Origin of the sequence: Paramagnetospirillum magnetotacticum MS-1 (assembly GCF_000829825.1) — a bacterium.
In the GTDB taxonomy this organism is placed as follows: domain Bacteria; phylum Pseudomonadota; class Alphaproteobacteria; order Rhodospirillales; family Magnetospirillaceae; genus Phaeospirillum; species Phaeospirillum magnetotacticum.
In genome coordinates this window covers 56174-110818 of record NZ_JXSL01000033.1, presented here as the reverse complement: position 1 = coordinate 110818, position 54645 = coordinate 56174, and the positions used below count along the sequence as shown (strand labels likewise).

The following is a 54645-nucleotide window of genomic DNA, read 5'->3' as shown; positions in this document are numbered from 1 at the left end:
TATTTCTTCATCTATGATTTCGACGGTATCAATGTCTTGCATCCGACCCGCCCCGAGCGCGAAGGCAAGAATTTCATCGACAGCAAGGATGCCGACGGCAAGAACTATATCCGCGGCCTGATCGCGGGCGCCAAGGCAGGCAAGGGCGTGGAATTCTACAAGTTCCCCCGCTCCGGCAGCGACGTGCCAGTGCCCAAGGTATCGGTCACCATGGCGCATGCGCCATGGAACTGGGTGGTGGGAACCGGAGTCTATATCGACGATATCGATGCCGAGTTCCGTGACGCCGCCATCAAGTTCTCCACCATCGCCCTGACCGTCTGTCTGGCGGCCCTGGTCCTGGTCACCCTTCTTGCCCGCAATATCGCCACACCGCTGAAGCATCTGGCCGACGTGGCCCAGCGTCTGGCCCGCCAGGACTATTCCGCCCAGGTGGACGTCACCGACCGCACCGACGAGATCGGCACCCTGACCCAGGCCATTGCCGTGCTGCGCGACGAGGCGGCCAGCGCGGCCGAAGCCCGCGCGGCCCAACAGGAAAGCTATAAGGCCGCCAGCGCCCAACGCAAGCAGGCCCGCCTGCAACTGGCCGACGACATCGAATCCTCCATCAAGCGGGTCACCGATGTGGTGGTCCAGGCGGTGGGCGAAATGGAAGGCGCCGCCACCATCGTCTCGGGCGCGGTCAGCGAGGCCGGGACAAAGGCCAGCGCCGCCGCCAACTCCGCCGAACAGGCCTCGGGCAATGTGGCCACCGTGGCGGCCGCTGCCGAACAACTCTCCGCCTCCATCCACGAAATCGCCCGTCAGGTGCACGAATCCTCCGACACGTCGGGCAGGGCCGTGGCCGAGGCCGAGCGGACCAACGCCCTGGTCCAGGGATTGGCCGAGGCGGCCGGTCACATCGGCGAAGTGGTGACCCTCATCAACTCCATCGCCGGCCAGACCAATCTTCTGGCACTCAACGCCACCATCGAGGCGGCAAGGGCCGGAGAGGCGGGCAAGGGTTTCGCCGTGGTGGCTGGCGAGGTCAAGAATCTCGCCACCCAGACCGCCAGGGCCACCGAGGAAATCTATAATCAGGTCAGCACGGTCCAGGCCCGCACCAAGGAGGCGGTGGACGCCATCGCCTCCATCTCCGCCACCATCGGCCATATCAACGAAATCGCCGAAGCCATCGCGGCCGCCGTCGAGGAACAAGGCGCCGCCACCGCCGAGATCGCCCGCAATGTGCAGGAAGCATCGACGGGAACCCGTGAGGTCACGGCAGTGCTGGGCGGCCTGACCGCGGCGACCGCCTCGGCGGGAACCAGCGCCAATTCCGTGCAAGGAATCGCCAAGCGGCTGACGGCGGAGGCTCAGTCCCTGGACCGCGAGGTGCACCACTTCATGGATTCCATGCGCGGCGACAACGGGTCGGGGTGAGCGTGTCAAAGCGACTTGTGATCCTTTTTCTCCTCGCCTGGGCCTGTCAGTCCTGGGCCGAGGAGATCCCACCGGCGAACGAATTGCGTTCGTCGGCCATTCAGGCATCCGACCTGACCTTCCCGAACGACATCTCTTCCCTGGACGAGACGACCTCTCCCCGTATGGCCCTTTTCAAACCCGACGGCCGCGGCCCCTTCCCCGCATTGGTGCTGTTTCACCAATGCGGCGGTCTGGGCCAGCGCAACCGTCCCAACCTCTCCATGCTGGACTGGGCGCGGCAAGGAGTGGATAGAGGCTATGTGGTCCTGCTGCTGGATGCCCTGGACCAGCGCAATGTGGACTCTGTCTGCCTTGGCCCCAAGAACGGGCTGGTCTTCGCCCGCGGCGTCCGCGACGCCTTCCAGGCCGCCCGCTATCTGCGCGGCCTGCCCTATGTGGATGGAAAGCGCGTCGGATTGGCGGGCTGGTCCTGGGGCGCCATGGTCGGCCTGCTGGCGTCCCGCTCCTCTTGGGCAGAACCCTTGGCCGAGGGCGACGGCTTCCAGGCGGTGGTCTCCATGTATCCCGGCTGCTTCACCATCCGTCCCCGGTTCAGTTCGGCTTTCGACATCGCCGGTTCGGACGTGACGGTTCCGCTCTTGGTGCTGATGGGCGGGCAGGATACGGAAACCCCGCCCGCCAACTGCCAGCCCGCTTTCGAAGCGGCCAAGGCGGCAGGCGCAAGCGTGGACTGGCACCTCTATCCCGAAGCGACCCATTGCTGGGACTGCCGTCAGTTGGACGGCTATTCCAAGACCGACATAAGGGGCAGCCGGGTCACCTATCGCTACGACAAAGCCGTCACCGAGGATTCGGCCGAACGGATGTTCGGATTCCTGAAGAGCACCATGCGGTGAAAGTGCAGGCGAGACGCCTGCGCTCCCAATAATCCTGGAGCGCGGGCATCCTGCCCGCACGGGGTCCTCAGATCAGGAACAGATTATCCAGCGCCTTGAACAGATCGTCGGCGAAGCTGGCGCCCTTGAACAGGACGGGGATCCGCTTGGGCAGCAGTTTGAGGATGTCGTCGTCCTTGTCCAGGCTGGTGATCACCGCCAGGGGAATATTGCGGGTGCTGGGCATGGCGGACAGGGCCATGGCCAGATCGATGCCCTCCAGATCGGGCATCATGGCGGAAATGATCACCAGATCGGGCTTGGTCTCCACCACCATGGCGAAGGCGCGAAGCGAGTCGGCCATCAGCGAGACACGATAGCCGCATTGCTGCAATTCGCGTTCGACGAAGCGGGTCTGGGCGCCGTGAGGCATGACCAGAAGCACTTCCACATTGCGAATCTCGATATCGCCGAGATCAAAGCCCAGCTTGGCGGGCAGAGATCGCACCAAGGCGGCCGGATCGGCATCGGCGGCCTTGCCCTGGGCCATGCGGGTCATCAGATCGAAATACCCGGCGAGATCGTCCCAGATGCGCGGCGGCGCCACTTCGGGCGTATTGGCCAGATATTCCTCCAGCCGGTGGGCCACGGTGGCCAGACGGTGCATGGCGTAATTTGCCGCCTGCCCCCGGAACTGCACGGCGGCACGGCGGCAATCGGTGACCATCTTTCGGAAGTCACCCCGTCCGTTGCGCACGGCGTCCATTTCCACGTCGAGGTTTTGCAGGCTTTCCGTCAGCTCATCGACGAATTCCAGCCGCAACTGCTCGACGACTTCCTGGGCATTCCTGCCGTGATGACCATTCGCAGAATCCGACATTGATGCGAATCCGCCTTTCCATAATCCCTGGGACAACGACCCGAACACCCGCAAAACACTTTAGCTGAGACGGCGCGCTATGACCATGGTTTTACCGCAGCCGCAGACCCCCAGGAGAGTTGCGCCGTCCGGCGAGTTAGGGGAAACTGGCGGTTGGGCGCATGTTTCAAGTCAGGACAAATTTTCCGTGTCATCCGACCAGACCATTGACCGTATCGTTCAGAAGACTCTGCTCGACTGTTCGCCCAAATCCACCATTCTTGAGGCCGCCCAGGCCATGGCGGCAGCCCATTGCTCGTCCATTGTGGTGATCGAGAACGGCAAGCCGGTGGGAATCTGGACCGAGCGCGATGCATTGGCCATTGACCTTACCGATCCGGCGGCGTTTCAGCGCCCCATCAGCGAGGTGATGAGCACCCCGGTCAAGACCGTCCATTCCAGCAGCACCATCGGCGATACCGGCATGCGCTTCAAGCTGGAGGGCGTGCGCCATTTCGTGGTAGTGGACGATGCCGGTGCCGCCATCGGAATCGTCAGCCAGAGCGATATCATCCTCGGCCATGGCGTCGAACACTTCCTGGTGCTGCGCCCGGTGCGCTCGGCCATTTCGCGGCCCATGGTCACCATTTCCAGCGACGCCAGCCTGACCCAGGCGGTAAAGCAGTTGCGCAACGCCCGCGCCGATGCCGCTATCGTGCTGGGCGACGAGACCCTGCCGCCCGGCATCATCACCGAGCGCGATGTTCTGCGCCTGATCGCCGGAACCCAAGCCATTCCCCGCACGGTGGGCGAGGTGGCCAGCCGCCCGCTGCTGACCATTCCCGAGGAAGACTCGCTGCTGGCCGCGCGCGCCATGCTCGAACAAAAAAATATCCGCCATATCGGCATCACCGACGCAAATGGCGAACTGATCGGTGTCTTGTCCTTCTCGGACATCCTGGCGACCTTGCAATACGAATATGTCCACCGCCTGGACGAGGCCCTGAAAGAGCGCGACGCCGCCCTGTTGCGCTCGCGCAAGGACCTTAATCTGGCCCGCAAGGTCATCGAGGCCTCGCTGGACGGCATCATGATCGTCGACGCCAATCAGAGGGTCGAATTCGTCAATCCCGCCTTCACCCATATGACGGGTTACGAGGCCGAGGAGATCATCGGCAAGAATCCCAACGTGCTGAAGTCGGGCCATCACGACGACGACTTTTACAAGCACATGTATACGGTGCTCGACGCCCAGGACTACTGGCAGGGCGAGATCTGGAACCGCCGCAAGAACGGCGAGATCTATCCCGAATGGCTGACCATCAACGTCATTCGCGACGAATCAGGCGAACTCACCCAATACGCCGCCATCTTCAGCGACATCACCGAGCGCAAGAAGACCGAGGAGCGGATCAAGAACCTCGCCTATTTCGATGTGCTGACCGCGCTTCCCAACCGGAGGTTGTTCACCGACCGATTGCAGATCGCCATCGCCAATGCCCATCGCCATGGCCAGCAGCTGGCGATCATGTTCCTGGATCTCGACCTGTTCAAACGCATCAATGATTCGCTCGGCCATGGGGTGGGCGATCAGGTCCTGGTGGAGACGGCGGCCCGTATCAGCCATTGCGTCCGTGAAGGCGACACGGTGGCGCGCCTGGGCGGCGACGAGTTCACCGTCCTGCTGCCCGAGATCGACCATATGGAAGATGCCGCCAAACTGGCCGAACGGGTCATCGCCCATGTCAAGCAGCCCTTCGTGGTCGATGACAACGAGCTTTACGTCACCACCTCCATCGGCATCGCCGTTTACCCCGAGGACGGCGACAGCGTCGAGGCGCTGATCAAGAACGCCGACACCGCCATGTACCGAGCCAAGGATCTGGGCCGCAACAGCTTCCAGCTTTACACCCCGGCCATGAATGCCCGCTCGTTCGAGCGGCTGACCATGGAATCCTCGTTGCGCCACGCCCTGGTCCGCGACGAGTTCCGCCTGGTCTATCAGGTCAAGGTGGACTCGGAAGATGGCCGCATGTCGGGCGTCGAGGCCCTGGTGCGCTGGCATCACCCGGAGATGGGACTGGTCTCGCCGGTGGACTTCATCCCCCTGGCCGAGAATATGGGCGTGATCTCCGATATCGGCGAATGGGTGCTGCGCACCGCGTGCCGCCAGTGCAAGCACTGGATGGATCTGGGCCTGCCGCCGGTGCGCATCGCCGTCAACGTCTCGGCCCAGCAATTCGTCGAGACCGACGTGCCCGAAGTGGTGGCCCGCGCGCTGCGCGAGACCGGCCTGCCGCCCCAGTATCTGGAACTGGAACTGACCGAGACCGTGCTGATGCAGCGGGTCGATGAGGTGGTGGGGGTCTTGAAGGCGCTGCGCGCCATGGGCGTGCGCATCTCCATCGACGATTTCGGCACCGGCTATTCCAGCCTCAGCTACCTGAAGCGCATGCCCATCGACGCGCTCAAGGTGGACCGCTCCTTCGTCAACGACATCTTCGACGGCCAGTCCAAGGTGACCGAGGATGGGGCCGAGATCGTGTCCACCATCATCAACCTCGCCCACAATCTCAAGCTCAAGGCCATCGCCGAGGGGGTCGAGACGCCGGAACAGGCCGAATTCCTGCGCTCCAAGGGCTGTGACGAGGTTCAGGGCTATCTGATCAGCCGCCCGGTCTCGGGCGAGGATCTGATCAGCCTGTTCGACCGCAACCTCCTGCCCCAGGGCAAGGAGGAGTGAACTACTCCGCCGCCGCCGGAACCGCGTCCTGATCCCTCTCGCCGGGCAATTGCCAGGCGGCCAGGGCCACCAGGGCGGCGGAGACGGCCAGCACGGAAAACACCGTCTCGAAGCCGCCGCCATGCCCACGGATCAGCGACACCATGGGTACGCCCAGACCCGAGACGCCAAAGGACAGCACGAATTTGAGGCCAAAGGCCGTGCCACGCCATTTGGACGGCGTATAGCGCGACAGCAGCAGGTTTTCGGCGGGAATGCCCGCCATGTTGAAGCTCACCGCCATCACGGCGATCAGCAGCAGCCCCAGCCCGCTGGCATGGGCCAGTCCCAGCAGCAGAGGCACCTGGATCAGGGCCGCCACCATATAGATGCGCTTCGGGCTCATGCGGTCGGCCAGATGACCGGCCAGGATCTGGGTCAGACCGGCCAGCAGATAGACCACGGTTACGCCGCCCGCCGCAGCCCAAAGTCCGAACTCGCCCAACCGCTCCTCGAACAATTTGGGCAGGGAAGGCTGGGTGGCCTGATAGACCAGACCGGCGCACAGCATGGTCACCGACAAGACGATCCCGGCCCGCACCGTCTCGCCCCGCCCGGCCGCCGGTTCGGGCTTGCGGTCGGACTTGGTTTCCACCACCACGCCCTTGGCCACCATGATCAGGAACAAAAGGCCCGTGCCCAGCACCACCAATCCCGGCACGATGAAGGCGGCGCGCCAGCCCGACAAGGCGATCAGCCCGCCCGCCACCACACCCGCCAGGGCCGGACCGACCCCGCCGAACACGCCGTTCAGCCCGATAGCCTTGCCCTTATCCACGGCGTTGCGGACCAGCCAGCTGATCCCCACCGGATGATAGATGGAGCCGAACAGCCCCATGAAGCCCAAGCCCACCGCCAGCATCACCGGCCCCTGGGACAGCCCGACACCGATGGCCGCCAGGCCTAGGCCGATGAAATAGACCGCCATCATTCCCACCGTGCTCCAACGGTCGCCCAGCCACCCGGCCAGGGGGGCGGGCAGACCATAGAGCAGCTTGCCCGCCACGATCAGGGCCAGCACCTCCTCGTAGGAAAGTCCCGTTTCGGCCGGTAGAAACAGGGCGACGATGAAGAAGATGGGCTCGAAGATATGGGCATAGGCATGCCCGGCGCAGGAAAAAGCCAGCGAGGCCCTGGCGGAGCGAAGCGGAACGGCGGAGGACATGGAAACAAACCCGGACTGGCGGCTGGTCGGACCACTTTGGCACCCCGATCGCGCGCAAGGCAACATGAACGTAACACTGCCTTGTGGGCGGCGGGCTTGCATCATGCAGGCGATTGAACGACATTGTGGAAGACGCCTTGTTACTCCGGCCCCGGCGGTTCCTTTTCATGAGCATGACGACCGTCCTCATCATCAGCCTCGCGGCGGGAGTGATCCTGGTCGTTGGCGGCGGCCTGCTCATGTACATGGCTCAGTTGGTGAAAAACGCCTATGAGCTGAAGGTCCAGATCAATTCCGAGGTGGATGAGCGCCTCACCAAGATGACCGAGGACCTGGACAAGAAAAGCCGCTGGATCAAGCGCGATCTCATCGAGGAAATCGAGAAGATCAAGATCGCCATGGAAACCTCCAACGCCAACAAGTTCCATGAGCTGACCGAACCCTTCACCAAGCGCCTGGAAGCCATGGAAGACATGTTGCGCAAGGACCGGGCGGACTGGACCAAGGCGCTGAACGAGGACCGCGAGGTCATCACCAAGGTGGACGCCAAGCTGGGTGCGTTGCGCCGCGAAATGAAGACTCCCGAGGCCAATCCCTCCCTCGACGCCGCCATGGCCAGCCTGGCCGCCGCCAAGGCCGCCGGAGCCGAAGCCCAGGCGGCGGCGGATGCCGCCGCGCCGCCCTCGCCTCCCGCTCCCGCCCAGCCCGACACCACCACCATGAGCGGCTTCCTGCCCGATCTGGGCAAAAAAGCCTGACCCCAATCTGGGATCAGCCCACCACATCCCGGCTTCAATGGCCCCACCCAGGTTCAAGCGGCGGCGAGTCGTTTCTAGAGCACCGAGCCTCAAATATGAGGCGCGGTGCTGATGCGAGCATTGAGCGAGCGGCCAAGGGCGCGGAGGCGCCCGCTAAGGCAGAGGGCAAAACAAATGAAGCTGAAGCGTGATGCATATTTAAGGCATCACGCTTTAGCAGAGACCGCCAGCAGGTTGGCGCCGCCGTTGCCGTACCGATCCGCCCCCACTGCAGGCAGGTGTTCCGGGTTAGGGTAAGAGGAGGCCCAGAGATGCGCGAAGGGATGAATCCCTTTGCCTCTCTTTCCAAGGATCATGTTTCGAAGTATCGCCGCCTCGATCCTCCGGCCGTGAACGGCGGGGATCGAGGGGCGGCCCATCCCTCCCCAGGGATTAGCTGTCGGCCGCCATGGTATTCATACCTATGTGCTTGTAAATCGGGTGCGCACCCTATTTGGGCAGGCGATAGAAGTCGGCGATGCAGTTCCAGGCTTCTTCGGCAGTTTCCACGAAGGTGAAGATGTCCTTGTCCTCGGCCGCGACCATGCCTTCGCTGATCATGGCGTCGATATTGATCACCCGTTCCCAGTATTCGCGCCCGAACAGCAGGATGGGGATGGGTTCGATCTTACCGGTCTGGATCAGGGTGGCGGCCTCGAACAATTCGTCCAGGGTGCCGAAGCCGCCGGGAAACACCACCAACGCCTTGGACCGCGTCAGGAAGTGCATCTTGCGGATGGCGAAATAGTGGAAGCGGAAGCAGAGTTCGGGGGTGATATAGGAATTGGGCTCCTGCTCCATGGGCAGGACGATGTTCAGCCCGATGGATTTGCCGCCAAGATCGTCGGCACCGCGATTGGCGGCTTCCATGATGCCCGGCCCGCCGCCCGTCTTGACCACGAAGTCGCAGACATTTTCACCCGCGCAGGTTCCGGTGACGATGCGGGCGAAGCGCCGGGCTTCCTCGTAATAGCGGCTGTTGGCCACCATGCGCCGGGCCACGGCCAGCCGCCGGGCGGCCTCGCGGTCCTTGGGGTGATTGCGGGCGGCCTCCTCGGCCTGGCCCAGCACCGCCTGGGCGCGTTCGGGCGAGGGGATACGGGCCGAACCGAACACCGCCACGGTGGATTTGATTCCGTGCTGCTGTTGCAGCAGTTCGGGCTTCAGCAGTTCGAGCTGCAGACGGACGGGGCGCAGATCCTGGCGCAGCAGGAAATCCACATCCTCGAAGGCAAGACGATAGGAGGGCGAGGCCGTCTGGGCCGAGGATGCGCCCGGCTCGCCGGTTTCGGAAACCTCGCGCCGGGCCGATGCGAAGGGGCCGCGCCTGGTGAAGGTCTTGCGCATAAAAGAGATCTCCAAAATCCTGGCCTCAGTATCGGCCATGCACCCTTACCATGGCGTAAAGGCGAAAGCATTGCTTGGAAACCGCGCCAGCCTTCGCTATAGGGGAGGGAATTCTTCATGGACGAGACCATTGGCATGACCCTTCAGCAGTTCGGCGATTTCGGCGATTTCTCCCTGACGGTGCTGGTGACCAGCCCGCCCTGGTACGAGAACTGCTATCTGGTGGTGCACAAGCCCACCAATAGCCTGGCCATCGTCGATCCCGGCGGGGATGCCGAACGCATTCTGGAGGCGGTCGCCGCCACCGGCGCCAAACCCCAGGTGATCTGGCTGACCCATGGCCATCCCGACCATCTGGGCGCCGCCCATCAGCTGGAGACGGCGCTGGGCATTTCCACCCGCGCCCATGCCGACGAGGCCCAGGTGATCTCCAGTTCCAGCGACCTCAACCGCACCTTCACCGGGCAGCCGCAAAAGGGCCCGGCCAGTCTGGAGACTTTCGCGGGCGAGCCCACCGAGACCCTGGGCGGCGCGCCGGTGCGGGTGATTCACACCCCCGGCCATACGCCCGGCGGCATCTGCCTGGATTTCGGCGGCTTCGTGCTGACCGGCGACACCTTGTTCCGCAATGGCGTCGGCCGCACCGATCTGCCGGGCGGCAGCGAGCAGCAATTGTGGGCCTCCATCAACCGCCTGCTGGGCCTGCTGGATGACGAGGCCATGCTGTTCTCGGGCCACGGCCCGGAATGGGCGACGCGGGAAGCGCGGCGCTGGTGGCGGATGGTGGGGTAAGGGGAAAAGGAAAAGCGCCCTATCCCCAAAGCTGAATGGGCACCAGCCGCATCCCGGCGGGGACGACGGCCCGGCGCAGATCCATTTCGGTAGGCGTAACCGGAATACGCACCGTGCCCGAGCCCAGGGGCAGTTCCACGATCCGCCCACCCAAGGCCTCGTCGGTATAGGTCACCAGCTTGGTGGCCGACAAGGTGGCGCGCAGCATGCCCGCCCGCATGGGATCATCGACCACCAGAACCGCGCGGCGCAGGACGCGCCCCGGCGCGGCATAGGTGAACACCGCCACGCCGCCCTTGGCGGAATATTCCTCGTCCGCCTTCGACAAAGCCGCCATGCGCCGGGTTTCGGCCTCGAAGGCGAAGGTCACCAGGGGCATGTCGGCGTCGAACAGCCAGTCGCCATTGGCCAGGGAATAGGCGGTGCGCCGCCCGGCCGTCTCTGTCCAGAACAGGAAATCATCGCCCAGATTGGCCGAATGGGCCGCGACGCTGATGTGGAACAGCGGCGCCTTGCGCAGTTCCGAGGGCGCCCCCACCAGCCAGGCAGACAGGCTGGCCTTGCCGATCCCGTCATCGCCCACGGTGACCCGTTGACGCAGCAAGGTGCGGCGCGGGCGGGGCTCGCCGGTGATGGGAACCGAGACGATGCTGTAGGTGGTGTTGATCAGCTTCGATGTGATGCGTCCACGCTCGTCGCGCATGGAAAAGCCCGACCCGCCCGACAAGGCGGCCTCGTCTTTGCCGAACGATCCCGCGGCCATCATGATGAGGCCGGTCGCCACCAGAATCGGCATGGTGAAAAGCGTCACCAGACCGGCGATGATCGCTCCCGCGATAAACGGCCAAGTACTACGCATTCCTCCTCCCCATCGGAGCGGCCTGCTCCCCGAACCCTCGCCACCTTACGACGGCCCAGCCTTTGCCGCAACCCAGGGCCGACCCTACTGAAGGAGGGCATTCGCATTTCCTTTGCCGATCATAGGAAAGGAAGCGTTGACGCCCGCTTTGGCTTTGGTTAGAAACGTCGCTCCGGCCAATGCGGTAAGCGACCGCCTCTGCGGAGGGGTGGGTGAGTGGCTGAAACCAACGGTTTGCTAAATCGTCCAGGGACCTAAATCCCTGCGCGGGTTCGAATCCCGCCCCCTCCGCCATTACTTCCAAAGAATAGATTCTCTGACGCATAGAGCCTTGGGCGAAAGCCCAAGGCTCTGCGCCGTTTACGGCCTGTATCTGTTGACCGACTTGTCTTGCGGCCGCAAATCTCCGGGCTGTTTTCTCTTCTCTCCAGCCGCTTTTCTCCAGCAGCTGTTGACTGGCGCCAAACGGTACGGGTTTTGAGATACCTGGAGAATCAATAGGTTGAACGCCAACAAGCTGTTGACCGTTCCGAACTTTTTACTGACGGGCGCGGGAGTCTGGCGTCAAATCATTCAGCTGCTAGCGAAGCACTTTGTCCTGACACCAAAGACCGAACTATCGCCTCCATCACCGGCGGGCACACGCCATTGCCGAGCAGCCTGATTTGGTCCCTCCGGGATCCAAACGGCAGCCGGTATCCTCTTCCGAATCCCATGGCGCGACGGAGTTCGGGCACTTGGAGCATGCGGAGCATCGGCTCGTCGCCATCCCATGTGACGAGACCGAAGCGGTCGAGCGTTGTCAGGGTTCTGATCGGGCGGTCGAGCGGCTGCCAGCCGCCGCTGCCGTCGGAGCCGTAGTACACGATCAGGAACGGCACGCCCCGCCCCAGGGCGGCGATGGCCCGCTCGGCGCGGGCGATGGTCCCTTCGGCCCGGCCGGGGCGGTAGAGGGACCGCGACCGCCATCCGCCATCGACCAGGATGTCTTGTCCCACCGTCCCCGACGGAAGGCCGCAGGGGGTGAGGGGGAGCGGCTTCGCCTCCCGGTCGCAGAGAAGGAACAGCCGCCGCCGGGACTGGGGGACTCCGAAGTCTGTGGCCTCAAGCACCTGCGGGAAGACGTTGTAGCCCAGCCCTTCGAGATCGGAAATCAGCGGATCGTAGCCATCCCAGCTACGCATGTGGATCACGTTCTCGACCACGACCCAGCGGGGTTTCAGCTCCCTCGCAAAGTTCGTGACATAATGGGCGGTCTTCTTGCTTCCCTCGTCACGCGGGCGGGAACCCTTGGCGCAGGTATGGTTGGTGCATTCCGGCGAGGCGAGGAGCAGATCGATCTCGCCGACCTCGCCGAGAATGGACGGGCCGGTGTCCTCCGCCATCCTGACGTTGAGAGCCCTCGCACCTGCGAAGTTCGCCTCGTAGGTGCTGGTCGCAACATCCCATGCATCGACGCCGCAGACGATTTCCGCCCCCGCGTTCTTCGCGCCCCAGCTGCTTCCGCCGCCGCCGCAGAAAAGATCAATCGTCCTCAGTCGCATCGCCAACAATTACCTGCTCGGGGAGCTGTTTTCCACCTTATTGACCGCTTCCGTCCACAAACTCCCTTGGGGCCGGTACTTCGGCATTTCTTTCGGAACCTTCCAGCCACCCTACGAGAAGCCTTTGCAGGTCGAAACCCACGCCGCGCCTGGTGGCGCACTCCCAGACGGTGAGCACTCGCCAGCCCGCCGCCAGGAGCTCGGCGACCGCCTTCCTGTCCCGTTCGACGTTGCGATCCAGCTTCGCCCTCCAGAACTCGGCGTTGGAAGACGGAAGCTTCGCGTGGCGGCATCCCTCGTGCCGATGCCAGAAGCAGCCGTGAACGAAGATGACGGCGCGTCGGCCGGACATCACCAAGTCGGGCGCTCCCGAAAGGTTCTTCCGGTGAAGGCGGTAGCGGACCCCCGCGGCGGTCAGCGCCCGCCGGACGATCATCTCCGGCTTTGTGTCCTTTCCCCGGATGCCCGCCATCATCCTGCTGCGGACCTCCTTGGACACGACGTCGGCCATTGGATCCTCCCGCCGTCAGCGCAACTCTGGGATGCCGTCCATAGGAGTCGAATACGGGTGTTCGCGAACTGCCTCCCAACATTCCAGCTTCTTCGCCCATTCGGAGATCATCCTGCCGCCGGCCGTACGGTGCAATACGTCGTTGACCTCCTTGGCCCAAACCATGATCTGGTCCTGCAGCCGCATGGACAGGTCCTGACGGGTCCAGATTCCGTCGAGATCCATCCGCGGACCAAGGCGGTCGGCGAGGACCGAGACTGCATACGCGGCCACGTTCGCCTGGAAGGCCGGGAACATGGGGCGGACCAGCTTCTGGACCTTCTTGAAGATGATGGCCTTGGCGATCATCCGCCTGTATTCGGTCACGCCGGGCAACGGGACCGCAGGCTGTCCGTCGACCTCCTTGAACCCTTCCATGAACCGCTCGAAGTTCTTCTGGGAACCGAAACTGACGTGGTGGGGTTTGCTGTCCCAAGCGTGGAGATACTTCGCCAAATCCGTCTTCGTGATCTTCCGGGCGGGCGGGATCGCCTCCCTGAGCGCCTTGAGCTTGGCAGGCGTGGCGCCTTCCCGCGCCAGCATCGTGTTGTAGCTTCCCGCCGCGCGCTCGTAGAACCAGCGGCCGACGCCGTCCGGACAGTAGGTCGACAGGGCGAGCCGTTCCATCTCGACATGGAACGGCTTGTTTGCGGACAGGTCGGACATTTTCACGGCGTTCTGGCTGTTGGCGTACTTGGAGATGTCCGAGATGAGGGCCTCCTCGTCCGGGCCGTCCTTCGACTTCAGGATGATGATCTTGGCGGGGACGCGGACACGCCGCAGATCGACCTCGGGAACCCGCTTCTTGGTGAAGTAGATGGATGCCGTCGTCTGGCCGCCGTTCACCACCTGCATGCCCTTCAGCCAGAGGATGCCGGGGGCGCCGTCGTCGGTCTTGCCGAGATGGATCTCGTCGGCCACGAGGACGATGCCGTTGTTATAGGCCATGAATTTTTCGGGGTCATCCCGCAGCGTGTCCCGGATGCCGCGGTTCACCTTGCCGGTGACCGACAGGAACGAGCGGACGTTCGCCTCAAGCAGGCGGGCGCCGTACTTCTCGTAGACGAACCTCAGCGCCTCGCCGGGGATGGCTGTCAGAGCGTAGTCGTAGTCCGCCATCTGGCCGGGCACATACACGCAAGGCAACGCGCCCCCCGAAACCTCCTCGAAGTTCACCACCAGTTCGTCGCGGGGCTTGCCCGACGACCAATGGCGGTGAAGGCGCTCGATGTCCATGACCTCAAGCTTGATTGTCTTCCCTTTCACCTCGCGCGCCTTGAAGTTTTTCGCCTTGGCCAGCCGGTCGGTGAGGACGTAGATGCGTATCTGGTCCAGGCTCTCGTAGGATTCCTTGATGTTGAGCACCAGACCGTAGGCCTCGTGGGTCTCCTCCATGTCCTTGAGCAGGCTCCCGTCCGCCGCCCGGGAGAGGAAACGGATGCACTGTTCCGCCGCAGTCTTGGTGTCGACGTCCGAGATGGTGGTGACCGTGTCCACCCCGGCGTAGAGACTGACGAACAGGTCGATCTGGTCCGCATCCTCCGAGATGGCGTATCCGCTCAGCCGCAGCGTTCCCACGTTCCCCCTGCCGGTGTGGAGATAGTGGCAGACGACCGGCTCGAAGGTCATGCCGACGTCCGCCATATGCTGCATCACGACCTCGGCGAAGACGAGCTCGGGGTACGGCACGTCGGTCTCGCCCCTGACCTCGGCCTGGGTCTGCCGAAGAAAATCCTCAAGCTCCATCTACATTCCCCCCAACTTCTCAAGCGCGTGGACAAGGCCGACGTCGTCCACGCCGGAAAGGTCGAGATCGACCTCGTAGCGCGCCTTCCTGACGCCGGGGCCGACATTCATCCGCGTCAGCCTCGGAAAATCGCCCTCGACGGGCAGGACCGCGGTTCCCGAATGCACGAACCTGCGGACATACTTGTCGGCAAGCGCCCGGAGATAGCCGGCCCGCACGAGGCGGCTCTCAAACATCCCGAGGGCCATCGGCTGGTCCTTCAGTACCTCCCGGATCACGTCGGTGAACTCCGGCAGGGTCATGCCGGCCCCGCCGAGCGCGAGGCGCACCCCGGCCACGTAGAGAGGCTGGCGAAGGGTCTCGTCAAGCTGCTCAAGCGAATTGACGGTCGCAGGGAAGCCGCTGGCGGACAGGGTCGTCTTCACCTCGATGGCTCCCGAGCCGACAAGGAAGTCCTGGAGGCCGTCGAGCGGCCCCTGCCATGCGTCGAGGGCGAATGTGGCAGGCACGCCTGCATCGAGCACCGATTTCAGGACGACCATCTCGCCGAAGAGGCCGACTTCGGCCTCCTGGCCCAGCACGCCGTCCTGGCCGCGTTCCATGAAATCCTGCCATGCCCGGATTCTCGACAGGAAGAGCTGGAAGAGCCGCTCCTCACCCACGTCGGCGCACCCTTCAAGCAGCCGCACCACATCCCCCGCCATCATGGCGAACAGGTCGATGCCGCCGGCCGCCTTGCGGGACAGGGCAAGCCATGCGTGCGACGCTCCCAACGCCTCGCCGGAGGGCTTCGCCACGCCGAAGCCGTGCCCTTGCGGGAGATGGGCGTCCGGGGGCAGCCTTATGCCCCGGAAGCCGACGATGATAGCCTCTTCGTCGCCTGGGCAGTGCCGACCTGCCAGCAGGCGGCAAGGGGCGTCCAACTGGATGGGGATCGTCCGCCACCCCTCTCCGCCGCCTTTGCAGGAGAGCGCCCGCCACGCTTGGCGCAGGCTCTCGGCGTCAGTCTGCGGCGCCATATTCCTGCTCCCATGCGACGTTGTTGACCTTGTACTCCACCTTGGTTCCCGACCTGCTGTCGGGGAAGCTGACGGCGAAGGCGACCACCGGCGGCGCGTCGGGCGGCAGCCCCGCCTCCGGCCCGGCGAGGTCGGGATCGATGGCGTAGATGAACAGCACGCCGCGGTCGGGCCGGGCGGGAACGCCCTCGCCGCCGAATCCCCTGATGCGCCGGATGGCCGGGCCGTTGGGGGCGTCGGGCGGCTCGCCTGACCCGTGCCTCGCGGGGTCGGCGTGGAACGCGGCCCGCGTGACGGCGAGCGCGACGCTCCACGCGGCCTCGTCCAGGTCGATCGCCTCGTCGCGAGGCGACATCAGGCGCCGGATGGAGTAGCGGTCGGTGTGGGCCCCGTGTGCGGCGCGCCGAAGCATGTCGACGGAGACTCCGTCGCGGAACGCCGCCTGCTTCCCGTCGCCGCCGCCGATAAGGGCGACTGTCCAGTTCGTCAGTTCCCCCTCGGCCATGAGCGACTGGATGAACTGGGAAAGCAGGACGCTGTTGACCTTGTGGGCCTCCGGGTGAGTCCTGTAGGCGATGAGGAAATCGACGACGTCGGCCGCCGGGACGCCCTCCCACAGGTATCCCCGCCATACCTGCTTGGTTCCATTCCTGATCCTGAGGGGGTTCTCCTCGGGCGCGCCGAGCGACGACACCAGCCGCCGGGCCGCGGCGAGGTTGCGTTCGAGAACGTCGCGCTCCCGGTGAAATGCGACGGTTTCGAGGAGCTGGCCGCTGAACGACAGCATCAGGTTCCGGGCCGAGCGCATCTTTAGCCGTGACGTCACGAGAAGCACGGGATGGGACTGCACCTTCAGTCCGTACTCCCGCGGTGTGGCTCCGCTGGCGGCCATGAGGTCGAACTCCTCGCGGAGCTCCTCGGAGGCGTCCGCGATGTGGCCAAACCACTCGCAGAGCTCTCCTGTGGTGTAGAGGCGGCAGAGGTCGAGATAGCCCGGCCTGTAGCCGAACCAGCGGCCCATCTGCATGAGGGTGTCGTACATTTTCGACGCGCGGAGGAAGTAGCTGACGGTCAGTCCTTCGAGCGTCAGTCCTCGGGCAAGCTTGTCGCCGCCGATGGCGATCACCTTGAGGCCCGCGCCGTCGTGGTCGGCGTAGTCGAGGGCGTCCTTTGCCGTGCCGTTGATCATGCGGACCTGGATGTCGGAGATCGTGTCCGCCAGCGTGGCTTCGATCTCCCTCCAGCCGAACGTGTCGCCGTTCACCAAATCGGGATGGGCTTCGGCCATGTCCGAGGTCGTCGGCTGGAAATCCCTTTCCCAAAGCCCCCTGAGCGCAGCGACGACCGGCTCGTGGCCGATGCGACGGGTCAGCCGCTGCTTGATGTGTCGTACGCGCTCATCCACCTGCGAATGGACGGCCTTCTGCACGGAGGTGAAGCGGGTGACGTGGACGAGCATGGAACTGTGCCCGTCGGCCTGTCCCCGCAGCCTACGGATCGCGCAGGCCAGCACGAAGGCGTCGATGGCCTCGTTAAGCGACCCGGGTAGCGTGTCCTCTCCGTCGACGAGGGGCTGGTGGCCGTTACGGTGCTTGGGCGGCATCCACCCGCCCAGACCGTCGGACGTGCAGTAGTCATCGACCTGCCTCACCAGGGGAAGCCCGCCGTCGCGGCCTTCCTTGCCGCTCGTCCCGAAGACCTTCCCCGGGCCGATGTAGTTCGACGGAGCCGCGAGGTTGACGATGAAGCTGGCCGGAAAGAGGTCCGGGCCTTCCTCGCGGGTCTCTCCCCGCTCGTGGATGAAGATATTGGCGAACGGTGTGGCGGTGTAGCCGACATAGGCGGACCGGGAGAAGGAATGGAGGATCCGCCTGGTCAGTCTGTTGATCGCCGTGGGCTGGTGGTCGGGGTCGGGCTTGCCGTCTGAATCCAGCACGGTCTCGCCGGTGTCCACGCTGGCGTGGTCGGCCTCGTCGTCGATGAGGAACAGCGGCAGGTTCGTCACGATCCGGCGGCCCGTCTCTGGGTCGTGGACGTTGGCGACATGGTTGCGAATCCAGCGCAGGAGACGCTCCAGCACGGTCTTGTTCTTCTTGACCACGAACAGCCAGGGACGCTGCTCCGGCGTGATGCCAAGCTTCTGGGCGATGCCGGCGTTGAAGTCGCCGCCGTTCGTGCGGTTCGTGGCATAGTTCGGACGGATCGCCGGGTCGCCGTCGATCTCGCTGACGCCGATCGGCAGGGTGTCCTCGTGGTTGGGCTTGGTCTCGTATCCGAGGAAAGCCTCGTCGAGCCTCATCTGGGTCTGGGAACGCAGGTTGTTGTGCAGGCCGGCGAGGACGATGATGATCTTGTAGCCGGCGTCGGCAGCCTTGCAGATCAGGCCGCTGTAATGGCCTGTCTTGCCGGACTGCACGTGGCCAACGACGAGGCCGCGCCGGTCCCACGCCCCTTCGCGGAGCGGATCCTCAAGCATGGCGAGGACCGGGTCCGTGGATTTGTCGAGGGCTTCCACCGCCTTGTAGGACAGCCTGCGCTCAAGCCATTCCCGGTAGCGTTGCCAGTATCTCCAGTCCCGCTTGCGGGTGGCCACCAGCCACGCCTCGTGGCCGGCGTCGCTCTTCAGGGTCGTGTCCTCGCCGATCCACAGGCTGAACCGGCGGATCAGCTCGTCGGTCACCGCCTCGCGGTCAAGGCCCTCGCCCCACTTCGGCTTCATGGTGAGGACGAGGTCGATCTTCTCGGAGATCAGGGCGGGGGTGACCGCTGACCTGTCATCCTCGTCGACCAGCAGTTCCTGCACCAGCTTGACGACCCTCTGGCGGGTCTCTTCGGCTGCGGACGTCATGTCATCCCCCTGCGGCCGGGTCGTCGGGCAGGCTCCCGACAAGCTCCGGGTAGTTATGGAAAGGTTCAGTGTGGAGAAGGCGCTCCCGGGCGAGTTCGGGCGACATGCCCTTCCTGACTACGAGGTTCCGGTAGACCGCCGACAGGACAGAGCGGACCTCTGCCGGCGGATCGCCCGAGAAGCCCGTCCTCGGCGTCTCCTTGCCCTCTGCGGTGTCCAGCCAGATGCGCTGCACAGGGACGGTCTCCTCGATCACCCTGATCATCGCCTTGATCTGCGGGGCAAGGTCGCCTGCCTGGTCGAGCACCTCTCGGACGGCCGGGTGTGAGTCGTCGATGCGGTAGCGCATCCCCCCCTTGAAGTGCTCGGCCCGCCATGCCTGGACGACGGGTTGCGCCCCACCGACGCGGACAGGCTGGCCGCGGTGGGCGAAAACCTTCCGGGCGCGCGAACGGGCATCCTCTGCAAGCCTAGTGAGGGCCGCCCTTATTCCGACCGGCGGCCTCGCCGTCGACTTCCTGATGTCGATCTTCCAAGCTGCGTCGGCCGAGTTCGGGATGTCCAGCCTGATCCGGGCCAGACGGTGGGCCTCCTCCTTCGTCCACGAGCGTCTCTGGCCGAGGCCGAGCCAGCTTCCGGCCACCAGCAGGCGCTCGTTCCGGTAGACATAGAATCCCTGCTGGGCCGTCCAGCCGTGCGGGCCGCCGCCGGACTCGGCCTCATCGGGTGTCAGGCGGTCCTTGTGCGGCAGGACGTGGCACTGCACCTCGACGTCCCCCAGCCGGGCGACGGGAGAGCTGTATGTGGCGGGATGGGAGGCCATGAAGGGGTCCCACGGGGCAATGGGCCGCCCGTTGATGGTCAGCCGGAGCCTGGGGCGCGGGCTGTCCATATACCGATGGAAGACCATGGCCAAGTGCCGCTCCACGCCGTCGATGAGGTCGAGGAAATCCTGTTCCTTGAAGCCGGGCGTGACAATGCGGTCCAGTGCCTGCCACAAAACCAGAGTTCCCCTGCCGACGTCGGCCAGCGGGGACAGCATGTCCTCGGAACCCTCGGCAGGTCCCTCCAGCAGATGCCATCCGTCGTCGGCGGAAGCCGCGAGGACGTCGAGGTCCCATCGCAGGCAGTGGATTTCGACGGCCTTCGCCGAAGCCACGGTCAGACTGCGGCATTGGGAGAAGGAAGCTGTCTTCAGGCCCAAGCCGAACCGGCCGAGGTCCCCCGCCTCCCGCTCGTCGATGGGACTGCGCTCGCCGAGGCGCATGGCGAGGTCGAGTGCTGCGGCGTCCATCCCGTCGCCGTCGTCGAGGATGACGACATGGCTCCTTTCGCCAGCCCATCCGAAGGTCAGCGAGACATTGCGGGCATTGGCGGACACGCTGTTGTCGATAATGTCGGCAAGCGCCGTGGCCGTCGAATATCCGAGTCCCCGCAACGCTTCGATCATGGCGGAGGCGCGCGGAGGCGCCGGGCGGGACTTTACAGGGGGTGTCGCATTGCGTTCCATCATCTGCATCCCTGTAGGGCCTTGATCCGGCCCGGGTGGCTCAGCTTCCTGAGGGCCTTGGCCTCGATCTGGCGGATGCGTTCGCGGGTGACGCCGAACTGCTGTCCGATCTCCTCAAGCGTGTACTCCCTCTCGCATCCGATGCCGAACCGCAGGCGTATCACCGTGGCCTCGCGCGGGGGCAGGAGTTCAAGCTGCCCCCTGACCATCGCCTTGATCTCCGCGACCGCGAGCCTCTCCTCCGGGTCCGGCTCCCGGGACGCCATCTCCGCCGCATGGAGGCCCACCTCCTCGACGTCGAGGGAGGCCGGCTCCTCGGCGACGGCGAGGAACCTTCGGACCCTCGCCAGTGGGATTTCGGTCAGTTCGCCGACCTCCTCCGGAAGAGCCTCGCGGCCCGTGAGCGCGAAAACCTCGTTCTGCGCCCGCCGCAGCTTGCGCATAGCCTCCTGCGCATGCACGGGAATCCGGATGGTGCGGCCCTTGTCGGCGACGGCCCGGGTGACCGCCTGCTTGATCCACCAGGTCGCGTAGGTGGAGAACTTGGCTCCGCGGCGGTGGTCGAACCGCTCCACGGCCTTGAGAAGGCCGAGATTGCCCTCCTGTATCCTGTCAGGCCAAGTCAGGCCTCCGAACTTCTTGGCGCCCCAGACGACCAGCTTGAGGTTGGCGAGGGCGAACCTCTCCCTGGCCCTCCGCGCCGTTTCGAGTCCGGCCTCCATCCGGCGGCGCGCCTCGCCTCCCGAGGGGTCCGTCTCGACGGCGCGGCGAAGCCGGGCCACGAAGGCATGCGAAAGGCCGAGGGCGGCCAGCCGGTCCCCCAGCCGCTCGGCGAAACCGCCGTCCTGCCCTTGAGAGAGCCTGCGGCAGAGGTCGCGGATCGCCTCCAGACGGAACATCAGTTCCGGCTGAAGCGGATGTCCCGTCAACATGTCGTCGCCGTCCACTCCCGGACCGCCGTCCTCGTCGAGGACCGCGTCGTCGTCGTCCTCGCGCTCCTCATCATCAGACTCCAGAACGTCCTGGGGAGGCGTCTCCCCTCTGATAACCGCCTCGACCGCGGTGAGAAGCTCGGAAACCGCGGCTGGGCTCATCGCCACCGCCGCGAGCGCGGCCTTGGTGCCGCGTTCGATCTCCATGGCGAGCGAGGCCTCGTCGTCGCGGGTCAGGCGGTCGCGGGGCAGGCCGCCGATGTAGTGGGTCAAAGGGTCGGCCCTGTTGGAATTGAGGTTCCGAAGGAACGCCAGCCCCTCCGCCACCTCGTCTTGGAAGCGATCATCTTCGTCGTCAGAGGCGCCGGTTTCGCTCGGCCGGTCGGGCGAGAATGGATCGTCGTCGACGACGACCCCCATGTCGCCGAGCATCACCCGGAGGTTGGCGAGGCAGTCCGGGTCGGGCACGTCGGGATCGTCCTGGTCACGCGGCGCGACCAAGGCAAGGAATTCGCCCCTGATCCGCCCGTCCGCGACGGCTACCAGGACAAGTTCCCTGAGAGCGGCTTCCTCGTCGCCGTCGAGCTTCGCCCTGCGGCGCACGGAGACGAGGATGTCGGGAAGATCGATATCGACGTCGTCCCAACCCGCGTCCAGGTCGATGGGAACGTGGAGCGAGAGGCGTCGCTGAAGCTCGTCCGCTCGGTCGGCGCAGGTCGGATCGGCCGGTGGAGGCGGGGAATCCTTCTCCTCCTCCCAACCCGACAGATCGAACTCTTCGGCATCATGCCGGGAATGCGAAAAGGACGATACGTCCGCAGGGACGAGCTCGCCCGCCACACCCTCCGGAGCCGCCGTGGATGGCTCCGCGACGGCCCCGACGGGGGCGGCTTCCGGCACAGGATCGGGTTCGACGGCTTCAATCACGTCGACGACCGGTTCGGTTTCCGCTTCCTCAGGCACAGGTTCGGATGTCGGCGGGCCCGCGCGAACGCCTCCTCCGGCATCGCGGGCATCGGGATCGTCGACCACGGCCACCGGAACCGGCGTAGGGGCCGAAAGGGACGCCGCGGAGGCCCGGATTAGCTCGGCTACGGCATGGTGCCCCTTGGCGGTCGCCGCCTGCAGCGCGTCTTTGCCCTCCATGTCGATGCGGGCGAGATCGGCGCCCGCATCGAGCAGGAGCCGGCATATCTCGGCGTGCCCCCGTGATGCGGCGAGGATGAGCGGCGTGCGTCCCTTGTCGTCCACCGCGTCGACCGCTCCCCCGAGGCGGAGATGCAACTGCACCGACGCCTTGACGCCGGACAGCACCGCCATCCGGAGGACCGGCGTCATTCGCTTCGGCTCAACGGGGGTCTGTTGGTTCATCGGTCAGACATCCTGCCGTTCCGCAAAGGTCGCCAGGACGTCATCCCTGTTCAGCAGAACGACGTGCTGGTCCTGCGGGCGTCGCGACGCCGCGTCCCCATCGAGGCCAAAGCGCCGGAGGAAATACCAGAGGAAGCACGTGCGGACATCGATCACGGAAACCCCACCCGTCATCGAATAGTCTGCCTCCACCGCCTTCCGCTGCCCCTCCGACAGCCCGGGGTGTGGGCCGATGATCACACGCACCCGGTTGTGCCATCCCTTGTCGGTCCCCGGGTCGCCGCTTCCCCGACGGGTGCCGCTTGGGGCGGACATCCGGGCAAGGACGAAATCCCGGAAACCAACGGTCTTCGGGCACCAGGAGCGGACATGCCACCTGAACCCGTCCCAGGCGAGTGCGTGGGGGCCTATCCATCGGCGCTCCGGCTCGGGACGCGACATTGACTGGTATGAGACCTCGATCTCCCGGCCATCGCGAATGGCCTCCACAACGGCTTGGAGCACCCGGGCGTCGATCCTGCGCGCCGGACCGGGGACGACGTCGAACTCGGGCATGAAGGACAGTCCAGGCATCGGGGATTCAACGACGCCATCGCCGACGAGCCGGAGATGCGCGAGATAGCGGGAGGCGTCGGGTTCGGCCAACGTCGGCGAGAAGGCGGGGCCGCGCACGTATCCTTTGGCCGAACGGTCGTAGGTGGCGTTCGCAGGGGCGATCTCAAGATACCGGGCGAAGTCCGCCGACGCCTGCTGGGAGGAGATGCCGAACGCCTCGGAGAGGTCGTGGCGGTTGACCCTGCCTTCCCAGAAGAGACGCTGCTCGATGAATTCGAGCCGCCGCCTCACCCCCCACCTGAGGTCCTGCTTGGGCACGCCATCCCCCGAAGCTATCATAGAAACCTGACGGGACAGGACGTCAAAACCGTCTAGTTTTTATCTCAGCAACCGTGAGGCGTGTCAAGATCGGGATAACCCCCCCGAAAGCGGCATATGAATAACGACCAAGGTCACCCAGCAGAATGTAGCGTCACATTCTGCGGACGAAATCTAAGCAAAGATTATCTCCCGCTGCTGCTCCCACTCCACCGGAATGTTATCCATCAAGTCGGCCAATTGTAGGGTTCGAGGCTGGCGGCCATCGAGGATGGCCTCAACGATGTCGGGGGCCAGCAAGGTCAGGCGGTAGATTCGGGTCATGTAGGATGGGCTGATCTTCTCGGCTTCGGACAATTCGTTCAGGGATGCTACCTGCCCGGATTCCAGCATGCGCTTCCAGCGATGGGCGCGGGCCAGCGCTTTCAGCAGGGTATCGTCGGGGGTGGGTTTGGCGCGCACCGGCACACCCTCGCCCTCGGGCACGATCACCAGCTTTCGCCCGCCATACCGCCGCAGTGTCAGTGGCACGCGGACGGTCAGGGTGTCGATCCGGATGTTGGTGGTCATGCCGCGCTCCTGTCGGTGGATTGGGCGGTGATGTCGGCGATGACGCTGGCCAGCCCCTCGGCGCGCAGGCGGACTTCGGCGCCGTCTGGGGCGATGGCCACTTTCTCGACCAGAAGCTGGAGGATGCGGGCCTGCTCGGCCGGGAACAGCTCGTCCCAGAGTGCCTCGAAGCGATCGAGGGCGGCGTGCAGATCGGCCGGGGACATGGATGGTGCCATCCGTTCGGCCCTGGCGCGGATCTCGGGAGCACGCAGTAGGGCGCGAACTTGCCCGATCACCGCCGCCTCGATCTCACCGGCGGCGATGCTGCGCACCGGACAGGACTCGTGGCCGGAATGGATCGCCTTCATGCAGGTATAGTACCGGTACAGCCGCCCCTTCTTGCGGGTATGGCTCGGCGTCATAGCCCGGCCACAATGGGCGCAGTGGATCAGCCCCTTCAGCGGCGCCGGGGTCGAGGACCGAACCGCATTGGCCCGTTTCCTGGGCGCATTGTCGGTCTTCACCGCCATCACCTTGTCCCAGGTGGCGCGGTCGATGATGGCGGGGTGCTCGCCAGCATGGGCTTCGCCCTTGTGGACGGCCTCACCGAGATAGACCCGGTTGTCGAGCAGCTTGTAGAGGAAGTTCTTGGTGATGGGCGCGCCGTCGCGGTGCTTGCCGTCCTGGGTGGTCCAGGACTTGGTATGGTGACCGGCGGCGTTGAGTTCCTTGACCAGCAGGGTGGCGGAGCCGACCTTGAGGAAACGGTCGAAGATATGGCGGACCAGATCGGCCTCGGGCTGGTTAACTACCAGCTTGCGAGCGACCACGTCGTAGCCGAGCGGCGGCACGCCGCCCATCCACATGCCCTTGCGCCGGGACGCGGCGAATTTGTCGCGGATGCGCTCGCCGATCACTTCCCGCTCGAACTGGGCGAAAGACAGCAGGATGTTGAGCGTGAGGCGCCCCATGCTGGTCGTCGTGTTGAACGATTGGGTCACCGACACGAAGGTGACGGCGTTGCGGTCGAACACCTCGACCAGCTTGGAGAAATCCATCAGCGAGCGCGACAGGCGGTCGATCTTGTAGACCACCACCACGTCGATCAGCCCGGACTCAATGTCGGCCAGCAGGCGCTTCAAGGCGGGACGCTCCAGATTACCGCCGGAGAAGCCCCCATCGTCGTAGTGGTCGGGCACCGGCACCCAGCCTTCGGCCTTCTGGCTGGTGATATAGGCCTCGCAGGATTCCCGCTGAGCGTCGAGGCTGTTGAATTCCATCTCCAGCCCCTCTTCCGAGGACTTGCGGGTATAGATGGCGCAGCGGACCTTGCGGATAGGCTTGGGCGGGATCATCGGTGAGTCTCCAGCTTGCCGTGTTTGCGCAGGCCGAAGAACAGCGGCCCATTCCACCGCGTGCCGGTGATGGCGCGGGCCACCGCCGACAGGCTCTGGTAGCGGCGGCCCTGCCATTCGAAGCCGTCGGCCAGGGTGGTCACGTCCTGCATCACTCCCTGCCATTCCCGGATCAGCTTGGTGCCGACGATCGGCGCGGTCATGTCCTTGGGCTTTGGCTTCTTCTTGCCGTCCAGCTCATCGACCAGATCGTCGAGGCGGCGTTCGGCCTGGACCGATAATCCGCCGAAGGCCAGTTCCTGAATCCGGTAGGCCAGTCGCTTGACCAGGAAGATGCGGTTGTAGGGCGGCGGCTCTGTGCCATTCAGCTCCCGCCACATCGCCTTCAACTTGGGCGTCGGCAGGGTGGGCAATTCGGCCACCTGGGTAAGAATTGCGGTTGTCATTTACGGGGTCTCCAGCACTTGCGGTCAGACCCATGGACGCTCTGGTGGCCAGTGAAGTCGACGGAACAGTCTCCGGCGTCATCAGATAAACGAGTGGACTTCCGCGCCATCATGCGCATGGCCCCGGTCGCCAGAATCTCGGCGATTTCGTCGAGGCGTTCGGCGGCGGTCATGTAGTCGGGATGGAGGGCGAGGGACATGGAATCAAACTCGTCTTCGAGGCCTAAGCTATTGTCAGAACGCGCCTTAGGCTCGCCGATTGGGACAGACACTTGACGCCCCAACCGTTTAGGGTTTAGGGTACAGTGGCAACATGGGGTAACGGAATGAACACGGTGAGCTTCGGCACTCGTATCCGCCGCAAGCGGACAGAACTGGGGCTTGGGCTTCGGGAGACAGCCAAACGCGCTGGCCTGTCAGCAACCTTCCTGTCGAGGGTTGAGACCGGCGCCGAGAAGGCAGTTCCTGGGGAGGATGCTATCCGCCGGTTGGCTGAGGTCCTTCAGGAAAACTTTGACGAGTTGATGGCGGCGGCGGGACGGGTATCGAGCGAAGTGACCGATTACGTGAAGGCCAGCCCGGGCATGCCGGAGTTCCTGCGCCAAGCCCGTGAGCAGAACGTCTCGGTAGAGAAGCTGATGGAATTACTGGAAAAGGCCAAGGACGACAACTGATGCGCCAGATCAAGGTTCCCTTTCTGCGATCCTCCGAGATCGACCATGCCGTCTCTGAACTACTGCGCAGTTACGGGAAATGGCGCAATGAGCCGGCGAAGCCGCCCATCGATGTGGATGAAATCGTCGAGGGCTATCTCGGGCTGGTGTTGGAGATCGCCGATCTGAAGTCGCTGCTCGGCATGCCCGACGTCCTCGGGGCAACATGGTTCGAGACGCGCAAAGTTTGCATCGACCAGTCGCTGGAGGGCAAGGAGGGCCGTTTCGCCTTCACCGTGGCCCACGAGATCGGCCACTGGCAGCTTCACCGTCCGCTGCTGGAAATGGAAAAGATGACGCTGTCGCTATTCCCAGCGGCGGCCGACGCGGCACCGACCATGGTGTGCCGGGCCAGAGAGAGCAAGGCTCCGGCCGAGTGGCAGGCGGATCAGTTCGCTGCCCGGCTGCTGATGCCGGCCTTGGCCGTTCGGGGCACCGCGCTCGAAATCTGCGACGGCAAGCCAGCCGTCTGGGATGGTCTGGATGCCTCCAGGAAGGCGGGGATCCTTGATCCCCGCCTACGCTCGCTGGCCGACGAGGTCATCGGCGAGGGCGGCTTCTCCAACGTTTCCAACGAGGCCATGTGCTACCGCCTGCTCGACCTGCATCTGGCCGAGGATGCCGCGGCGGTGCAGATGAACGCATTCTAGGGTTTGGGTCCATCGGGTTCACGGTCGGTCAGGGGGCAATTCATGCCGCAGCTTCGTTTCAGGAATTTCAGCAGCCTCGCCTTCCTCCAGTCGGTAGACAAGCAGCGCTTTCTGGCGCCGCTGCTGGCTGGCCATGCCGAGTATTTCGCGCGGAATGGCATCGACGTGACGAAGCTTGGCGAGGATGACGACAGCGATCTCCGGCTGATGCAGGTCTTCACCCAACCGGATGAGGAGATGCCGGCCGAACTGCTGGAAGTTCTCTACATGCTCGACGACATGGCCGACGAAACCGGCCACGACGACATTCTCGACGAGGCCGAGCGCACCGGCACAGATCTGAGCGGCCTTGACGACGATCTGCCGCCCGGCGATTTCGCCATCGCCGTCTTTTTCCGGCACCCCAGGATCCTCCGGGTCTGCCACGAGCGGACGGCCTGCCAGAAGGTCAAGAAGTTCCACGAACACCAATCGCGGGATGACCGTCGGTTCTCTCTCGCTGCTGCCAGAGCCAAAGTGGCCGAACTTGAGCAGACGCTCTCCCCCTGGTTCGACGCCCGCAAACGCAGTCCAGTCTGCGAAATCTATGTCTATCCGGATGAAGACGAAATCCGCTTCCAGGTCACCCACGGCCGGCCGTTCCGCACCGAGGGGTCGCTGACCAAGCGCCACCAGCGGTCGCGGGTGGCCTACAGGCCGCAGAAGCACGATATGGTCATCTACGACACCCGGACGGGCATCCTGAAGATCAACGCCCAGACGGCGGCGGAGCGTGGCGCCTATTGCCGCGCGTTCGGCCAAGTGATGTTCAGCGATCCCGACTACTTCCCGGAAGGCCAGCCCTATTCGCTGGAGGCGCTGCGCACCAGCGGCGGCACGCTGGCGATAGTCGAGGGGATGGATAACATCTGCCTTAGCGAGCTGTGGATCGCCCGCGACGACGACCAGCGGATGATGCAGATCCTAAAGGCGCGCGATCTTCTCGGGATCATCGCCGATGGCGGAGCGGTTGACATCCACAGCGGCTCGCTGGTCCGCGCCTGCTTCAATATCAAGTATTCCCAGGGCGGCAGGGCGCGCAAGCTGGAGGTGAGGCCCCCCAACGTGGCCGAATACGACCGCGACCGTGACGGCTCGGTTGCCGAGGCATTCCTTCAAGCCAACGGTTTCATGGTGACGCAGGTGAGACATGCTGGATCTGGGCCGGTTCTGGGATCGGCTTGAAACCAACTTCCCGCTCGGCGGGCCACGCCGTCACCTGCGGGAGACGGTTCTCGGTGCCGAACTGGCGGATGGTCTCGAACGGGCCGGCATTCTCGCTCTTCGTCGGGTCGCGGACACCTATCCGTGCCCTCGGCCAGGTGGTGCGGACTGCCCGCGCACCGTCCATCCCGCCGAGAGTGGCGGGTATCTTGCCCTGTGCGGCAATGTGCCGGCCGACTGCCGGCCCATCGCCCTGACCGCCGAGGATGTCGCGCTGCTGGCGGTCGATCCGGCGCGGCTGTGCCGTTCACTAGCCACCGCCTTGAGTGTTCACCCCAAGGTGGAAGCGGTATCGGGAATGGGCGACACATTCCGGATAGGCACCTTCATTCCCGAGCCCGGCCTCCGCTATCCCATCTTCTTCATGACCCGCACCAGGGCGCCGGGTTATGCCGAGGCGCTTGATGCCCTCCAGTCCCGGCAGGCGGATGGTGATTATGCCGTGCTAGTGCCGACCGAGCGCTTTCTGCCCGATGATACCGTCCAGCGATTGGCGGATCGCGGCGTTACGGTGCTGGTGTTGTCCGATGTCGTTGGTCTGGCCGATAAAGGACTGACCACCGCAGTTGATCCAATCCGCTACTTCGGCGGCATCGGCGGGCGCAGTCCGGCGGGGCCGCATCTGGCAGCCGGACAGATCGTCGCGCGGGCGTTGGTCAGGGAAGCGGGCCAACCGCCAGGCTGGCTGGATCTTCATCAGCGCCAACTCGACGATCTTCGAGGCGCTGCCAGCCACTACGACGTCTTTGCCGACCAGACCAACCGGACGGTGGTGAGGAAGGGCGGAACCATCGTACGCGACGTGGCGCTCTCCAGCTTCCAGTCCATTCGTGCAGCCCTGACCAAGCGCGGGCATTTCGACGCAACCACAGAAGGGCCGGATTTGGTGTCCAGCAAGCAGATCTTCCAGCGCGCTCGAGCCATCTTCGACATCAAGACCGGCCGGTCATCCTGGCGGATATTTCCGAGCATCCGGACCGACGAGGGGCATGCCGTCTACAGCTTCGCCCCGGACGGCGACGTCTCCTTCGCCTTCGTCTTTCTGCCGGAAGACTGAACTCGGCGGCGATACAGCCTCCATACAGACCTCATCCGCTCCCCGTACAGACCACCAATTCATCCTGCCTTCCGTGACCAACACCACGGGAGATCAAGATGGACAAGGAAACGGAATGGCGGTGCAGCCGCTGCGGCAAATTGCTCGGCATCCTGCGTGACGGGCGCCTGCACCTGCGCTTCGCACGTGGCCATGAATTCCTGGTCGGATTCCCCGCCACCGGCGTCTGCCGGGGCTGCCGCACCCTGAACGAACTGCCCAATCCGGCCGCGCTGTCGTCCCCGCCCACGGCGGCCGTGCCGACGCGGCGATAGGCAGCCCCCACCCCAAAGCCCCCCACAGAGAGGCGCACGACGCCCTGACCTGGCCACCAGGAGGCACGAGATGCCCGGCCGTAAGGCAGGCATTTCGTGCGCGCTCTCTGGCAGCAAATCCACGCGGATTTCGAGCGGACCCTTACCCTTCATTCGTCCCACACCCAGTTCGAAGTTCTACGGCAGGAACATCACATTCTTGGCCGCTTCGTCGATGTCACTGCGGTGCTGGATTATCTCCATAGCCGCGATGGGGCCCCGGACGACAAGGATCAGATCCTGGCCACCCTGGTCGCGGCAGCGCAGACACGCCGAGGTGACCGTGATGTCGCCGCCGCCATGGTGTGGCTGGGGCTCTGGCCTGGGCTTGACAATCTTTATCGGCGGCTCTGGCGATTCTTCCGCAACGACGCCAATGAACTTGCCTCCGAGATCGCCGGTCGCTTTGCCATGGGCATGCAGCGGGCGGATCTGAGCCGGATCAAACGGGTCGCGGCCACCCTGATCGCCAATGTCGAACGCGATATCCGTGTCGGCCTCCGTCGCCGCTGGGCGGAAGCCGCGACACATGAAGAACTTCCCGATCCCGATGAATTCGGCTCTCCCGCATCCAAGTCTTCGTGCTTTGGCCTGCCTGCCGGGACTGACCCTGACGTAGTGGCCAGCTTTGTCCACCGTGTCCTGACAGATCTGATCGGCTCCGACGCCGACATCGTTGTCGCCGTGGTGATGATGGGCGAAGGCCAGCGTGATGTCGCTGACCGCCTCGGCCTTGGCTATGACGCCGTCCGCAAGCGCTACCAGCGCGCCCTTGCTCGTCTTCGCGACGTGCTGGGAGAAATCTGATGCGGGCCTGTCCCAAATCCCGCAGGTGCACCGCGTTTTCCTTTCGATTGGTCCGGATGGTCCGGCCAGCAGCCAAGGGAAACCTGGGAATGCACGACTCTTCGGACAACCAGTTCCTCCGTTTGCCCGGCCTGTACCGACGTTGGGAACTGAACCAGGTGATCGAGCCTGGCGAGGACTACCGCATTGAAGGCGCCGGTACGGCTGCTGACGGCACTCCGCTCTATTCCATCTACGCCACCGAATCCGGCCAGACGCCGAACAGCCCCCGCGAAGCGACGGGCGACGACTGAGCCCAGCACTTCATGCCGGGTCTTCGGGGGAATGGAACAGCCATCAAGGCGAATACCTCGACCGCAGGCTCCAGAGCGGCGTCAGGGCCCGGCAGCAGCATCACCGACGAAATCTGGCTCTGACGAAAAGGAGCACCCTAATGTCTATTCAATTGCTCGAACGCTTGCGCAAGAAGATGTCCTTCGACGCCATCCCGGACACCATCGAGGTGCCCCCGAGCGGCGACGAGACCACCTCGGTGATCAAGGCCATCGAGGACGCCAGCGTCGATGACGTGGCCCTCGCCATCCAGGTCCTGGAAAAGGCCTCTTCCGCTCTCATTCGCCAGGTTTCCGGTCTGCGCCGCCTGCACGACTACGCCCGCTGCGCTGGCGCCATTGGTGTGTCCAATGCGGTCGAGGCCGCCATCCAGAACTTGGAGGCGGAATAATGTCCGAGACCGCGAACACCCCCAACCAGGGCTTCCGCATCATCACCGCCGACCAGCGGCTGGCGGAGCCCCGCGGCATCAAGGCCTGCATCTTCGGCAGGCCCGGCATCGGCAAGACGTCGCTGTTGTGGACGCTGCTGTCGAGCACGACCCTGGCCAATGGCCAGCCGTATTCGACGGCGCTGTTCATGGATCTGGAGGCGGGTGACCTCGCCATTGAGGGCTGGCCGGGTGACACCATCCGGCCGCGCACCTGGCCTGAATGCCGCGACTTTGCCGTCTTCATCGGCGGCCCCAATCCGGCTCTGCGCGACGACCAGCCCTACAGCCAGGCCCATTACGATGCGGTCTGCGAGCGGTTCGGCGATCCCAAGGTTCTGGATCGCTACGACACGGTCTTCATCGACTCGATCACCGTCGCTGGCCGCCTCTGCTTCCAGTGGTGCCGCGGTCAGCCGGATGCTTTCTCGGACAAGACCGGCAAGCCCGACATCCGCGGCGCCTATGGGCTCCACGGCCGCGAAATGATCGGCTGGTTGACGCACCTCCAGCACACCCGCGGCAAGAACATCGTCTTCGTGGGCGTCCTGGACGAGAAGCTGGACGACTTCAACCGCAAGGTCTTCGTGCCCCAGATCGACGGAGCCAAGACCGGGCTGGAACTCCCCGGCATCGTCGATCAGGTCATCACCATGACCGACGTGAAGGGCGACGACGGCCAGCTTCACCGGGCCTTCATCTGCCAAACCCTGAACGCTTGGGGCTATCCGGCCAAGGACCGCAGCGGTCGCCTGGACCTGATCGAAGAGCCGCATCTCGGCCGCTTGATGGACAAGATCCGCGGCCCCGCCGCGCCTGCCGCCCAGCGCCTGGAGTATGGCCGCCCCAACGCTGCCGCCCCGGCCCCCACCAATTCCGAACACGCCCAATCCTGACGAGAGGAGCGCACTGTCATGGCTAATTCCTGGAACGACTTCAACGACGCCAAACCGGTCGTCAACATCATCCCCAAGGGCACCATCGCCAAGGTCCGGCTGTCCATCCGCCCCGGCGGCTACGACGACCCGACCCAGGGCTGGACCGGCGGCTATGCCACCCGCGGGACCACCGGCTCGGTCTACATCAGCGGTGAATTCACCGTGCTGGAAGGCCCCTATGCCCGGCGCAAGATCTTCACCCTGATCGGCCTGTACAGCCCGAAGGGACCCGAGTGGGGCAATATGGGCCGCGCCCTGGTGCGCGCCATGCTGAACTCCGCCCATGGCCTGTCCGACAAGGATTCCTCCCCCCAGGCCCAGTCGGCACGGCGCATCACCGGCATTGGCGATCTGGATGGTCTGGAATTTCTGGCCCGGATTGATGTCGGCAAGGACACCAATGGCGACGACAAGAACGAGATCCGCGCCGCCATCACGACCGATCACAAGGAATACACCGGCCTGATGGGGATCGTCAGCTCGGCGCCCAAGCCCGCCGGGCAGTCCACCAGCGCGACGATCGCCAATACCGGCAATCGTCCCTCCTGGGCCCAGTAGGGGGAACGGCCATGCTGCTGCGCCCCCGTCAGAAGCTGTTCGTCGAGCGTAGCGCCCGCGCGCTCGACGAACACCAAAACACCCTGGGCGTCGCCCCCACCGGGGCCGGCAAGACCATCATGCTGTCGGCCACCACCAGCGAGGTGATCGGCGGCACCCAGGCCAAGGCCTGCGTGCTTGCCCACCGCGATGAATTGACCGATCAGAACCGGACCAAGTTCGGCCGTGTCGCCCCGTTGTTGACCACCTCGGTGGTGGATTCCAAGACCAAGTCCTGGGACGGCCAAGTCACCTTCGCCATGGTCCAGACCTTGGCCCGCCAGGCCAACCTGGACACCATGCCGATCATCGACCTGCTGGTAATCGATGAAGCCCATCATGCGGCGGCCGACAGCTATCGTCGGATCATCGACCGGGCGCTGCACTGCAATCCCATGTGCCGGATCTATGGCGTCACGGCCACCCCCAATCGGGGCGATCGCAAGGGCTTGCGGCCCATCTTCTCGAACGTCGCCGACCAGATCCGGATCGGCGAATTGGTCGCCGCTGGTCATCTGGTGCCGCCCCGGACCTTCGTTATCGATGTCGGTGTCCAGGAGGATCTGGCCAAGGTCAGTTGCTCGGGAGATGACTTCGACATGGCCGAAGTGTCGCGGGTGATGAACACCGTGCCGGTCAACGAGGCGGTCATCCGTCATTGGCAGGCCAAGGCCGGCGAGCGCCAGACCGTGGTGTTCTGCTCCACTGTGGAACACGCCCGCGGCGTCACCGCCGCCTTCGAAAGCGCTGGCATCCGGACCATCATGGTCACCGGCGAAATGCCCGATGGTGAACGCAAGGCCGCCCTGGCCGACTATGCCGATGGCAAGGCCCAGGTCGTCATCAATGTGGCGGTGCTGACCGAAGGCTGGGATCACCCGCCCACCAGTTGCGTGGTGCTGCTCCGCCCCAGCTCCTACAAGAGCACCATGATCCAGATGGTCGGTCGGGGCTTGCGCACCGTCAATCCGGAGGAGCATCCCGGGGTCATCAAGACCGACTGCATCGTCTTGGACTTCGGCACGTCGAGCATCATGCATGGCTCGCTGGAACAGGACATCGACCTGAACGGCAGCGAGGGCAACGGCGAGGCCCCGACCAAGGAATGCCCGGAATGCGGCGCCGTGGTGCCGCTCGGCGTCACCGAATGCCCGCTTTGCGGCCATGTCTGGGAACGTGCCGCCTCCGACCCTGGCACCCCGGTCACCGAGTTCCTGATGACCGAGATCGACCTGCTGAAGCGCTCCAGTTTCCGGTGGTGTGATCTGTTTGGCGACGATGCCGCGCTGGTGGCCAGTGGCTTCAATGCCTGGGGTGGCGTCTTCTTCCTCAACGGTCGTTGGTATGGCGTTGGCGGTCTCGCCAGGGGCACGCCCCATCTGTTGGCCATCGGCGACCGGACCGTCTGCCTGGCTGCCGCCGATGACTGGCTGAACCAGAACGAAACCGACGAAAGCGCCCACAAGTCGCGGCGGTGGCTCAACCAGCCCCCCACCGACAAGCAGTTGGCGTTGTTGCCGGTGGAATTCCGCCAGGACCTCGGCCTGACCCGCTATCAGGCCTCGGCGCTGCTGGCGTTCCGGTTTAATCGCCAGGCCATCCGCACCTTGGTGTTCGACGCCAGCACCGACACGTCGGCGAGGGCGGCGTGATGGATGGCGCCCATGTCAGCCACTTCCCGCCTGCGCCAATGGCACCCGCGTGGAGTGCTGTGTGCGGTCTGCCGGCAGCCTGCTCATGGATTTGGCTGGCGAGACCCGGTGCGATCGAAGCGGCCTCGGCCCTCGGTCTGGTTCTGCTCCAAAGCCTGCCAGGGCTTTTGGTCACGATTGGCGCGGAGATCTCCGGCCATGGTTGACCTCACCGAGCAGGAACAGGCCGCGATCCGCGCCGCCATGAAGCTGGTTGCCGAATTGATGGACGAAATCGGCTGGGACAAGCGCCTGGCCGACCTCTCCGAGGCTCAAGTGCTGAGCCTGATCGAGGCCGCCGTCGAGGGATTTCAGGACGCCATGCGCGCCACCGCCGCGTCCGACAGCAGGGAGATACCGTTCTGATGTTGGATTTCAATCACCAGCCCAGCATTGCCGAACGCATCAATGCCCTGATCGATTCCGGACTGATTGCCGACCGGGATGCGACACCGCCGCGTGCCTATCTCGGCGGCTCCCGTCTGGGACATTCCTGCGAGCGGGCATTGCAGTTCGAATTCGCGGGCGCGCCCAAGGATTCCGGTGCCGATTTCAACGGCCAGACACTTCGCATCTTCGCCATCGGCCATGCCCTGGAAGATGTCGCGATCCGCTGGCTGCGGCGGGCCGGCTTCGACATCTACACTCGCAAGGGCAACCGGCCCGACGGCGAGCAGTTCGGCTTCTCTGTCGCTGGTGGCCAGGTCCGCGGCCATGTGGACGGCATTCTGGCCGACGGCCCGGTCATACCCGGGATGGGCTATCCCGCCTTGTGGGAATGCAAGACGATGAACGCGAAGAACTGGCGCGAAACGGTGGCCAAGGGTGTCACCGTCTCCAAGCCGGTCTACGCGGCGCAGATCGCTCTGTACCAGGCCTACATGGAAGGCACGGTCCCCGGTATCTCCGCCAACCCGGCGCTGTTCACGGCCATCAACAAGGACACCGCCGAATTGCACCACGAACTGGTGTCCTTCGACGGGGAACTGGCCCAGCGTATCAGTGACCGAGCGGTACGCATCCTGCAGGCGACCGATGCCGGCGAATTGCTGCCGCGCATGAGCTCCGATCCCGACTACTTCGAGTGCCGGTTCTGCCCCTGGAAAACGAGGTGCTGGGCATGACCGCGCAGACCCCGGTTTCCATCGTGGACGGCACCGAGCCCGATCCCGCCATGATCACGGCCTATGCCGAGGTGCTGTTCGGTTATTGTGACGGCTGGGTGCCGGTGCGGGCGTTGCCGGAAAAGGGCACCGATGAGGCCCAGCCCTCGCATACCCCCTTCCTGGAAGCCGACGATGACCTCGCAGCCAATCTGATCCGCCAAGCCAATTGGGCGGCCCATGGCGACATGGCCATCTATGTGGTCCCCGGCACCGTAGCCAAGCCCGGCTCGGCCAAGTCCGAGGATGTGGTCCAGACCCAGGTGGTCCTGGTCGACCTGGATCACGGGGACATCGCCGCCAAGCGCGACCACCTGATCCGCCATATCGGCCCGGCCACCATGGAAGTGGCCTCAGGCGGCGTCACGCCGGAAGGCCAGCGCAAGCTCCACCTCTATTGGCGCCTGACTGAACCGGCTGAAGGCGACGACATCACCACAGTCTGCCGGGTCCGTCACATCATCGCCACCAAGGTCGGCGGTGACCCCTCTTTCCGTTCAGCCCATCAGCCCATCCGGGTCGCAGGCACCATCCACGCCAAAAACGGCTGTAGGCGCCTGGTCGAAATCTTGTCCACCGGTCCGATCGAGCGCGACCTGGGCGAGTTGGTGGAGGCCGTTCTGGCCATGCCTCCCTTGGATGGCGAAGGCTCCTCGTGGCTCGACTTCAATGACGCCGGCACTGCCCGCGGCTCGGTCACCGACCTGTTCAGCCAGCAGATCCGTGAAGGCGGCATGGATGGCACCACTCGGTTCGACGCGCTGTCGCGGGTGATGGGCTATTGGATCCGGCGTTGCCGCGAGGGGCATATCACCCCGGCAGATGCCTGGGATGAGATCGTCGCCTACAACGAGGCCCGGATCGATCCGCCCTGGCCGGTGGATCGGCTGCAACGCGAAGCCGAACGTCTGTGGGAGCGTGATCAGCGGCACGGCGCCGCCCATGACGGAGCTGATCCTGCCGACGCGGACGAGGATGACGAAGACGCCGAGCCCGTCGCCTTCACGGAAGATGCCCTGGCTGCCGCCTTCACCCAGGCCCATGCCGAGGATTGGCGCTTCGTCGCCGGCTGGGGTCAATGGTTGCTCTGGACCGGATGTCGTTGGGAGCGCGAAAGCACCCTGTTGGCTTACGACATGGCCAGGCTCATCTGCCGTGATGCCGCTTCCGCCGCCCGTTCCGCCAAGTTGAGATCCAAGTTGTCGTCCGCATCGACGGTCGCTGCCGTCGAGCGCCTGGCACGGGCGGATCGCAGCCATGCCGCCACCACCGAGGTGTGGGATCGCGATCCCTGGCTGTTGAACACCCCCGGAGGCGTGGTCGATCTGCATTCCGGCCAGATCCAACCGCATAACCGCGCCTTGGCCATGACCAAGATCACCATGGCGACACCCCAGGGCGATTGTCCGATCTGGCGGCAGTTCGTAGCCACCGTCACCGGCGGCGACAAGGATCTGCAGGATTACCTCCAGCGTGTCGCCGGCTACTGCCTCACCGGCGTCACCAGCGAGCATGCGCTGTTCTTCCTCTACGGGACCGGCGCCAACGGCAAGTCGGTCTTCGCCAACACCCTGACGGCCATCCTGGGTGACTACGCCACCGTCGCCGCCATGGACATGTTCATGGCGACCACGTCAGAGCGGCATCCGACCGACATGGCCGGACTGCGGGGTGCCCGCATCGTGACTTCCATCGAGACGGAGCAGGGTCGTCGCTGGGCCGAGAGCAAGCTCAAGGCGCTGACCGGCGGCGACAAGATCACCGCCCGCTTCATGCGCCAGGATTTCTTCGAGTTCATCCCGCAGTTCAAGCTGCTGGTCGCAGGCAACCACAAGCCCGCCATCCGCAATGTGGATGAGGCCATGCGGCGGCGCCTGCACATGGTGCCCTTTACCATCACAATCCCTCCTGCCAAGCGCGACAAGCAATTGTCCGACCGCCTCCTGGCCGAGCGCGACGGCATTCTCGCCTGGGCCGTTGAAGGCTGCTTGGCGTGGCAACGCACTGGCCTGCGCCCCCCGGCAGCAGTGATGGCCGCCACCGATGAATACTTCGAGTCCGAGGATGCCTTCGGCCGCTGGCTGGATGAGCGCTGCGAGCGCGGGAACAGCTTCAGCGAAACCACCTCGGCGCTGTTTGGCGATTGGAAGAACTGGACCGAGGCGAACGGCGAGTTCACCGGCTCCATCAAGCGATTCGCGGAGAACCTGGTGAATCGGGGGCTGGAACAGTGGCGCAGCAAGACGGCCCGACATTTCCGGGGGGTCCGGCTTTGCGAAGGGGCTGATGCCTCCGATGGTATGGAGTTGTAGGTCATGCACTCAAAGAAAGAATGCAATGAAATCAATGTGGTGACGGATGTGACGGATCCCTCCTATATCTACGTTACGCGGGCGTGCGCGCACGCGTGTACGGGTTATAAGGGAGAACCCGACACATCCGTCACCACCAGCAAATCCGCGGTGTTGGCCCTCGACCTGGGCAGCACCACCGGCTGGGCCATGCTCCTGGCCGACGGCACCCTCGTTTCCGGCACCATGCAGTTCCGGCCCAGTCGCTATGAAGGCGGCGGCATGCGCTATCTGCGGTTCCGCTCCTGGCTCGACCATCTGCTCAACAGCGCCAAGGAGATCGGCTCGGTCTGCTTCGAAGAGGTCCGTCGCCACGCCGGCACCGACGCGGCCCATCTCTATGGCGGATTCCTGGCTCACCTCTCGGCTTGGTGCGAACTGAACGACATCCCCTATCAGGGCGTGCCAGTCGGCACCATCAAGCGTCACGCCACTGGCAAGGGCAATGCTGGCAAGGACGCGGTCATCGCCGCCATGCGGGCCAAAGGCTTCAACCCTGAAGACGACAACGAGGCCGACGCCTTGGCCATCCTGACCTGGCTGATCGACACCCAGGGAGGTGTCCGATGAGGTGGCACCCGCCCGGCTATGGCGGCACCCGCCGCGACCCCGAGCAGGTCAAGCGGGATGGCTGGCAGGAACGTGGCGTCCTGGTCATTGCCGAAGACGACGATCGCCTCACCTGGCCCGAGCGGGAACTGGTGCGGCAGTTGGGAGCAAAACTTTATGGGCGACGCCCGACGGAGGAGAACTCGCATGGATGATCTTCATTGGGCGCCGAAGATGGTGGCGGTCTACCTGGAGGAAGCCGCAGAGACGCTTCGCCGTCTGCCTCGGGTCAAAGTCCAGGGCTACGTCACCGCTTGGCCGGAAATCGTCCGGGACTATTGGGATGCATTCGGCCGGGACGAGGTCCAGGCCCGTCCCGGCCCGCCTTCCGCCAAGGCCATCGACCAGATGGATGTCACCCTCGGCTGGTTACGCTGGCTGGAGATCGAAGAGAGCCGACTGGTCTGGCACCGCGCCTGCGGTCGGCCCTGGAAGGCCATCGCCCATGAATTCGGCTGCGACCGCACCACCGCCTGGCGGCGCTGGACCTATGCCCTGGTCACCATCGCCGCCCGGCTCAACACCCAGCAAAGCGGCAGAAGTCCGTGCAACACTGTTGCAACATCATGGGATGCAACAAATCGGGCCAAAAGTGGTAGGGTCAGCCCATAGCCTGGGGATTGAAGGCGACGCCCTCCCTCCGGCCACAGAGATCAAGCGGGTCCTCCCTGGCCCGCAACCTATGCGGGCGGGCAAGGCGCTCCAGATCGCTAGCGACAGCCCCGAAAACTGAGTTACCACCCCGGTTACCGGAAAGCCCCACCTGAGGCGCGCAAGGCCAAAGCCAGCGCGCCTTTCGTGCTTCTGGGACCATGCAATCAGCCTCGGTAACCGCCCCCAGTTACCAGCCCCAGCCGGTTACCGCCCTATGCCCCATCAATTGCCCGATGCCGTCGAGCACTGGCCGCTCGATCGCCTGCGCCCCTATGGCCGCAATTCCCGGACCCATTCGGACGGCCAGGTCGCCCAGATCGCCGCCAGCATCGTCGAATTCGGGTGGACCAATCCGGTCCTCGCCGACAGCCAGGGCAACATCATCGCGGGCCATGGCCGATTGGCCGCAGCCAAGACCCTCGGACTGGACACGGTGCCGGTCCTGCTGATCGATCATCTGACCGAAGCGCAGCGCCGGGCCTACATCATCGCCGACAACAAGCTGGCTCTGAATGCCGGTTGGGACGACGAGGCTCTGGCTGCTGAACTCCATGCCCTCAACGAGGATGGGTTCGATCTGGCTCTGACGGGATTCTCGGACCAGGAACTCGAAGACCTGATGGCGCCCCTCGATGACGAGGGCCAGGGCGACAACGCTGCCGAGGACGAAATCCCTGAAACGCCAGAACAGCCGGTTTCCCGGCCTGGTGACCTGTGGGTCCTGGGCAAGCATCGTCTGCTCTGCGGTGATTCAACGGTCGCCACCGACGTTGATCGCTTGCTGGTGGGAGCCAAGCCCCACCTGATGGTGACCGATCCGCCGTATGGCGTGGAATACGATCCGTCCTGGCGCAACCAGGCTGGCGTTTCGTCCACCACTCGTACCGGCAAGGTTGCCAATGATGACCGCGCCGACTGGAGCGAGGCTTGGGCCTTGTTTCCCGGCGAGGTCGCCTATGTCTGGCATGCGGCCATCTATGCCAAGACCGTGGCCGACAGCCTGGAGGCCAACGACTTCAAGGTGCGGGCCCAGATCATCTGGTCGAAGCCCCGCTTCGTGCTGGGACGCGGCGACTACCATTGGCAGCACGAGCCTTGCATTTATGCCGTGCGCAAGAATGGCACCGGCCATTGGCAAGGTGCCCGGGATCAGGCCACCGTCTGGGCTATCGGCTCGGGTGGTGACGAGGACGAGGCCACTGTTCACGGCACCCAGAAGCCGGTGGAATGTATGCGCCGGCCCATACTCAACAACAGCGCCGAGGGCGATGCGGTCTATGAGCCGTTTACCGGCAGCGGCACCACGGTGATCGCCGCCGAAACCACGGGCCGGGTGTGCTTCGCCATGGAACTGAACCCGGCCTATGTGGATGTGGTGATCGGGCGCTGGCAGAAACTGACCGGACAGAAAGCCATCCTGGAGGGCGACGGTCGGAGCTTTGAGGACCTTACGTCCGAGCGCAAGCCATGAGCCAATCCCGCCGCATGTCACTGGTGGAATCCTTCGCCAATGTTGGTGTGGGCTATGGCATTGCCGTTGCGACCCAGAGCGTGGTTTTCCCGGCATTCGGCATCCACGTCACTTTGGCCGATGACCTCGCCATCGGCGCGGTATTCACGTTGGTTTCCCTGATCCGGAGCTACTTGTTGAGGCGGGCCTTTGAACGCTTCCGGTGACAAGTCTGCATTATGCCCTTAGTCTTCTTCCGGGATTCTTGTCCGGGAAGGAAAACAACATGAGCAAGACCGCGATTTCCAAAGCCATCCGCACCGCCACGGGCTGCACCGTCGCTCAGGCCGATGAGGCCGTTGATGCCGTGATCGCCACTATTCTGGACGGCGTGAAGACGGAAGGCCGGTTCGGCCTGATCGGCTTTGGCACCTTCTCCAAGTCGGAGCGCCCCGCTCGCCAGGGCCGCAACCCCAGGACTGGCAAGACCATCGAGATCAAGGCCTCCTCGACCATCAAGTTCAAGGCCTCCTCGGCCCTAAAGAAATAGGGAGATCCAATGGCCGTCGATCCTCACGCAGTGTCCCGCGCGGCCGATGAATTGATCCACGCCCATGGTCCCTCCGCGCTGGATATTGCTCGGAACCATGTGGAACGCGCATCGAGGGCCAGCGACATGCCGGCCCTCGATCAAGCTTTGATGATCCTTTCTGAAGTCGAGCGACGTCACTCCGCCGGTTCATCGAGCCGGTAGACCCGACCGCGCCCCTCGACCTTCTCACTGATCACATTGAGGCCCAGCTTCTTTTTCAGCGCCCCGGCAATGGCGCCCCGCACCGTATGGGGCTGCCAGCCAAATCCGTCGCAGATCTCGTCGATGCTGGCTCCCTCGGGGCGCTTCAGCATGGAAATCAGCATCTCCTGCTTGCTGCCGTCACGGCGGCGACGAGGGGAAGTGGGCGCCGCCGCCTCGATTATCTCGGTTTCGATCCCGAGCGCGGCATAGGCCGCCGGGGTGGCTCGAAGGGTCAGGGGAGTGCCGTCTTCGCCCTCCTGCCAAATCGGCGCCCCGCCCTCAGCGACAGTGGGTTCAATCAATCCCTTCTTGAGCAGGCTGCTGAGCACCGTGCTGACGGCGCCACCGGTCAGGGAGGTGGTGAGAGGCAGAACCAATCCGCCCTCGCGGGCGCAGGCGGCAGACAGGATAACGGCTTGAGTGTCGGAAAGCTGGGTCATGATGGTCTCCTTGGTTGGTGACCCATCCATCGCTCTCGGCGCCCACACCATCAACTCAATAACCAGATGATTTCATTGCGTATTTGGCAGGCTTTCGATCATGGGCTTATCGGTTCGCGCTTATGCGCGCCATCGCGGCGTGAGCCATGTGGCGGTGATGAAGGCCGCCCGTTCCGGCCGGATCCCGCAGGAAGCCGACGGCACCATTGACCCCATCAAGGCCGATGCGGCCTGGGATGCTCAGACCGATCCGGCCAAGCGGCCTCAGGCCCCAAGGCCCCCGACATCACCCGCCACCAAGAAGCTGGATACTGCACCGCCCAAGGTGAACGACACGCCGCCCGCGGCCAGTTTCACCCAGGCGCGCACCATGCACGAGGTGGCCAAGGCCCAGCGCGCCAGGATCCAGGTTGCCAAACTCAAAGATGAGGTGGTCGATCGCTCCAAGGCCCTGGCCCTGGTGTTCAAATTGGCCCGTCAGGAAAGGGATTCCTGGGTGACCTGGCCGGCGCGGGTGGCCGCACAGATGGCGGTGGAGGCGGGCATCGAGCCCCACACCATGCAGACGCTGTTGGAAGCCCATGTCCGAGCCCATCTCGCCGAACTCTCCGACATCCGGCCTGAATTCCGGTGACCTGATCAGCTTCGACGGGGCCGAGGAACTCCTGACCGCCTGGAGCGACGGCCTGCGGCCCGATCCGGCGATGACCGTTTCAGAATGGTCGGATCGGCACAGAATCTTGTCCAGCCGGGCCTCGGCGGAGCCTGGCCGCTATCGCACCAGTCGGACGCCCTACCTGCGCGAGATCATGGATTGCCTGTCGCCGTCCCATCCCTGTCGGCGAGTGGTGTTCATGAAGGGCGCCCAGGTGGGAGCCACCGAGGCCGGCAACAACTTCCTCGGCTTCATCATCCACCACGCCCCCGGCCCGGTCCTGGCGGTCCAGCCCACTGTGGAGATGGCCAAGCGCAACTCGCGCCAACGTATCGACACCCTGATCGACGAAAGCCCGGCGCTTCGCAATCTGGTCAAACCGGCCCGGTCGCGCGACGCCGGCAATACCATGCTGTCCAAGGATTTCCCCGGCGGCGTACTGGTGATGACCGGCGCCAACAGCGCGGTGGGCCTGCGCTCCATGCCGGCTCGCTACCTGTTCCTCGACGAGGTGGATGCCTATCCGGCTTCGGCCGATGAGGAAGGTGATCCGGTGGCGCTGGCCTGTGCCCGCATGGCCACCTTTGCCCACCGAGCCAAGGCATTTCTGGTATCGACCCCGACCATCAGGGGCCTGTCCCGGATCGAGCGGGAATACGAGACCAGCGACCAACGTCGCTTCTTCGTGCCATGCCCCCATTGTGAGGCCATGCAGTGGCTGAAGTTCGAACGGCTCAAATGGGAGAAAGGCCAACCGGCCAGCGTCCATTACCTCTGTGAGGACTGTGAGAAGCCGATCTTTGAACCCGCCAAGGCCACCATGCTGGCGGCCGGAGAATGGCGCAGCACCACCGAGGCTGCGGATCCCGGCACGGTCGGCTTCCACATCTCGGCGCTTTATTCGCCACCCGGCTGGCAATCCTGGGAAACCATCGCCCGCATGTGGGAGGCAGCCCAGGGGTCCGATGATGCACTCAGGGTGTTTCGCAACACCGTTCTGGGCGAAACCTGGGTCGAGACTGGCGAGGCTCCCGATTGGCAGCGTCTGTATGAGCGCCGCGAGACCTGGGCCAATGGCACCGTCCCCGCAGGCGGGCTGTTCCTGACTGCTGGTGCTGACGTCCAGAAGGACCGCATCGAGATCGATGTCTGGGCCTGGGGCCGTGGGCTGGAAAGCTGGCTGGTCGACCACATCGTCATCGACGGTGGCCCGGAGAAGGCCGAGACTTGGGCAAGTCTGGAATCCGTCCTGGCAAAGACCTGGAAGCACGCCAATGGGGCCGCCTTGCGCATCGCGCGGTTGGCCATCGACACCGGCTATGAAACCTCGGCGGTCTATACCTGGAGCCGCAAGATCGGCATCACCCAGGTCTCCGCCATCAAGGGAGCCGAAGGCTTCAATCGCTCAAGTCCGGTGTCGGGGCCAACCTTCGTGGACGCCACCGAGGGCGGCAAGAAAATCCGCCGCGGCGCCAGGCTGTGGACGGTGGCGGTGTCCACCTTCAAGTCCGAGACCTACCGCTTCCTTAGGCTGGAAAGGCCGACCGATGAGGACCTCGCCGAGGGAGTCCATTACCCGGCCGGAACGGTACATCTGCCATCGTGGGCGGATTCCGAGTGGTGCAAGCAATTCGTGGCCGAGCAGTTGGTGACGGTGAAGACCCGCCGCGGCTTCACCAAGCTCGAATGGCAAAAGATGCGCGAGCGCAATGAGGCGCTGGATTGCCGGGTCTATGCCCGCGCTGCCGCCTGGATCGTCGGTGCTGATCGCTGGCCGGATTCCAAATGGCTGGATCTGGAGGCCCAGATCGCCGCCGCGGCAGATAAGGACGCCATGGCCACTGATGAACCGGAAGCCGGACATATCCGGCGGGCCAATAGCCGCCCTCGGCGGGTGTTCCAATCCAGCTATATGGGTTAATTGATCGCCTTCTTGCGGCGGCCATTGCGATGGCTGGCTAACGGCCCACGGCGCCGGTCGGCAAACCAGGACAGGACCCGCCGGACATGGGCCTCGTTGATGTCTAGGGGGTCAAAGGACTTCCCGTACCATTCGATCATCCGGCGATGTTCCTCATGGGTGGGATTGAGCATCGCTTCGAGAAAGTCCATGAAGCCGGGAGCCCCTCCAACATCATCGGGGGGACACCGCCTGGCGCCATCGACGAATACGGGGTAGTCGATCTCGGCCTCGCCGTCTCGCACGCCTTCAATGACGATGTCGTGCTGCCAGTTGTCACCGAAATCGTAGGTGTAGAGGAACTGCCCCACACCGCGCTCGACCAGCGTCTTGAGGCGTATGCTTTTGGCGTTGTAGGTCTTGCGCTCGTACATGTCGTCGTCGGGATAGGGCTCGCTGTAAATCTTGTCCCCAACCCGGAAATCAAACAGGTGCTCGTCCTGCCAGCCCATGGCCACTTGGATGATGTCGTGCAGACCCATCAAGCTGGTCGATAAAGGGACATCCACCCGGCGCCAGATTTTGGGCTCGATGTCTTGAAGTTCGATCCGGATCCGGGCGATCGGTTCGATCATGTGGCGCCTCTTTGAATTCTTTCGTTGCCATACGGTATCCGGCGACCCGTGCCGGCATCAATCGCGCACATCAAATATTCTCTGAAATGCGCAGCCTTGCTGCTCGCGGGGATGATCCATGACCATCGACGAACTGAAAGCCGAGCGCGAACGGGTGCTGGCTCGGCGCAACGCGCTGGTCAGTAGGGTTACGGTTGGGGATCGCTCTGTCCATTACGACCTGACCCAGGCCGACAAGGTCCTCAACGACCTCGACCGTCGCATCGCCCAGGCCGAGAACCGAGCGCCTCGTCGCAGGGTGCTGACCGTCGCCAGCAAGGGGCTGTGACCATGCTGGGCAGCGTTCGTCGGAGGCTCGGTGCCTGGATCGGTGGCTCGTGGTTTGGCGGCGGGTTCGAGGCCGGCCAGGGCAATCGCCGCCTCAAGAGCTTTCAGGCAACCCGCGCCCATCTCAATACCCTGATCGCGGCGGCCGGGCCGGACATTACCGCGCGGGCCCGCTATCTGGTCCGCAACAACGGCTATGCCGCCAATGCCATCGAGAGCTGGGCCGGCAATGTGGTCGGCGCTGGCATCAAGCCGTCCTCGCTGATTGGAGATCCCAAGCAAAAAGCCGCCGTCCAGAAACTCTGGCTGGCCTGGACCGATGACAGTGACGCCGAGGGTCTGACAGACTTCTATGGCCAGCAGCGTCGGGCTGCCAGGGAGGTGTTTATCGCGGGCGAGGTGTTCTTCCGCTTTCGCCCCCGCCGACCTGAGGATGGGCTGGCGGTGCCGCTGCAGCTTCAGATGCTGCCGTCCGAAATGCTGCCGCTGAACCGCAACGAGGACCTGCCCGGCGGCAATGTCATCCGCCAGGGTATCGAGTTCGACGCCATCGGCCGGCGAGTGGCCTACTGGTTCCTGCGTCGTCACCCCGGCGATCTGACCGATCCCGGCATGGCCGGTGAACTGACCCGGGTGCCGGCGGAAGACATCATCCATGTGATCGATCCGGTCGACGCCGGCCAGTTGCGAGGCGTGTCGCGCTTCGCCCCGGCGATCGTGAAACTGTTCCTGCTTGATCAGTACGACGACGCTGAACTGGACCGCAAGAAGGTGGCGGCCATGTACGCGCTGTTCGTCACCACGCCGTCGCCGGGCGAGCCCTTCGATATCGCTGAGGACAATGGCTCTGGCGATCGGCTGATGGATGTCCAGCCCGGCCAAGTGGTCATGCTGGAACCGGGCGAGCAGATCCAGACCTCGGCACCGGCCGATGTGGGTGGCTCTTACGAGGCCTTCCAGTATCGAACCTTGCTGCAGATCTCGGCTGCGCTGGGTGTGCCCTACGCCTATTTGTCCAACGACATGCTGAAGGCCAACTACTCCAACTCGCGCCTCGCGTTGCTGGAATTCCGTCGCAGGATCGAAGCCTGGCAGCATGCTGTCATGGTTCACCAGCTATGCCGGGCCGTCTGGCAGCGGTGGATGGATATGGCCGTCATGTCGAGCGCCCTGGTCATTCCCGGCTACGAGAAGAGCCGAGCCATCGCTCAAGCCTGTTCCTGGCTGCCGCCCAAGTGGGATTGGGTTGATCCCATGAAGGACGCCCGGGCCGAGATTGAGCAGATCGACGCTGGCCTCAAGAGCCGCACTCAGGCCCTGGCCGAGCGCGGTTTCGACGCCGAACAGGTGGATGCAGAAATCGCTGCCGACAAGGCCCGAGAAAAGTCTCTGGGACTGGTGTTTGGCAGCCCGCCGCCCATGCCGGCTACCCAGGGTGAGAATCAGGCTGCTCTCGGATGAACCTGGCTATCGATTTCAGCGCCGATCTGGTCCCGCGCGGTCTCAAGATCAAACGTGGCCTGCATCCCAATCCAAAATTCTGCGGAGGTTCCAAAGTAACGGGCCAGCCGCAGAGCTGAGTCTGGGGTGATCCCACGACGACCATTGATGATGTCGCTGATCCGCATCTGCGGCACGCCGATTGCCTTGGCCAGGGCATACTGGCTCATGCCCAAGGGCTTCAGGAAATCCTCGCGCAGTACCTCGCCAGGATGGGTGGGGGCAAAGTCCGCCATGACGGTCTCCTCAATGGTAATCCACAATCTCGACATCGTAGGCATCGCCGTCACGCCATTCGAAACAGACCCGCCACTGGTCATTGATCCGAACGCTGTGCTGGCCTTGGCGGTCACCAGATAAGGCTTCCAACCGGTTGCCGGGCGGTGCCCTCAAATCACTCAGATCCCTGGCGTTGTGGATCTGCGTCAGCTTGCGGTTGGCGACCTTCAGGATGTCATTCGGCACGCCTTTGACGAACCGTCGCTGCCACGCGGCTTCAGCCGCCAGATTCTTGAACGACTTGATCATACCCAATGCTAACGAATGCCGTTAGCTAACGCAAGGCGATAGCACTCAAGATGACAGACCTTCCCCATGTGGCGGCCCGTCTCTACGGGACGCCACTGATGATCGCCCGCGCCAAATTGGACGTGATCCTGGGCGTATTGGCACCTCGGCTGGCCGGGCGCATGGCCTTTCCAATGGGCGATGAAGATCCAATCGAGGCACCCGATACCCAGGTGACCCCCGACGGCATTGCCATCATTCCGGTGATGGGCTCCTTGGTGAACCGATCCAGCTATCTGGGCGCGGCCAGCGGCCTCAGCTCGTATTCCGACATCGGTGAAGACATCGAGGCTGCGGCCACCGACCCCAATGTACGGGCCATTCTGCTGGACATCGATTCTCCTGGCGGCGAGGTCGGCGGCTTGTTCGATCTGGTCGACCAGATCCAGGTGATCCGCAGCCAATGCGGCAAGCCCATCTGGGCCGTGGCCGATGAGGCGGCTTTATCAGCGGCCTATGCCATCGGATGTGTCGCGGATCGCTTCTACGTCACCCAGACCGGTGAGGTTGGTTCCGTCGGCGTGGTCGCGGTCCATCTGGACGAATCCGGTGCCGATTCCCAGGCCGGACTGACCTGGAGCTTCATCCACGCCGGTGCCGCCAAAGTCGATGGCAATTCCCATCAGCCCCTGTCGGATACGGCTCGCGCCACGCTGCAGGCCGATGTCGATGCCCTCTACACTCGCTTCATCGACCTGGTGGCCAAGTGCCGTAAGAAGGCCCCCGACGCTATCCGCGCCACTGAGGCCAATGTCTATCGCGGTGATCAGGCGGTTGCCATGGGCCTGGCCGACAAGGTCGGCACCCTGCGTGTCGCATTGGCCGATCTCGGAGCCACCCTGGCCCGCAACTCCACCCGTTTCCCCGTCTTGTCCAAGTCCAAGGAGTTCATCATGTCCGAGCAAACGGGGGACATCCCCGTCATAGCTGCAGCACAGCAGCCCGTCGCCGAGCCCACAGCTGACATCGAGCAGCGCCTGCGCGCCGAATATTCCGAGATCAGCACCATCGCCGCCCAAGCGGCCCGCCTGGGTGTGACCATCGACGCCACGGACGCCCTGGCCAAGGGCATCAAGCCCGAGGCGCTTCGCCGATCGGTGCTGGAACAACTGGCTGCCCGCGCGGATGCCGCCGATGTGGTGGTGGCGGCATCTGTTCCTGCGGCCAAGCCTGTCACTGAGAGCCCCATCGTCCGGCGCGCCCGTGAAGCCGCCTCCCGTCACGGAGAATGACCATGCCTGTTCTGACCATGCAGCCCACCTTGGGCGACCTGCTCAAGCTGGAGTTCGATGCCAGCTATTGCCGAGAGGTCGTCACCTTGAAGGGGGGCAGCCACTATGCCCTCGGCTCCGTCCTCGGACGCATCACCGCCAACGGCCATTACTGCCTGTCGCCGGCCGCCCAGGTGGTCGGTGATGAAGGGGCCGAGATTGCCAGTGCTGTGCTGCTGGAGCCGATCGATGCGTCGGGTGGCGACACGCTGGCCGTGGTCGCTGTCCGTGGTCCGGTGATCCTGTCCCAGGCCGCGCTGGTGTTCGACGCTTCCGTCGACCTTCCGGCGGAACGGACCGCCAAATTCTCTCAACTCGCCACCGCAGGCCTCGTCGCCCGCGTCACTGCCTGACCCCAGGAGATACCATGGTCGAAATTATCAATCCCTTCGACGGGGGCGGCTACTCGCTGGCCGAGATGACCCAGGCGATCAATATCCTGCCCAACCTTTACACCCGGTTGGGCCAGATGGGCCTGTTCCGCTTCGAGGGCGTCACCCAGCGCTCGGTGATCATCGAGCAGGCTGAAGGCGTCCTCAACCTGCTGCCCACCGTTCCCCTGGGCGGTCCGGCCACCGTCGCCAATCGTGACGCCCGGAGCATGCGGTCCTTCACGGTGCCGTGGATCCCGCACGACGATTCCATCACGCCCCAGGATGTGCAGGGTGTGCGAGGCTTTGGCGTCGCCGATGCCGCCGATCCCCTGGCCACCGTCATGGAACGCAAGCTGACCCGCATGCGCACCAAGCATGCTCAGACCCGCGAGTTCATGGAGATCAACGCGCTTCGCGGCATCGTCCGCGATGGCTCGGGTTCCACCCTCTACGACTACTTCGCCGAATTCGGCCTGGTCCGTCAGCAGGTGGACTTCGCGCTCGGCACAGCCGCCACCAATGTGCAGGCCAAGATCCGTGAGGTGCTGCGCCTTGTGGAGGTGGAACTCAAGGGCGAGACCATGACTTCGGTCACCGCGCTGGTCAGCCCCGCCTTCTTTGACAAGCTGATCAGCCATCCCAAGGTGGAATCGGCCTATCAGTACTTCTCTTCCACCGGCGCCCAGCCGCTTCGGGAAGACGTGCGTCGCCGCTTTCCCTTCGCCGGCATGGTGTTCGAGGAATACAACGCCACCGTCACCCTGGCCACCGGCTCGAACGAGACCCTGGTTCCGGCTGGCGAGGGCATTGCGTTTCCCCTGGGCACCACCGACACCTTCGTCACCTATGGCGCTCCGGCCAACCTGATCGAGACGGTCAACACCATGGGCCTGCCCATGTATGCCCGTCAGCTTGCCCGACAGGACGGCAGTGCCATCGACGTGAAGACCGAGGCCTCGATCCTGCCCGTCAACAAGCGCCCGCGCCTGGCGGTCCGCATCTTCTCGGGCAATTGAGGTGAGCGCCTTTTCCGACGCGGTTGACGACCTGTTTGCCGATCCCAATCTCGCCGTCACCGTGCTCTACCAGCCGGTGGTCGGCGAGGGCGGATTGGTCAAGGCCATGGTTCGTCGGCCCGACCAGGATGTCCAGTTTGGCGATATTGCCATTCATGCCTCGATAGCCCTGTTCGAGATCCGGGTTGGCGAGGTCTCCAATCCCCAGGCGGGGGATAGCATCACCCTGGGCAATGAGGTCTTCCTCGTCCAGGGCGAGCCGTCCCGGGATGCCGAGCAGTTGATCTGGCGGATCGACACCCGGCCAGGGCCATGAAGCTGTCGGCAAAGATCGATGGCGATCTCCGCCGCATCCTCGCCGACGAACTGACCCAGGCTGAAACCGCCGTCACTGACGGCATGCGGGACGCCACCGAGGGCCTCAAGGCGGAACTGCGCCAGCAGGTCGTCGGCGCCGGGCTTGGTCCCAAACTAGCCAATACCTGGCGGTCGGAGGTCTATCCCAAGAATGGAACCAGCCTCCACGCGGCGGGCTATGTCTTCAGCAAGGCCCCCGACATCGTGTCGGTCTTCGAAGACGGTGCCGTCATTCGATCGCAGAAAGGTTTCTGGCTGGCCATTCCCACACCGGCCGCAGGCAAAGGCGCTGGCGGCAAACGCATGGATCCTGGCATGTGGGAGCGGATGCGGGGCCAGCGGCTTCGCTTCATCTATCGCAGTTCCGGCGTGTCCCTGCTGGTGGCCGACAACATGCGTGCCCGCAAAGGCAAACGAGGCGGCTTTGCTAAAGGCAGCGACAGCGCCATCAGGAGCGGCAACGGCTTAGCCTCGGTGGTGATGTTCATCCTGGTGCCGCAGGTCAGTTTGAGAAAACGCCTCGACGTGGCGGCAGCCGCGCAGAAATGGATCGAAGCCGTGCCTGATCTAATCGTCAGGAACTGGCGTTAAGCCCCCTATTCGCAGAACGCTTTGGTATCGAACGCAAACGTAGCCCTTTGCAGAACATCGTCTCGTTGCCATAGCACCCGTTCTCGGCTGACCGAGAGCCACCAAGTTTGTGCGTCCCGTGGTTGAGGTTCGGCAAAGGCCATCGGTGTCAAAATCGCCCCACATCCCCCTCGGTTGGGGGCGCGGACCGACTCGTAGCGAATGGCACCGATATTGGCTTCACGAGCGGATCGAGCGAGGTCCTGTGTGGCAGCGTAGCTTTTCGGATCGATCCATAGCGCACGACTTTCCGTGAAGGGAGGTGAGCGTAGATCGACGGTGAGAGTATCAACCTCCACCTTGAACACAGTCTGCGGCTTGGGATCCAGAGCCGTCAGCGACGGACTTTCCATGAGGAACTGCCACCGCCAAAACCCGAGTTCCGCACACGCCGTTTCAATCTCGTCTGCACCGTAGAAAACGCCAGGATCCAGCGGCCCGCGAAAACGGGATCCGGTTGGTGGCGGTGGATACCGGAAGGGCGTGAACAACAGCCAGTGCAAACCGTTAGCGCTAGCAGGCACTGGCGGCTTTGATCCTTCCAGCAACTGCTCCAGCAGCGCCTGTTCTTCCAGGCTGTCGACCAGCACCATGGTCGACACGGCGTGCTGTCCTTCGACGGCTCGCCATAGGCTGAAACGAATTGCCGCCGCTTCAGATGCGACCGCGGTAGGCGTCCAGATAGTGGATGACACGGATCAGTCCTTCAGAGGTTCGGACAAGCTCGGCCGGGCGACCATTTAGAGCAAGATTCTCTCCCTCCAACCACTGCTTGGCCTGCTCATCATGTCCCAGAATCGCATCAAGCGACCGGAACATTCGGACGAACAGAAGCGAATGCTCCCATTCCTTCTTGCGGGAAGGATCAAGGACATATCCCCCCGCATGGAGGCGGGACGCGGTGGCGGTGCTGATGCCAATGATGTCGGCCAGCGCCGCCTGATTAAAGTGGAGCAGCCCAGCCGCTCGCACGACCGCCTTCGATAGCGTCTGACCGGCATCGGAAGCCGATGCCATTTGAGTGCGCGCCACGGCGACCTCCTTTGTTTCCACGGAAACAGTGCGCCTCATAATTTTCTGAGGCAACGGAAATATGTGGTTGGGTTTGCAGATTTTCGAGAAGCCATATGATGCCCACTGTCCGCGAGCAAATCCTCCAGGCCCTCCTTGCCCGGCTGGAAACCGTCCCCACCGCCACGGCGAAGCGCGAAGCGCCGTTGCCCGAGACGGTCCCTGCGGGTGGCCTGATCATCCTGCGCGACGGCGATCCCGGCGAGCCGGAAATGCTGGTGTCGCCTCCGACTTATCTCTGGCAGCACAAGGCGGAAATCGAAGTGATCGTGGGCCGTGGGGCTGGCGATGCCAACTCCGCCCTCGACGACCTGCTCATGGTCGTGGGCCAAGCCTTGGAGGCTGACCGATCCTTGGGCGGCCTCGCCGACTGGCTGGATTGGGGAGCGCCCAAGACCCATGACCTCGCCATCGATGGCGCAGCCAGCCTGAAAGGCGCTGTGGTCCCGGTCACCATCCACTACGCCAGCGCCAATCCGCTGGGCTGATCGCCCTCCAACGAAGGACTTCATCATGGCAAAGACGCGGGCCTATGGCTCCGATTGCATCCTGCTGGCTGCGTTTGAAGCCACTTACGGCAGCCTGCCAGCCAATGGCTACACCCGGCTCAGCTTCAAGGACTCCACCTTGGGAGCCGAGCGCCCCTTGGGCTACGACCCGCTGCTGGGCCAGGGGCGTGATGCCCAGGATCCGTTCTACGAGGCGGTTAAGGACGAGGGCGACATTGGTGTACCGCTGGATTTACGTGGGCTGGGGTTCTGGTTGAAGGGTCTGTTCGGGGCTCCCGTCACCACCGATCACCATGATGGCAGTTTCAGCCATACCTTCACCTCCGGCGGCGACCTACCCAGCTTGGGCCTGGAAATCGGCCATGCCCGACTGGCGACCGCAAAGTTCTTCCGCCATAGCGGTGCCAAACTTGACAAGCTGGCGTTCAGCATGGCCCGGTCGGGAGCGGCCAATGCCACTGTGTCCCTGGTCGCCCAGGGCGAAACCCAGGCGAGCCAAACCATTGATGTGGCGCCAGCCTCCCTGGCGCTCAAGCGGTTCAGCCAGGGCAGCGGCACTATCAAAGTGGGCAGCACCCAACTGGCCAACGTGGTCGGTGGCAAATTGACCTATGCCAACAACCTCGAGCGGGTCGAGACCATCCGCTCCGACGGCATGATCGACGGCGTCGATGAAACCGAGGCCACCGCCGAAGGCTCCATCGATGTCCGCTTCTCCACCGACACCACCCTGACGGCAGCCATCGCGGCGGAGAGCCCGGTGGACCTGGAATACGGCTTCACCATCCCCGGCGCCGAGGGCTATGCCCTGAGCTTCCACCTGCCGCGCGTCTTCCTGCCCCGCAAGAAGCAGGAGGTCAAAGGCCCCGGGTGCATCCAAGCGACCTATGACTGGCGAGCTGCCCACGATCCGACAGCGGGCTATCTGCTTCAGGTCAAATTGACCAACGACATCGCCAGCTATTGAGGGCAGCCATGATCCGTCTCGATCTCACAGATGATCCCCGGTGGCTGGACCTCGGACGCGATGTCCGTGTGCAGGTCCGTCCCCTCACCACGCCGGTCTACAACCTGATCCAGGCCCGAGCCTTGGAACTGATGGGGCAATTGGAGGATGACGGTGAACTGCCGTTGGATGGCGCCAACCAGACTGTCCGGGAAGCGCTCTATCGGGCACTGATCACCAAGGGGTTGGCGCTTTACGCGATCCTGGCCTGGGAGGGGATCGGGGATGCCGATGGCCTGGTTCCGGTAACGCCGGCCACCATCGAAGCCCTCATAGACGGCCAACCGGTTCTGGCCCAAGTATTCCACCACGCCTATCTCGAACCCCTGACCATGGTGGATGCGGAAAAAAACGCCTCCGCTCCCGCGCCCGGTGGCTCTGGGGCGGCGGGAGAGACTATTGCCGCCGATGCCGCGACGACGGTTCGCCTTGCGCCCGTGGCCGCAAAAACGCCGAAGGCAAACGCTGCCCCACCGTCGAACACGCTCCTCTGACCATTGAGGGCTGGCAGGCCTGGGATCTGCTGGAACGCTCCGCCGGCCAACTTCGCATGAACGGCGCCACCATCACCGGTATCGATCTTACGGCCAGTCTGACCCTGGGGGTCGGTTTGGGATATTGCCCCCGCGCCATGGCCGAGCTCTTGCCCCATGCCGAGGCCGGCATGGTCGAGGGTCTGGCATCACTTCACCAGGGCGAGGCCGATCATGGCGACCCGTGACCTTGCGATCCGTTTGAGCCTGACCAATGCCGAGGCGGTGAAGGCCGCCCTGGTGGAGTTGGGCGATCGCGGCCAGGGTGCGCTGAAGTTGATCGAGGCCGCCTCAGATCGGGCTGGTGCCTCGTCGGCCAAGTTTGAATCCACCATCCGCAGGCTCAAG

61 protein-coding genes and 1 tRNA gene (2 of these 62 only partly in view) are annotated in these 54645 nt (G+C 64.2%); 40 read left to right on the top strand and 22 right to left on the bottom strand.

Features of this window, described 5'->3' with window-relative positions; translation table 11 throughout:
• Both CCC_RS19790 and CCC_RS19785 read left to right on the top strand, forming a co-directional pair.
• On the top strand, positions 1-1425 hold the 3' portion of the coding sequence (locus CCC_RS19790; protein ID WP_041042787.1) for a methyl-accepting chemotaxis protein. 270 nt of this gene lie to the left of the window's left edge; the window shows 1425 of its 1695 coding nt (coding positions 271-1695); its start codon lies beyond the left edge, outside the window; its stop codon occupies positions 1423-1425.
• Positions 1426-1427: 2 nt separating this feature from the next.
• Complete coding sequence (locus CCC_RS19785) at positions 1428-2324, top strand: dienelactone hydrolase family protein (RefSeq protein WP_041042785.1); 897 nt, start codon at positions 1428-1430, stop codon at positions 2322-2324.
• 67 nt (positions 2325-2391) lie between these two features.
• Here the strand turns inward: CCC_RS19785 and CCC_RS19780 are convergent, their stop codons facing one another.
• A complete protein-coding gene (locus CCC_RS19780) occupies positions 2392-3183 on the bottom strand; it encodes an Hpt domain-containing protein (RefSeq protein WP_041042783.1) in 792 nt (263 codons plus the stop codon).
• Between the two features lie 187 nt (positions 3184-3370).
• Between CCC_RS19780 and CCC_RS19775 the strand changes: the two genes are divergently transcribed.
• On the top strand, positions 3371-5905 hold the full coding sequence (locus CCC_RS19775) for an EAL domain-containing protein (RefSeq protein ID WP_041042782.1): 2535 nt from the start codon (positions 3371-3373) through the stop codon (positions 5903-5905).
• 1 nt (position 5906) lies between these two features.
• Here CCC_RS19775 and CCC_RS19770 read toward each other — a convergent pair whose 3' ends face one another.
• The gene (locus tag CCC_RS19770) at positions 5907-7109 is read right to left on the bottom strand and encodes an MFS transporter (protein ID WP_009869079.1); all 1203 of its coding nucleotides are present in this window, start codon (positions 7107-7109) and stop codon (positions 5907-5909) included.
• Positions 7110-7276: 167 nt separating this feature from the next.
• Between CCC_RS19770 and CCC_RS19765 the strand changes: the two genes are divergently transcribed.
• The gene (locus CCC_RS19765) at positions 7277-7867 is read left to right on the top strand and encodes a hypothetical protein (protein ID WP_009869080.1); all 591 of its coding nucleotides are present in this window, start codon (positions 7277-7279) and stop codon (positions 7865-7867) included.
• Positions 7868-8356: 489 nt separating this feature from the next.
• On the opposite strand, the gene CCC_RS19760 is transcribed toward CCC_RS19765, so the two are convergent.
• A complete protein-coding gene (locus CCC_RS19760) occupies positions 8357-9253 on the bottom strand; it encodes an LOG family protein (protein ID WP_009869081.1) in 897 nt (298 codons plus the stop codon).
• Positions 9254-9370: 117 nt separating this feature from the next.
• Between CCC_RS19760 and CCC_RS19755 the strand changes: the two genes are divergently transcribed.
• The gene (locus tag CCC_RS19755) at positions 9371-10045 is read left to right on the top strand and encodes an MBL fold metallo-hydrolase (protein WP_009869082.1); all 675 of its coding nucleotides are present in this window, start codon (positions 9371-9373) and stop codon (positions 10043-10045) included.
• Between the two features lie 19 nt (positions 10046-10064).
• Here CCC_RS19755 and CCC_RS19750 read toward each other — a convergent pair whose 3' ends face one another.
• Positions 10065-10904 (bottom strand): hypothetical protein, encoded by an 840-nt coding sequence (locus tag CCC_RS19750; RefSeq protein WP_041042781.1) that lies wholly within the window; start codon positions 10902-10904, stop codon positions 10065-10067.
• Positions 10905-11106: 202 nt separating this feature from the next.
• On the opposite strand from CCC_RS19750, the gene CCC_RS19745 reads away from it, so the two are divergent.
• Positions 11107-11198: transfer RNA gene (locus tag CCC_RS19745), tRNA-Ser, on the top strand.
• A gap of 275 nt (positions 11199-11473) precedes the next feature.
• Here the strand turns inward: CCC_RS19745 and CCC_RS19740 are convergent.
• The 12 genes from CCC_RS19740 to CCC_RS19685 all read right to left on the bottom strand — a co-directional run bounded on the left by CCC_RS19740 (position 11474) and on the right by CCC_RS19685 (position 25851).
• Positions 11474-12448: a DNA cytosine methyltransferase gene (locus tag CCC_RS19740; protein ID WP_041042780.1), complete on the bottom strand. Its 975-nt coding sequence runs from the start codon at positions 12446-12448 to the stop codon at positions 11474-11476.
• Positions 12449-12485: 37 nt separating this feature from the next.
• A complete protein-coding gene (locus tag CCC_RS19735; protein WP_009869085.1) occupies positions 12486-12959 on the bottom strand; it encodes a very short patch repair endonuclease in 474 nt (157 codons plus the stop codon).
• A 15-nt stretch (positions 12960-12974) separates the two neighbouring features.
• The gene (locus tag CCC_RS19730; protein WP_009869086.1) at positions 12975-14744 is read right to left on the bottom strand and encodes an AIPR family protein; all 1770 of its coding nucleotides are present in this window, start codon (positions 14742-14744) and stop codon (positions 12975-12977) included.
• Complete coding sequence (locus tag CCC_RS19725; protein ID WP_009869087.1) at positions 14745-15764, bottom strand: PD-(D/E)XK motif protein; 1020 nt, start codon at positions 15762-15764, stop codon at positions 14745-14747.
• Complete coding sequence (locus CCC_RS19720) at positions 15748-18612, bottom strand: Z1 domain-containing protein (RefSeq protein WP_009869088.1); 2865 nt, start codon at positions 18610-18612, stop codon at positions 15748-15750. The genes CCC_RS19725 and CCC_RS19720 overlap by 17 nt, the downstream gene beginning before the upstream one ends.
• Before the next feature lies 1 nt (position 18613).
• The gene (locus CCC_RS19715; RefSeq protein ID WP_009869089.1) at positions 18614-20062 is read right to left on the bottom strand and encodes an ATP-binding protein; all 1449 of its coding nucleotides are present in this window, start codon (positions 20060-20062) and stop codon (positions 18614-18616) included.
• 59 nt (positions 20063-20121) lie between these two features.
• On the bottom strand, positions 20122-22425 hold the full coding sequence (locus CCC_RS21395) for a sigma-70 family RNA polymerase sigma factor (RefSeq protein WP_052473385.1): 2304 nt from the start codon (positions 22423-22425) through the stop codon (positions 20122-20124).
• Positions 22426-22428: 3 nt separating this feature from the next.
• On the bottom strand, positions 22429-23298 hold the full coding sequence (locus CCC_RS19705; protein WP_009869091.1) for a WYL domain-containing protein: 870 nt from the start codon (positions 23296-23298) through the stop codon (positions 22429-22431).
• A 174-nt stretch (positions 23299-23472) separates the two neighbouring features.
• Positions 23473-23868: a hypothetical protein gene (locus CCC_RS19700; protein WP_009869092.1), complete on the bottom strand. Its 396-nt coding sequence runs from the start codon at positions 23866-23868 to the stop codon at positions 23473-23475.
• A complete protein-coding gene (locus CCC_RS19695; protein WP_009869093.1) occupies positions 23865-25205 on the bottom strand; it encodes a recombinase family protein in 1341 nt (446 codons plus the stop codon). The genes CCC_RS19700 and CCC_RS19695 overlap by 4 nt, the downstream gene beginning before the upstream one ends.
• Positions 25202-25651, bottom strand: a complete 450-nt coding sequence (locus tag CCC_RS19690) for a DUF2924 domain-containing protein (RefSeq protein ID WP_041042777.1) — start codon at positions 25649-25651, stop codon at positions 25202-25204. Before CCC_RS19690 ends, CCC_RS19695 begins: the two co-directional genes overlap by 4 nt.
• Entirely contained in the window at positions 25648-25851 is a 204-nt protein-coding gene (locus CCC_RS19685) for a hypothetical protein (protein WP_041042776.1), read from the bottom strand. Before CCC_RS19685 ends, CCC_RS19690 begins: the two co-directional genes overlap by 4 nt.
• Before the next feature lie 126 nt (positions 25852-25977).
• On the opposite strand from CCC_RS19685, the gene CCC_RS19680 reads away from it, so the two are divergent.
• The 20 genes from CCC_RS19680 (at position 25978) to CCC_RS19585 (ending at position 41260) form a co-directional block, all read left to right on the top strand.
• Positions 25978-26325, top strand: coding sequence for a helix-turn-helix domain-containing protein (locus CCC_RS19680; RefSeq protein WP_041042775.1), 348 nt, complete (start codon positions 25978-25980; stop codon positions 26323-26325).
• On the top strand, positions 26325-27014 hold the full coding sequence (locus CCC_RS19675) for an ImmA/IrrE family metallo-endopeptidase (protein WP_041042773.1): 690 nt from the start codon (positions 26325-26327) through the stop codon (positions 27012-27014). Before CCC_RS19680 ends, CCC_RS19675 begins: the two co-directional genes overlap by 1 nt.
• A gap of 42 nt (positions 27015-27056) precedes the next feature.
• Entirely contained in the window at positions 27057-28238 is a 1182-nt protein-coding gene (locus CCC_RS19670; RefSeq protein WP_009870341.1) for a hypothetical protein, read from the top strand.
• A complete protein-coding gene (locus CCC_RS19665) occupies positions 28204-29334 on the top strand; it encodes a hypothetical protein (protein WP_009870340.1) in 1131 nt (376 codons plus the stop codon). Before CCC_RS19670 ends, CCC_RS19665 begins: the two co-directional genes overlap by 35 nt.
• A gap of 98 nt (positions 29335-29432) precedes the next feature.
• The gene (locus tag CCC_RS19660) at positions 29433-29648 is read left to right on the top strand and encodes a hypothetical protein (protein ID WP_009870339.1); all 216 of its coding nucleotides are present in this window, start codon (positions 29433-29435) and stop codon (positions 29646-29648) included.
• Positions 29649-29744: 96 nt separating this feature from the next.
• Positions 29745-30494 (top strand): sigma-70 RNA polymerase sigma factor region 4 domain-containing protein, encoded by a 750-nt coding sequence (locus CCC_RS19655; RefSeq protein WP_009870338.1) that lies wholly within the window; start codon positions 29745-29747, stop codon positions 30492-30494.
• Positions 30495-30583: 89 nt separating this feature from the next.
• Positions 30584-30787, top strand: a complete 204-nt coding sequence (locus CCC_RS19650) for a hypothetical protein (protein ID WP_009870337.1) — start codon at positions 30584-30586, stop codon at positions 30785-30787.
• A gap of 140 nt (positions 30788-30927) precedes the next feature.
• Positions 30928-31218, top strand: coding sequence for a hypothetical protein (locus tag CCC_RS19645; protein WP_052473382.1), 291 nt, complete (start codon positions 30928-30930; stop codon positions 31216-31218).
• The gene (locus tag CCC_RS19640) at positions 31218-32153 is read left to right on the top strand and encodes an ATP-binding protein (protein WP_009870335.1); all 936 of its coding nucleotides are present in this window, start codon (positions 31218-31220) and stop codon (positions 32151-32153) included. Before CCC_RS19645 ends, CCC_RS19640 begins: the two co-directional genes overlap by 1 nt.
• Before the next feature lie 18 nt (positions 32154-32171).
• The gene (locus CCC_RS19635) at positions 32172-32753 is read left to right on the top strand and encodes a hypothetical protein (protein WP_009870334.1); all 582 of its coding nucleotides are present in this window, start codon (positions 32172-32174) and stop codon (positions 32751-32753) included.
• Between the two features lie 11 nt (positions 32754-32764).
• Positions 32765-34444: a DEAD/DEAH box helicase gene (locus tag CCC_RS19630; protein ID WP_009870333.1), complete on the top strand. Its 1680-nt coding sequence runs from the start codon at positions 32765-32767 to the stop codon at positions 34442-34444.
• 198 nt (positions 34445-34642) lie between these two features.
• The gene (locus CCC_RS19625) at positions 34643-34849 is read left to right on the top strand and encodes a DUF6511 domain-containing protein (protein ID WP_009870332.1); all 207 of its coding nucleotides are present in this window, start codon (positions 34643-34645) and stop codon (positions 34847-34849) included.
• Complete coding sequence (locus CCC_RS19620; RefSeq protein WP_009870331.1) at positions 34849-35607, top strand: PD-(D/E)XK nuclease family protein; 759 nt, start codon at positions 34849-34851, stop codon at positions 35605-35607. The genes CCC_RS19625 and CCC_RS19620 overlap by 1 nt, the downstream gene beginning before the upstream one ends.
• Positions 35568-37958 (top strand): phage/plasmid primase, P4 family, encoded by a 2391-nt coding sequence (locus CCC_RS21390; protein WP_009870330.1) that lies wholly within the window; start codon positions 35568-35570, stop codon positions 37956-37958. Before CCC_RS19620 ends, CCC_RS21390 begins: the two co-directional genes overlap by 40 nt.
• Before the next feature lie 150 nt (positions 37959-38108).
• Positions 38109-38567 (top strand): crossover junction endodeoxyribonuclease RuvC, encoded by a 459-nt coding sequence (locus CCC_RS19610; RefSeq protein WP_041042822.1) that lies wholly within the window; start codon positions 38109-38111, stop codon positions 38565-38567.
• Positions 38564-38761 carry a hypothetical protein gene (locus CCC_RS19605; RefSeq protein ID WP_009870328.1) on the top strand — a complete coding sequence of 66 codons (198 nt, stop codon included), beginning with the start codon at positions 38564-38566 and terminating at the stop codon, positions 38759-38761. Before CCC_RS19610 ends, CCC_RS19605 begins: the two co-directional genes overlap by 4 nt.
• A complete protein-coding gene (locus tag CCC_RS19600) occupies positions 38754-39218 on the top strand; it encodes a DUF6362 family protein (protein ID WP_009870327.1) in 465 nt (154 codons plus the stop codon). Before CCC_RS19605 ends, CCC_RS19600 begins: the two co-directional genes overlap by 8 nt.
• A 256-nt stretch (positions 39219-39474) precedes the next feature.
• Entirely contained in the window at positions 39475-40731 is a 1257-nt protein-coding gene (locus CCC_RS19595; RefSeq protein ID WP_041042771.1) for a site-specific DNA-methyltransferase, read from the top strand.
• Positions 40728-40937: a DUF7220 family protein gene (locus CCC_RS19590; protein ID WP_041042769.1), complete on the top strand. Its 210-nt coding sequence runs from the start codon at positions 40728-40730 to the stop codon at positions 40935-40937. The genes CCC_RS19595 and CCC_RS19590 overlap by 4 nt, the downstream gene beginning before the upstream one ends.
• Before the next feature lie 59 nt (positions 40938-40996).
• Positions 40997-41260, top strand: a complete 264-nt coding sequence (locus CCC_RS19585) for an HU family DNA-binding protein (RefSeq protein ID WP_009870325.1) — start codon at positions 40997-40999, stop codon at positions 41258-41260.
• A 176-nt stretch (positions 41261-41436) separates the two neighbouring features.
• Here the strand turns inward: CCC_RS19585 and CCC_RS19575 are convergent, their stop codons facing one another.
• Entirely contained in the window at positions 41437-41946 is a 510-nt protein-coding gene (locus CCC_RS19575) for a DUF3489 domain-containing protein (protein ID WP_041042765.1), read from the bottom strand.
• Positions 41947-42046: 100 nt separating this feature from the next.
• On the opposite strand from CCC_RS19575, the gene CCC_RS19570 reads away from it, so the two are divergent.
• Both CCC_RS19570 and CCC_RS19565 read left to right on the top strand, forming a co-directional pair.
• Positions 42047-42580 carry a hypothetical protein gene (locus CCC_RS19570; RefSeq protein ID WP_009870323.1) on the top strand — a complete coding sequence of 178 codons (534 nt, stop codon included), beginning with the start codon at positions 42047-42049 and terminating at the stop codon, positions 42578-42580.
• Positions 42528-44522: a phage terminase large subunit family protein gene (locus CCC_RS19565; RefSeq protein ID WP_009870322.1), complete on the top strand. Its 1995-nt coding sequence runs from the start codon at positions 42528-42530 to the stop codon at positions 44520-44522. The genes CCC_RS19570 and CCC_RS19565 overlap by 53 nt, the downstream gene beginning before the upstream one ends.
• Here CCC_RS19565 and CCC_RS19560 read toward each other — a convergent pair.
• Positions 44519-45136 (bottom strand): plasmid pRiA4b ORF-3 family protein, encoded by a 618-nt coding sequence (locus CCC_RS19560; protein WP_009870321.1) that lies wholly within the window; start codon positions 45134-45136, stop codon positions 44519-44521. The two genes, CCC_RS19565 and CCC_RS19560, sit on opposite strands and share 4 nt — an antisense overlap.
• A 118-nt stretch (positions 45137-45254) precedes the next feature.
• On the opposite strand from CCC_RS19560, the gene CCC_RS19555 reads away from it, so the two are divergent.
• Complete coding sequence (locus tag CCC_RS19555) at positions 45255-45464, top strand: hypothetical protein (protein WP_009870320.1); 210 nt, start codon at positions 45255-45257, stop codon at positions 45462-45464.
• A 2-nt stretch (positions 45465-45466) separates the two neighbouring features.
• A complete protein-coding gene (locus tag CCC_RS19550; RefSeq protein WP_041042763.1) occupies positions 45467-46924 on the top strand; it encodes a phage portal protein in 1458 nt (485 codons plus the stop codon).
• Here the strand turns inward: CCC_RS19550 and CCC_RS19545 are convergent.
• Positions 46906-47199 (bottom strand): HigA family addiction module antitoxin, encoded by a 294-nt coding sequence (locus tag CCC_RS19545; RefSeq protein ID WP_041042761.1) that lies wholly within the window; start codon positions 47197-47199, stop codon positions 46906-46908. The genes CCC_RS19550 and CCC_RS19545 overlap by 19 nt on opposite strands.
• 10 nt (positions 47200-47209) lie before the next feature.
• Positions 47210-47491 carry a type II toxin-antitoxin system RelE/ParE family toxin gene (locus CCC_RS19540; protein WP_009870318.1) on the bottom strand — a complete coding sequence of 94 codons (282 nt, stop codon included), beginning with the start codon at positions 47489-47491 and terminating at the stop codon, positions 47210-47212.
• Between the two features lie 50 nt (positions 47492-47541).
• Here CCC_RS19540 and CCC_RS19535 point away from each other — a divergent pair, with 50 nt between their 5' ends.
• The 5 genes from CCC_RS19535 to CCC_RS19515 are packed head-to-tail and all read left to right on the top strand — an operon-like array spanning position 47542 to position 51139.
• Positions 47542-48762, top strand: coding sequence for a S49 family peptidase (locus tag CCC_RS19535; RefSeq protein WP_041042759.1), 1221 nt, complete (start codon positions 47542-47544; stop codon positions 48760-48762).
• Positions 48763-48764: 2 nt separating this feature from the next.
• A complete protein-coding gene (locus CCC_RS19530; RefSeq protein WP_041042819.1) occupies positions 48765-49154 on the top strand; it encodes a head decoration protein in 390 nt (129 codons plus the stop codon).
• A 14-nt stretch (positions 49155-49168) separates the two neighbouring features.
• Positions 49169-50191, top strand: coding sequence for a major capsid protein (locus CCC_RS19525; RefSeq protein ID WP_009870315.1), 1023 nt, complete (start codon positions 49169-49171; stop codon positions 50189-50191).
• A 1-nt stretch (position 50192) separates the two neighbouring features.
• A complete protein-coding gene (locus CCC_RS19520) occupies positions 50193-50507 on the top strand; it encodes a head-tail joining protein (protein ID WP_009870314.1) in 315 nt (104 codons plus the stop codon).
• Positions 50504-51139 carry a DUF6441 family protein gene (locus CCC_RS19515; RefSeq protein WP_009870313.1) on the top strand — a complete coding sequence of 212 codons (636 nt, stop codon included), beginning with the start codon at positions 50504-50506 and terminating at the stop codon, positions 51137-51139. Before CCC_RS19520 ends, CCC_RS19515 begins: the two co-directional genes overlap by 4 nt.
• Before the next feature lie 5 nt (positions 51140-51144).
• On the opposite strand, the gene CCC_RS19510 is transcribed toward CCC_RS19515, so the two are convergent.
• Both CCC_RS19510 and CCC_RS19505 read right to left on the bottom strand, forming a co-directional pair.
• Positions 51145-51771, bottom strand: coding sequence for an RES family NAD+ phosphorylase (locus CCC_RS19510; protein ID WP_041042817.1), 627 nt, complete (start codon positions 51769-51771; stop codon positions 51145-51147).
• A gap of 61 nt (positions 51772-51832) precedes the next feature.
• Positions 51833-52210, bottom strand: a complete 378-nt coding sequence (locus CCC_RS19505) for an MbcA/ParS/Xre antitoxin family protein (RefSeq protein WP_201773320.1) — start codon at positions 52208-52210, stop codon at positions 51833-51835.
• A gap of 95 nt (positions 52211-52305) precedes the next feature.
• Between CCC_RS19505 and CCC_RS19500 the strand changes: the two genes are divergently transcribed.
• The 5 genes in view from CCC_RS19500 to CCC_RS19480 are tightly spaced (at most 56 nt apart) and all read left to right on the top strand, a layout consistent with a single transcriptional unit that may run on beyond the window.
• Entirely contained in the window at positions 52306-52737 is a 432-nt protein-coding gene (locus CCC_RS19500) for a hypothetical protein (protein ID WP_009870311.1), read from the top strand.
• A 25-nt stretch (positions 52738-52762) separates the two neighbouring features.
• The gene (locus tag CCC_RS19495) at positions 52763-53725 is read left to right on the top strand and encodes a phage tail tube protein (RefSeq protein ID WP_009870310.1); all 963 of its coding nucleotides are present in this window, start codon (positions 52763-52765) and stop codon (positions 53723-53725) included.
• An 8-nt stretch (positions 53726-53733) separates the two neighbouring features.
• Positions 53734-54258: a hypothetical protein gene (locus CCC_RS19490; protein WP_009870309.1), complete on the top strand. Its 525-nt coding sequence runs from the start codon at positions 53734-53736 to the stop codon at positions 54256-54258.
• A 56-nt stretch (positions 54259-54314) separates the two neighbouring features.
• Positions 54315-54485, top strand: coding sequence for a DUF7697 family protein (locus CCC_RS19485; protein WP_009870308.1), 171 nt, complete (start codon positions 54315-54317; stop codon positions 54483-54485).
• Positions 54472-54645: the 5' portion of a phage tail tape measure C-terminal domain-containing protein gene (locus CCC_RS19480; protein ID WP_009870307.1), read on the top strand. Its footprint extends 2772 nt past the window's final position; the window shows 174 of its 2946 coding nt (coding positions 1-174); the start codon lies at positions 54472-54474; its stop codon lies off the right edge, out of view. Before CCC_RS19485 ends, CCC_RS19480 begins: the two co-directional genes overlap by 14 nt.

Coding starts and splice junctions, on each gene's coding strand:
- CCC_RS19780 (WP_041042783.1), bottom strand. CDS start 3,183: ATGTCGGATTCTGCGAATGGTCATCACGGCAGGAATGCCCAGGAAGTC.
- CCC_RS19770 (WP_009869079.1), bottom strand. CDS start 7,109: ATGTCCTCCGCCGTTCCGCTTCGCTCCGCCAGGGCCTCGCTGGCTTTT.
- CCC_RS19765 (WP_009869080.1), top strand. CDS start 7,277: ATGAGCATGACGACCGTCCTCATCATCAGCCTCGCGGCGGGAGTGATC.
- CCC_RS19760 (WP_009869081.1), bottom strand. CDS start 9,253: ATGCGCAAGACCTTCACCAGGCGCGGCCCCTTCGCATCGGCCCGGCGC.
- CCC_RS19755 (WP_009869082.1), top strand. CDS start 9,371: ATGGACGAGACCATTGGCATGACCCTTCAGCAGTTCGGCGATTTCGGC.
- CCC_RS19750 (WP_041042781.1), bottom strand. CDS start 10,904: ATGCGTAGTACTTGGCCGTTTATCGCGGGAGCGATCATCGCCGGTCTG.
- CCC_RS19740 (WP_041042780.1), bottom strand. CDS start 12,448: ATGCGACTGAGGACGATTGATCTTTTCTGCGGCGGCGGCGGAAGCAGC.
- CCC_RS19735 (WP_009869085.1), bottom strand. CDS start 12,959: ATGGCCGACGTCGTGTCCAAGGAGGTCCGCAGCAGGATGATGGCGGGC.
- CCC_RS19730 (WP_009869086.1), bottom strand. CDS start 14,744: ATGGAGCTTGAGGATTTTCTTCGGCAGACCCAGGCCGAGGTCAGGGGC.
- CCC_RS19725 (WP_009869087.1), bottom strand. CDS start 15,764: ATGGCGCCGCAGACTGACGCCGAGAGCCTGCGCCAAGCGTGGCGGGCG.
- CCC_RS19720 (WP_009869088.1), bottom strand. CDS start 18,612: ATGACGTCCGCAGCCGAAGAGACCCGCCAGAGGGTCGTCAAGCTGGTG.
- CCC_RS19715 (WP_009869089.1), bottom strand. CDS start 20,062: ATGATCGAAGCGTTGCGGGGACTCGGATATTCGACGGCCACGGCGCTT.
- CCC_RS21395 (WP_052473385.1), bottom strand. CDS start 22,425: ATGAACCAACAGACCCCCGTTGAGCCGAAGCGAATGACGCCGGTCCTC.
- CCC_RS19700 (WP_009869092.1), bottom strand. CDS start 23,868: ATGACCACCAACATCCGGATCGACACCCTGACCGTCCGCGTGCCACTG.
- CCC_RS19695 (WP_009869093.1), bottom strand. CDS start 25,205: ATGATCCCGCCCAAGCCTATCCGCAAGGTCCGCTGCGCCATCTATACC.
- CCC_RS19690 (WP_041042777.1), bottom strand. CDS start 25,651: ATGACAACCGCAATTCTTACCCAGGTGGCCGAATTGCCCACCCTGCCG.
- CCC_RS19685 (WP_041042776.1), bottom strand. CDS start 25,851: ATGTCCCTCGCCCTCCATCCCGACTACATGACCGCCGCCGAACGCCTC.
- CCC_RS19680 (WP_041042775.1), top strand. CDS start 25,978: ATGAACACGGTGAGCTTCGGCACTCGTATCCGCCGCAAGCGGACAGAA.
- CCC_RS19675 (WP_041042773.1), top strand. CDS start 26,325: ATGCGCCAGATCAAGGTTCCCTTTCTGCGATCCTCCGAGATCGACCAT.
- CCC_RS19670 (WP_009870341.1), top strand. CDS start 27,057: ATGCCGCAGCTTCGTTTCAGGAATTTCAGCAGCCTCGCCTTCCTCCAG.
- CCC_RS19665 (WP_009870340.1), top strand. CDS start 28,204: ATGCTGGATCTGGGCCGGTTCTGGGATCGGCTTGAAACCAACTTCCCG.
- CCC_RS19660 (WP_009870339.1), top strand. CDS start 29,433: ATGGACAAGGAAACGGAATGGCGGTGCAGCCGCTGCGGCAAATTGCTC.
- CCC_RS19650 (WP_009870337.1), top strand. CDS start 30,584: ATGCACGACTCTTCGGACAACCAGTTCCTCCGTTTGCCCGGCCTGTAC.
- CCC_RS19645 (WP_052473382.1), top strand. CDS start 30,928: ATGTCTATTCAATTGCTCGAACGCTTGCGCAAGAAGATGTCCTTCGAC.
- CCC_RS19640 (WP_009870335.1), top strand. CDS start 31,218: ATGTCCGAGACCGCGAACACCCCCAACCAGGGCTTCCGCATCATCACC.
- CCC_RS19635 (WP_009870334.1), top strand. CDS start 32,172: ATGGCTAATTCCTGGAACGACTTCAACGACGCCAAACCGGTCGTCAAC.
- CCC_RS19630 (WP_009870333.1), top strand. CDS start 32,765: ATGCTGCTGCGCCCCCGTCAGAAGCTGTTCGTCGAGCGTAGCGCCCGC.
- CCC_RS19625 (WP_009870332.1), top strand. CDS start 34,643: ATGGTTGACCTCACCGAGCAGGAACAGGCCGCGATCCGCGCCGCCATG.
- CCC_RS19620 (WP_009870331.1), top strand. CDS start 34,849: ATGTTGGATTTCAATCACCAGCCCAGCATTGCCGAACGCATCAATGCC.
- CCC_RS19605 (WP_009870328.1), top strand. CDS start 38,564: ATGAGGTGGCACCCGCCCGGCTATGGCGGCACCCGCCGCGACCCCGAG.
- CCC_RS19600 (WP_009870327.1), top strand. CDS start 38,754: ATGGATGATCTTCATTGGGCGCCGAAGATGGTGGCGGTCTACCTGGAG.
- CCC_RS19595 (WP_041042771.1), top strand. CDS start 39,475: ATGCCCCATCAATTGCCCGATGCCGTCGAGCACTGGCCGCTCGATCGC.
- CCC_RS19590 (WP_041042769.1), top strand. CDS start 40,728: ATGAGCCAATCCCGCCGCATGTCACTGGTGGAATCCTTCGCCAATGTT.
- CCC_RS19585 (WP_009870325.1), top strand. CDS start 40,997: ATGAGCAAGACCGCGATTTCCAAAGCCATCCGCACCGCCACGGGCTGC.
- CCC_RS19575 (WP_041042765.1), bottom strand. CDS start 41,946: ATGACCCAGCTTTCCGACACTCAAGCCGTTATCCTGTCTGCCGCCTGC.
- CCC_RS19570 (WP_009870323.1), top strand. CDS start 42,047: ATGGGCTTATCGGTTCGCGCTTATGCGCGCCATCGCGGCGTGAGCCAT.
- CCC_RS19565 (WP_009870322.1), top strand. CDS start 42,528: ATGTCCGAGCCCATCTCGCCGAACTCTCCGACATCCGGCCTGAATTCC.
- CCC_RS19560 (WP_009870321.1), bottom strand. CDS start 45,136: ATGATCGAACCGATCGCCCGGATCCGGATCGAACTTCAAGACATCGAG.
- CCC_RS19555 (WP_009870320.1), top strand. CDS start 45,255: ATGACCATCGACGAACTGAAAGCCGAGCGCGAACGGGTGCTGGCTCGG.
- CCC_RS19550 (WP_041042763.1), top strand. CDS start 45,467: ATGCTGGGCAGCGTTCGTCGGAGGCTCGGTGCCTGGATCGGTGGCTCG.
- CCC_RS19545 (WP_041042761.1), bottom strand. CDS start 47,199: ATGGCGGACTTTGCCCCCACCCATCCTGGCGAGGTACTGCGCGAGGAT.
- CCC_RS19540 (WP_009870318.1), bottom strand. CDS start 47,491: ATGATCAAGTCGTTCAAGAATCTGGCGGCTGAAGCCGCGTGGCAGCGA.
- CCC_RS19535 (WP_041042759.1), top strand. CDS start 47,542: ATGACAGACCTTCCCCATGTGGCGGCCCGTCTCTACGGGACGCCACTG.
- CCC_RS19530 (WP_041042819.1), top strand. CDS start 48,765: ATGCCTGTTCTGACCATGCAGCCCACCTTGGGCGACCTGCTCAAGCTG.
- CCC_RS19525 (WP_009870315.1), top strand. CDS start 49,169: ATGGTCGAAATTATCAATCCCTTCGACGGGGGCGGCTACTCGCTGGCC.
- CCC_RS19515 (WP_009870313.1), top strand. CDS start 50,504: ATGAAGCTGTCGGCAAAGATCGATGGCGATCTCCGCCGCATCCTCGCC.
- CCC_RS19510 (WP_041042817.1), bottom strand. CDS start 51,771: ATGGTGCTGGTCGACAGCCTGGAAGAACAGGCGCTGCTGGAGCAGTTG.
- CCC_RS19500 (WP_009870311.1), top strand. CDS start 52,306: ATGATGCCCACTGTCCGCGAGCAAATCCTCCAGGCCCTCCTTGCCCGG.
- CCC_RS19495 (WP_009870310.1), top strand. CDS start 52,763: ATGGCAAAGACGCGGGCCTATGGCTCCGATTGCATCCTGCTGGCTGCG.
- CCC_RS19490 (WP_009870309.1), top strand. CDS start 53,734: ATGATCCGTCTCGATCTCACAGATGATCCCCGGTGGCTGGACCTCGGA.
- CCC_RS19485 (WP_009870308.1), top strand. CDS start 54,315: ATGAACGGCGCCACCATCACCGGTATCGATCTTACGGCCAGTCTGACC.